This is a genomic window from Rhodanobacter geophilus (assembly GCF_040812275.1).
Classification (GTDB): domain Bacteria; phylum Pseudomonadota; class Gammaproteobacteria; order Xanthomonadales; family Rhodanobacteraceae; genus Rhodanobacter_A; species Rhodanobacter_A geophilus.
Genome location: NZ_JBFOHL010000015.1, coordinates 1 through 56,190, shown reverse-complemented (window position 1 = coordinate 56,190; position 56,190 = coordinate 1). Strand labels below are relative to the sequence as shown.

49 protein-coding genes, 1 pseudogene and 1 riboswitch are annotated in these 56,190 nt (G+C 69.4%); of the genes and pseudogenes, 30 read left to right on the top strand and 20 right to left on the bottom strand.

The genetic code is table 11. The features are described 5' to 3' along the window. Positions 1-62: 62 nt before the first annotated feature. Complete coding sequence (gene ppa / locus ABQJ56_RS15105; RefSeq protein WP_367845847.1) at positions 63-599, top strand: inorganic diphosphatase; 537 nt, start codon at positions 63-65, stop codon at positions 597-599. A gap of 58 nt (positions 600-657) precedes the next feature. Here ppa and ABQJ56_RS15100 read toward each other — a convergent pair whose 3' ends face one another. Continuing rightward, positions 658-1,596 (bottom strand): LysR family transcriptional regulator, encoded by a 939-nt coding sequence (locus ABQJ56_RS15100; protein WP_367845846.1) that lies wholly within the window; start codon positions 1,594-1,596, stop codon positions 658-660. A gap of 101 nt (positions 1,597-1,697) precedes the next feature. Between ABQJ56_RS15100 and ABQJ56_RS15095 the strand changes: the two genes are divergently transcribed. The 3 genes and pseudogenes from ABQJ56_RS15095 (at position 1,698) to ABQJ56_RS15085 (ending at position 4,994) form a co-directional block, all read left to right on the top strand. Beyond that, positions 1,698-2,888 carry an MFS transporter gene (locus ABQJ56_RS15095; RefSeq protein WP_367845845.1) on the top strand — a complete coding sequence of 397 codons (1,191 nt, stop codon included), beginning with the start codon at positions 1,698-1,700 and terminating at the stop codon, positions 2,886-2,888. Between the two features lie 29 nt (positions 2,889-2,917). Further along, positions 2,918-3,981: pseudogene (locus ABQJ56_RS15090) on the top strand (aldo/keto reductase). Next, on the top strand, positions 3,978-4,994 hold the full coding sequence (locus tag ABQJ56_RS15085; protein ID WP_367845844.1) for a zinc-binding alcohol dehydrogenase family protein: 1,017 nt from the start codon (positions 3,978-3,980) through the stop codon (positions 4,992-4,994). Before ABQJ56_RS15090 ends, ABQJ56_RS15085 begins: the two are co-directional and overlap by 4 nt. Positions 4,995-5,049: 55 nt before the next feature. Here the strand turns inward: ABQJ56_RS15085 and ABQJ56_RS15080 are convergent, their stop codons facing one another. From ABQJ56_RS15080 to ABQJ56_RS15070, 3 genes are all read right to left on the bottom strand, one after another. Continuing rightward, positions 5,050-5,667 carry a ferritin-like domain-containing protein gene (locus ABQJ56_RS15080; protein ID WP_367845843.1) on the bottom strand — a complete coding sequence of 206 codons (618 nt, stop codon included), beginning with the start codon at positions 5,665-5,667 and terminating at the stop codon, positions 5,050-5,052. Positions 5,668-5,785: 118 nt separating this feature from the next. After that, on the bottom strand, positions 5,786-7,663 hold the full coding sequence (thiC, locus tag ABQJ56_RS15075; protein ID WP_367845842.1) for a phosphomethylpyrimidine synthase ThiC: 1,878 nt from the start codon (positions 7,661-7,663) through the stop codon (positions 5,786-5,788). A gap of 128 nt (positions 7,664-7,791) precedes the next feature. Then, positions 7,792-7,888, bottom strand: a riboswitch (TPP riboswitch). Positions 7,889-7,943: 55 nt separating this feature from the next. Next, complete coding sequence (locus tag ABQJ56_RS15070; protein ID WP_367845841.1) at positions 7,944-8,594, bottom strand: TetR/AcrR family transcriptional regulator; 651 nt, start codon at positions 8,592-8,594, stop codon at positions 7,944-7,946. A gap of 241 nt (positions 8,595-8,835) precedes the next feature. On the opposite strand from ABQJ56_RS15070, the gene ABQJ56_RS15065 reads away from it, so the two are divergent. Further along, positions 8,836-9,495, top strand: a complete 660-nt coding sequence (locus tag ABQJ56_RS15065; protein ID WP_367845840.1) for a protein-L-isoaspartate O-methyltransferase family protein — start codon at positions 8,836-8,838, stop codon at positions 9,493-9,495. A 41-nt stretch (positions 9,496-9,536) separates the two neighbouring features. After that, positions 9,537-10,886, top strand: coding sequence for a TolC family outer membrane protein (locus tag ABQJ56_RS15060; RefSeq protein WP_367845839.1), 1,350 nt, complete (start codon positions 9,537-9,539; stop codon positions 10,884-10,886). Positions 10,887-10,952: 66 nt separating this feature from the next. Here the strand turns inward: ABQJ56_RS15060 and waaA are convergent, their stop codons facing one another. Beyond that, complete coding sequence (gene waaA / locus ABQJ56_RS15055; protein ID WP_367845838.1) at positions 10,953-12,227, bottom strand: lipid IV(A) 3-deoxy-D-manno-octulosonic acid transferase; 1,275 nt, start codon at positions 12,225-12,227, stop codon at positions 10,953-10,955. Positions 12,228-12,294: 67 nt separating this feature from the next. Here waaA and lpxL point away from each other — a divergent pair, with 67 nt between their 5' ends. From lpxL to ABQJ56_RS15040, 3 genes are all read left to right on the top strand, one after another. Continuing rightward, positions 12,295-13,230: an LpxL/LpxP family Kdo(2)-lipid IV(A) lauroyl/palmitoleoyl acyltransferase gene (gene lpxL / locus ABQJ56_RS15050; protein WP_367845837.1), complete on the top strand. Its 936-nt coding sequence runs from the start codon at positions 12,295-12,297 to the stop codon at positions 13,228-13,230. Between the two features lie 86 nt (positions 13,231-13,316). Then, positions 13,317-14,051 (top strand): polysaccharide deacetylase family protein, encoded by a 735-nt coding sequence (locus tag ABQJ56_RS15045; protein WP_437343437.1) that lies wholly within the window; start codon positions 13,317-13,319, stop codon positions 14,049-14,051. Then, positions 14,048-15,130: a glycosyltransferase family 4 protein gene (locus tag ABQJ56_RS15040; RefSeq protein ID WP_367845835.1), complete on the top strand. Its 1,083-nt coding sequence runs from the start codon at positions 14,048-14,050 to the stop codon at positions 15,128-15,130. Before ABQJ56_RS15045 ends, ABQJ56_RS15040 begins: the two co-directional genes overlap by 4 nt. Before the next feature lie 42 nt (positions 15,131-15,172). Here ABQJ56_RS15040 and ABQJ56_RS15035 read toward each other — a convergent pair whose 3' ends face one another. From ABQJ56_RS15035 to ABQJ56_RS15015, 5 genes are all read right to left on the bottom strand, one after another. Beyond that, positions 15,173-15,943 carry a glycosyltransferase family 2 protein gene (locus tag ABQJ56_RS15035; protein ID WP_367845834.1) on the bottom strand — a complete coding sequence of 257 codons (771 nt, stop codon included), beginning with the start codon at positions 15,941-15,943 and terminating at the stop codon, positions 15,173-15,175. Further along, positions 15,933-17,234: an O-antigen ligase family protein gene (locus ABQJ56_RS15030; protein ID WP_367845833.1), complete on the bottom strand. Its 1,302-nt coding sequence runs from the start codon at positions 17,232-17,234 to the stop codon at positions 15,933-15,935. The genes ABQJ56_RS15035 and ABQJ56_RS15030 overlap by 11 nt, the downstream gene beginning before the upstream one ends. A 252-nt stretch (positions 17,235-17,486) precedes the next feature. Next, positions 17,487-18,647 carry a glycosyltransferase gene (locus ABQJ56_RS15025; protein WP_437343439.1) on the bottom strand — a complete coding sequence of 387 codons (1,161 nt, stop codon included), beginning with the start codon at positions 18,645-18,647 and terminating at the stop codon, positions 17,487-17,489. Positions 18,648-18,708: 61 nt separating this feature from the next. Next, positions 18,709-18,915 (bottom strand): zinc-finger domain-containing protein, encoded by a 207-nt coding sequence (locus tag ABQJ56_RS15020; RefSeq protein ID WP_367845832.1) that lies wholly within the window; start codon positions 18,913-18,915, stop codon positions 18,709-18,711. A 179-nt stretch (positions 18,916-19,094) separates the two neighbouring features. After that, positions 19,095-19,679 carry a YceI family protein gene (locus tag ABQJ56_RS15015; RefSeq protein ID WP_367845831.1) on the bottom strand — a complete coding sequence of 195 codons (585 nt, stop codon included), beginning with the start codon at positions 19,677-19,679 and terminating at the stop codon, positions 19,095-19,097. Between the two features lie 211 nt (positions 19,680-19,890). On the opposite strand from ABQJ56_RS15015, the gene ABQJ56_RS15010 reads away from it, so the two are divergent. Further along, on the top strand, positions 19,891-20,856 hold the full coding sequence (locus ABQJ56_RS15010; protein ID WP_367845830.1) for a mitochondrial fission ELM1 family protein: 966 nt from the start codon (positions 19,891-19,893) through the stop codon (positions 20,854-20,856). 214 nt (positions 20,857-21,070) lie between these two features. After that, complete coding sequence (locus ABQJ56_RS15005) at positions 21,071-21,277, top strand: hypothetical protein (protein WP_367845829.1); 207 nt, start codon at positions 21,071-21,073, stop codon at positions 21,275-21,277. 77 nt (positions 21,278-21,354) lie between these two features. On the opposite strand, the gene glnE is transcribed toward ABQJ56_RS15005, so the two are convergent. Beyond that, positions 21,355-24,204: a bifunctional [glutamate--ammonia ligase]-adenylyl-L-tyrosine phosphorylase/[glutamate--ammonia-ligase] adenylyltransferase gene (glnE, locus tag ABQJ56_RS15000; protein ID WP_367845828.1), complete on the bottom strand. Its 2,850-nt coding sequence runs from the start codon at positions 24,202-24,204 to the stop codon at positions 21,355-21,357. Between the two features lie 248 nt (positions 24,205-24,452). On the opposite strand from glnE, the gene ABQJ56_RS14995 reads away from it, so the two are divergent. Continuing rightward, positions 24,453-26,327 (top strand): LTA synthase family protein, encoded by a 1,875-nt coding sequence (locus ABQJ56_RS14995; protein ID WP_367845827.1) that lies wholly within the window; start codon positions 24,453-24,455, stop codon positions 26,325-26,327. A gap of 160 nt (positions 26,328-26,487) precedes the next feature. Here the strand turns inward: ABQJ56_RS14995 and ABQJ56_RS14990 are convergent, their stop codons facing one another. From ABQJ56_RS14990 to groES, 3 genes are all read right to left on the bottom strand, one after another. Beyond that, positions 26,488-26,757 carry a hypothetical protein gene (locus ABQJ56_RS14990; protein ID WP_367845826.1) on the bottom strand — a complete coding sequence of 90 codons (270 nt, stop codon included), beginning with the start codon at positions 26,755-26,757 and terminating at the stop codon, positions 26,488-26,490. Positions 26,758-26,935: 178 nt separating this feature from the next. Further along, a complete protein-coding gene (gene groL, locus ABQJ56_RS14985) occupies positions 26,936-28,579 on the bottom strand; it encodes a chaperonin GroEL (protein WP_192162384.1) in 1,644 nt (547 codons plus the stop codon). A gap of 102 nt (positions 28,580-28,681) precedes the next feature. Beyond that, entirely contained in the window at positions 28,682-28,975 is a 294-nt protein-coding gene (gene groES, locus ABQJ56_RS14980; RefSeq protein WP_049623107.1) for a co-chaperone GroES, read from the bottom strand. 246 nt (positions 28,976-29,221) lie between these two features. Here groES and cutA point away from each other — a divergent pair, with 246 nt between their 5' ends. The 10 genes from cutA to purH all read left to right on the top strand — a co-directional run bounded on the left by cutA (position 29,222) and on the right by purH (position 39,162). Further along, positions 29,222-29,548, top strand: a complete 327-nt coding sequence (gene cutA, locus ABQJ56_RS14975; RefSeq protein ID WP_367845825.1) for a divalent-cation tolerance protein CutA — start codon at positions 29,222-29,224, stop codon at positions 29,546-29,548. A 67-nt stretch (positions 29,549-29,615) separates the two neighbouring features. Further along, positions 29,616-31,829: a protein-disulfide reductase DsbD family protein gene (locus ABQJ56_RS14970; protein ID WP_367845824.1), complete on the top strand. Its 2,214-nt coding sequence runs from the start codon at positions 29,616-29,618 to the stop codon at positions 31,827-31,829. Between the two features lie 70 nt (positions 31,830-31,899). Continuing rightward, complete coding sequence (locus ABQJ56_RS14965; protein ID WP_367845823.1) at positions 31,900-32,430, top strand: TlpA family protein disulfide reductase; 531 nt, start codon at positions 31,900-31,902, stop codon at positions 32,428-32,430. A 202-nt stretch (positions 32,431-32,632) separates the two neighbouring features. Next, entirely contained in the window at positions 32,633-33,082 is a 450-nt protein-coding gene (aroQ, locus tag ABQJ56_RS14960) for a type II 3-dehydroquinate dehydratase (RefSeq protein ID WP_367845822.1), read from the top strand. Between the two features lie 60 nt (positions 33,083-33,142). Further along, entirely contained in the window at positions 33,143-33,607 is a 465-nt protein-coding gene (gene accB / locus ABQJ56_RS14955) for an acetyl-CoA carboxylase biotin carboxyl carrier protein (protein WP_367845821.1), read from the top strand. A gap of 10 nt (positions 33,608-33,617) precedes the next feature. Further along, positions 33,618-34,985: an acetyl-CoA carboxylase biotin carboxylase subunit gene (gene accC / locus ABQJ56_RS14950; RefSeq protein ID WP_367845820.1), complete on the top strand. Its 1,368-nt coding sequence runs from the start codon at positions 33,618-33,620 to the stop codon at positions 34,983-34,985. A gap of 182 nt (positions 34,986-35,167) precedes the next feature. Further along, the gene (gene prmA, locus ABQJ56_RS14945; RefSeq protein WP_367845819.1) at positions 35,168-36,067 is read left to right on the top strand and encodes a 50S ribosomal protein L11 methyltransferase; all 900 of its coding nucleotides are present in this window, start codon (positions 35,168-35,170) and stop codon (positions 36,065-36,067) included. Positions 36,068-36,119: 52 nt separating this feature from the next. Beyond that, on the top strand, positions 36,120-36,974 hold the full coding sequence (locus tag ABQJ56_RS14940; protein WP_367845818.1) for a zinc-ribbon and DUF3426 domain-containing protein: 855 nt from the start codon (positions 36,120-36,122) through the stop codon (positions 36,972-36,974). A gap of 202 nt (positions 36,975-37,176) precedes the next feature. Beyond that, positions 37,177-37,464 carry a helix-turn-helix domain-containing protein gene (locus tag ABQJ56_RS14935; RefSeq protein ID WP_367845817.1) on the top strand — a complete coding sequence of 96 codons (288 nt, stop codon included), beginning with the start codon at positions 37,177-37,179 and terminating at the stop codon, positions 37,462-37,464. 87 nt (positions 37,465-37,551) lie between these two features. Next, complete coding sequence (gene purH / locus ABQJ56_RS14930) at positions 37,552-39,162, top strand: bifunctional phosphoribosylaminoimidazolecarboxamide formyltransferase/IMP cyclohydrolase (protein ID WP_367845816.1); 1,611 nt, start codon at positions 37,552-37,554, stop codon at positions 39,160-39,162. 66 nt (positions 39,163-39,228) lie between these two features. On the opposite strand, the gene ABQJ56_RS14925 is transcribed toward purH, so the two are convergent. Then, a complete protein-coding gene (locus tag ABQJ56_RS14925) occupies positions 39,229-40,230 on the bottom strand; it encodes a bile acid:sodium symporter family protein (RefSeq protein ID WP_367845815.1) in 1,002 nt (333 codons plus the stop codon). A gap of 65 nt (positions 40,231-40,295) precedes the next feature. Then, positions 40,296-40,838, bottom strand: coding sequence for a DUF2782 domain-containing protein (locus ABQJ56_RS14920; protein ID WP_367845814.1), 543 nt, complete (start codon positions 40,836-40,838; stop codon positions 40,296-40,298). Positions 40,839-40,930: 92 nt separating this feature from the next. Here ABQJ56_RS14920 and polA point away from each other — a divergent pair, with 92 nt between their 5' ends. From polA to ABQJ56_RS14895, 5 genes are all read left to right on the top strand, one after another. After that, positions 40,931-43,705, top strand: coding sequence for a DNA polymerase I (polA, locus tag ABQJ56_RS14915; protein ID WP_367845813.1), 2,775 nt, complete (start codon positions 40,931-40,933; stop codon positions 43,703-43,705). Positions 43,706-44,095: 390 nt separating this feature from the next. Beyond that, entirely contained in the window at positions 44,096-44,314 is a 219-nt protein-coding gene (locus ABQJ56_RS14910; RefSeq protein WP_367845812.1) for a hypothetical protein, read from the top strand. Between the two features lie 26 nt (positions 44,315-44,340). Further along, positions 44,341-46,560, top strand: a complete 2,220-nt coding sequence (gene uvrD, locus ABQJ56_RS14905; RefSeq protein WP_367845811.1) for a DNA helicase II — start codon at positions 44,341-44,343, stop codon at positions 46,558-46,560. Positions 46,561-46,743: 183 nt separating this feature from the next. Further along, on the top strand, positions 46,744-47,802 hold the full coding sequence (locus tag ABQJ56_RS14900; protein WP_367845810.1) for an HD domain-containing phosphohydrolase: 1,059 nt from the start codon (positions 46,744-46,746) through the stop codon (positions 47,800-47,802). 4 nt (positions 47,803-47,806) lie between these two features. After that, a complete protein-coding gene (locus tag ABQJ56_RS14895) occupies positions 47,807-49,993 on the top strand; it encodes an ATP-binding protein (RefSeq protein ID WP_367845809.1) in 2,187 nt (728 codons plus the stop codon). Here ABQJ56_RS14895 and ABQJ56_RS14890 read toward each other — a convergent pair whose 3' ends face one another. The 4 genes from ABQJ56_RS14890 to ABQJ56_RS14875 all read right to left on the bottom strand — a co-directional run bounded on the left by ABQJ56_RS14890 (position 49,994) and on the right by ABQJ56_RS14875 (position 54,301). Then, positions 49,994-50,890, bottom strand: a complete 897-nt coding sequence (locus tag ABQJ56_RS14890) for a crotonase/enoyl-CoA hydratase family protein (RefSeq protein WP_367845808.1) — start codon at positions 50,888-50,890, stop codon at positions 49,994-49,996. Positions 50,891-51,116: 226 nt separating this feature from the next. Then, a complete protein-coding gene (locus tag ABQJ56_RS14885; protein ID WP_367845807.1) occupies positions 51,117-52,370 on the bottom strand; it encodes a heme biosynthesis HemY N-terminal domain-containing protein in 1,254 nt (417 codons plus the stop codon). Further along, the gene (locus ABQJ56_RS14880; RefSeq protein WP_367845806.1) at positions 52,367-53,482 is read right to left on the bottom strand and encodes a uroporphyrinogen-III C-methyltransferase; all 1,116 of its coding nucleotides are present in this window, start codon (positions 53,480-53,482) and stop codon (positions 52,367-52,369) included. The genes ABQJ56_RS14885 and ABQJ56_RS14880 overlap by 4 nt, the downstream gene beginning before the upstream one ends. A 54-nt stretch (positions 53,483-53,536) precedes the next feature. Beyond that, positions 53,537-54,301 (bottom strand): uroporphyrinogen-III synthase, encoded by a 765-nt coding sequence (locus tag ABQJ56_RS14875; protein ID WP_367845805.1) that lies wholly within the window; start codon positions 54,299-54,301, stop codon positions 53,537-53,539. Between the two features lie 72 nt (positions 54,302-54,373). Here ABQJ56_RS14875 and ABQJ56_RS14870 point away from each other — a divergent pair, with 72 nt between their 5' ends. The 3 genes from ABQJ56_RS14870 to ABQJ56_RS14860 all read left to right on the top strand — a co-directional run bounded on the left by ABQJ56_RS14870 (position 54,374) and on the right by ABQJ56_RS14860 (position 56,003). Next, positions 54,374-54,841 (top strand): YiiD C-terminal domain-containing protein, encoded by a 468-nt coding sequence (locus ABQJ56_RS14870; RefSeq protein ID WP_367845804.1) that lies wholly within the window; start codon positions 54,374-54,376, stop codon positions 54,839-54,841. A gap of 65 nt (positions 54,842-54,906) precedes the next feature. Next, positions 54,907-55,326 (top strand): hypothetical protein, encoded by a 420-nt coding sequence (locus tag ABQJ56_RS14865; protein ID WP_367845803.1) that lies wholly within the window; start codon positions 54,907-54,909, stop codon positions 55,324-55,326. A gap of 230 nt (positions 55,327-55,556) precedes the next feature. Next, the gene (locus ABQJ56_RS14860; RefSeq protein WP_367845802.1) at positions 55,557-56,003 is read left to right on the top strand and encodes a rhodanese-like domain-containing protein; all 447 of its coding nucleotides are present in this window, start codon (positions 55,557-55,559) and stop codon (positions 56,001-56,003) included. Positions 56,004-56,190 lie beyond the last annotated feature (187 nt).

Sequence of the window (56,190 nt, the reverse complement as noted above, 5' to 3'; positions counted from 1 at the left end):
GCAGCCTTTTGCCGTATCCTTGCGGGCTTTCTCCCCCTCGAAACACGCGCAAGGACATCCCCATGGGTTTGCACCTGGTCCCTGCCGGCCGCAACGTGCCGGACGAAATCAACGTCATCATCGAAATCCCCAAGGATGCCGAGCCGGTCAAGTACGAGGTGGACAAGGACTCCGGCGCGATCTTCGTCGACCGCATCCTGTCCACGCCGATGCGCTATCCGTGCAACTACGGCTACGTGCCGGGCACGCTGGGCGGCGACGGCGACCCGCTGGACGCGCTGGTGATCCTGCCGCTGCCGCTGACCGTGGGCTCGGTGATCCGCTGCCATCCGGTCGGCATGCTGAAGATGACCGACGAGGCCGGCAGCGACGAGAAGCTGGTGGTGATCCCTTCGCCCAAGGTGTTCCCGGGCTACGCCCACATCAGCGACATGAAGGGCGTGTCGGCGCACTGGCTGCAGCGCATCGGCCACTTCTTCGAGCACTACAAGGACCTCGAGCAGGGCAAGTGGGTGAAGGTGGAAGGCTGGGAAGGCGCCGATTCGGCGAAGGCCGAGATCACCGCCGGCATCGCGCGCTACGAGGCAGCCAAGGCCTGAACGCATGCACGAAAACGGCGCGTCGCCTCGCAGCGACGCGCCGTTTTCATGTCCGTGCTCAACCTGCCCGCGCGCGCGGCTTGCGCGTCGCGGCCACCCTGCCACGCTCCCACGGTGGCGGATCGCCCAGTTTTTCGACCAGGAAGTCCACGAAGGCGCGCACGCGCGGCGGCACCAGCCGGCGCTGCGGCGTCACCGCCCAGATGCCGCTTTCGGGCAGCGCGTAACCGGGCAACACCACTTCCAGCCGGCCCGCCGCGAGTGCCTCGTGCACGTGCCACAACGAATGCACGGCGATGCCTTGCCCGGCCAACGCGGCATCGCGCACCGCTTCGCCCAGCGTGGTTTCGAAACGCCCCTGCACGCGCACCGCGTGTTCGTGGCCGCGGCGGTCGATGAAACGCCATACGTCCTGGCCGGACAACAACACGCACTCGTGCCGCGCCAGCTCGGCGGGCGTGCGCGGGCGTCCATGCCGGCGCAGGTAGCCGGGCGAGGCGCACAACACGCGCCGGTTCGCGGCCAGCTTGCGCGCGACCAGGCTGGAATCGTTCAAGGCGCCAATGCGGATGGCGAGGTCGTAACCCGCGCCCACCACGTCCACCATCTCGTCGCTGAGGTGGGCGAACAGGCGCAGCTTCGGGTGGCGCGCCAGGAACTCGGGCAGCAGCGCCGAGATGTATTCGCGACCGAAGGCCGCCGACATGGTCACGCGCAGCGTGCCGGTCACGTCGCCGGCGCTCTGGCTCAGGCCCGCGGTGAGCGCATCGAGATCCTCCACCAGCGCCCGGCCCTGCTCGGCCAGCAGGCGGCCCTCCGGCGTGGGGTGCAGGCGGCGCGTGGTCCGCTGCAGCAGGCGCACGCCCAGGCCGCGCTCCAGCCGCTGCAAACGCTGGCTGGCGACCGCCACCGAGAGATCGAGGCTGCGCGCGGCGGCGCTGATCGAGCCCTGGTCCAGCACGCGCAGGAACAGGGCGAGGTCGTCGAGGCGGTCCATGGCTTTCAATGATTCATTGAAAATGAATCGCCATCTTGGTGGTTTCCGCTGACAGTGCAAGTGCCCAGACTGCACGCATTCCACCGCACAGAATCATCCGCATGGCCCCCACCCGCACTCCGCCGGCGTTGTACGCGCTGGCCGTCGGCGCCTTCGGCATCGGCACCACCGAATTCGTCATCATGGGCCTGCTGCAGCAGGTGTCCGCCAGCCTCGGCGTAAGCATCGCCACGGCAGGCCTGCTGATCTCCGGCTATGCCTTCGGCGTGTTCGTGGGCGCGCCCGCGATCACGCTGGCCACGCGCCGGCTGCCGCGCAAGGCCGTACTGCTGGGATTGATGGCCATCTTCACCCTGGGCAACCTCGCCTGCGCCCTGGCGACCAGCTATGCCGCACTGATGGCTGCGCGCGTGCTCGCTTCGCTGGCCCATGGCACCTTCTTCGGCGTGGGCTCGGTGGTGGCCACCTCGCTGGTGCCGGAGCAGCGCCGGGCTTCGGCCATCGCCACCATGTTCAACGGCCTCGCGCTGGCCACGCTGGTCGGCGTGCCGGTGTGCGCATGGCTGGGCCTGCACCATGGCTGGCACGCGGCGTTCTGGGCGATCACCGCCATCGGCGTGCTGGCGGTGGCGGCACTGGCCATGTGGTTGCCGGACACGCACGACGACGTCGCGCCGGTATCGCTGGGGACGGAACTGCACGCCATCGCGGGTGCGCCGGTGCTGATTGGCCTCGCCACCACGGTGTCCGGCTTCGCCGGCGTGTTCGTGGTCTATACCTTCATCGAGCCGCTGCTCACCCGCGTCACCGGCTTCGGCGATGCGATGGTGTCGCCGGTCCTGCTGGTGTTCGGCCTGGGCATGGCCATCGGCAATCCGCTGGGCGGCAAACTGGCGGACCGCAACCTCGCCAACGCCATGGTCGGCACATTGGCGGCATTGGCCGTGGTGCTGGTGGCGTTCGGCTTCGCGATGCATGCGCGCTGGACGATGGTGCTGTTCACCGGCCTGCTCGGCATGGCGATGTTCGCCACGGTGGCGCCATTGCAGATGTGGATACTGCGCCGCGCTGGCGACGCCCCGAGCCTCGCATCCAGCCTCAACATCGGCGCGTTCAACCTCGCCAACGCGCTGGGCGCGTGGCTGGGCAGCGAAGCCGTGGCGCGCGGCGCCGGCCTCGTCGCGTTGCCATGGATCGCGGCACTGGTGACTGTCGTCGGCATCGTCTTGGCTGCCTGGGCGCTGCGCGGCCATCGCGCTTCGCAGGCTGCCGTGCCCTGCCCTCAGGCCTGATCCCTCCTCCCCATCTTCGGAGCTTCGTCATGGAATACCGCTTTCTCGGTCGCTCGGGCTTCAAGGTGCCCGCGCTCGGCTTCGGCACCGGCACCTTCGGCGGCCGGGGCCCGTTGTTCAGCGCCTGGGCAGCACCGGCGTGGCCGAGGCGAAGCGCCTGGTCGACATCTGCCTCGACGCCGGCGCCAACCTGTTCGACAGCGCGGACGTCTATTCGGACGGCGCTTCCGAGGAGATCCTCGGCGCCGCGCTGAAGGGCCGGCGCGAGCACGCCATCCTCTCCACCAAGCTCACCCTGCGCAGCGGCGATGGTCCGAATGACGTGGGCGCCTCGCGCCACCACCTGGTCGCCGGCGTGGACCGCGCACTGAAGCGCCTGGGCACGGACTGGATCGACCTGCTGCAACTGCACCACTTCGACGCGATGACGCCGGTGGACGAGGTGATGTCCACGCTGGATGACCTGGTGCGCGCGGGCAAGCTGCGCTACCTCGGCGTGTCGAACTACTCGGGCTGGCAGATCGTGAAATCGCAGGCCGCTGCCGAACGTCACGGCCGTGCGCGCTTCGTGGCCAACCAGAGCTACTACTCGCTGATCGGCCGCGACTACGAATGGGATCTGATGCCGGCAAGCCAGGACCAGGGCCTCGGCGCCATCGTGTGGAGCCCGCTGGGCTGGGGTCGGCTCACCGGCAAGATCCGTCGCGGCCAGCCGCCGCCTGCCGGCAGCCGCCTGCACGACACCGCCGGCTTCGCGCCGCCGGTCGACGGGGAGCGCTTGCATCGCGTGATCGATGCGCTGGAAAGCGTCGCCGCGGAAACCGGCAGGAGCGTGCCGCAGGTGGCGATCAACTGGCTGCTGCAGCGACCGACCGTATCCAGCGTGCTGATCGGCGCACGCAACGAGGCCCAGCTCATCGACAACCTCGGCGCCGTCGGCTGGAACCTCGCGCCCGCGCAGGTCGCCGCGCTCGATGCCGCCAGTGCGGTGGTGCCGCCCTATCCGCACTACCCTTACTGGAACGGCATGTTCGCCGAGCGCAATCCGCCGCCGGTGGCTGCCCACCCCGTCCCCATGGAGCCGAAAGCATGAAAGCCGTCGCCCTCACCCGCTACCTGCCCATAGCCGATCCCGCATCGCTGCAGGACGTGGAGTTGCCGAAACCCGTGCCAGGCGCGCACGACCTGCTGGTGCGCGTGGAGGCCGTGTCGGTGAACCCGGTCGACACCAAGCTGCGCTCGCCCAAGCCACAGGTGGAAGCGCAACCCAAGGTGCTGGGCTACGATGCCGCGGGCGTGGTCGAAGCGGTCGGCGCCGAAGCACCGGGGTTCCAGCCCGGCGACCGCGTCTACTACGCCGGCGACGTCACGCGCGCGGGCAGCAACGCCGAATTCCAGCTGGTCGATGCGCGGCTCGCCGCGGCGATGCCGCGCCCGCTGGATTTCGCCGATGCCGCCGCGCTGCCGCTGGTGGCGATCACCGCGTGGGAGCTGCTGTTCCAGCGCATGCCGTTCGACAGCGAACACGGCGGCGAGGGCAAGTCGCTGCTGGTGATCGCCGGCGCGGGCGGCGTGGGTTCGATCGCGATCCAGTTGGCGCGGCGCGCGGGCTTCAGCGTGATCGCCACTGCCTCGCGTCCCGAAAGCGCCGACTGGTGCCGCGCGATGGGCGCGCAGCACGTGGTCGACCACCGCGAGCCGCTGGGCCCGCAGCTCGCCGCACTGGGTTTCGCGCAGGCCGATGCCGCACTCAACCTCGCCGACACCGACCGCTACTGGGACGCGCTGGGCGAACTGCTGGCGCCGCAAGGCCACGTCGGCCTGATCGTGGAGCCGAAGGGCGCGCTGAAGATCGGCGACCCGTACAAGGCCAAGTGCATCGGCATCCATTGGGAAATGATGTTCGCGCGCCCGCGCTTCCGCACGCCGGACATGGGCGAGCAGGGGCGCATCCTCGCCCGCGTGGCGCAATTGATCGATGCCGGGGAACTGAAGAACATCCGTCGCGACACGCTGTCGCCGATCAACGCCGCGAACCTGCGCGAGGCGCATCGCCGGCTGGAATCGGGCAGCAGCATCGGCAAGCTGGTGTTGGCCGGCTGGTGATGCGCCGCGGGCCGGCGCATGGCCGACCCGCGGGGGGGCTCGCCCGGCGCGGCGATCAGCCGCGCTTGCGTCCGCCCTTCTTCCCTTCCGCGCGGCCACCGTGCGCAGGCGCCGGCTTCGCCGGCTCGCCCTTCTTGCCCAGCTGTTCCAGCAGGGTGTTCATGTCCTCGGCATGCTCCTCCTCCATCGCCAGGATGCTTTCCAGCACGCGGCGGGTGGTGGGGTCGGCGCCGCCCACGTAGTCGATCATCTCGCGGTAGCTGTCGATGGCGATGCGCTCGGCGACCAGGTCCTCCTTGATCATGTCCACGATGTCCTCGCCTTCCACGTAGTCGGAATGGCTGCGCGTGAGCAGGCCCTCGGGCGACAGGTCGGGCTTGCCGTCGAGCTGGGTGATGCGCTCGGCGATCTGGTCGGCGTGGCCCTGCTCCTCGTTGGCGTGCTGCAGGAACTCCTGCTTGATCGCCTGCGCGTGGATGCCCGAGGCCATGTAGTAGTGGTACTTGTAACGCAGCACGCAGACGATCTCGGTGGCCAGCGCGTGGTTGAGCAGCTTCACCACCGTCCCGCGGTCGGCCTTGTAGCCGGCGGTCATCGCGCCCTTGTCGATGTCCTGGCGCGCACGCTTGCGGATGGCCTCGATGTCACTGACGAAGGGCTTGGCTTTGGACATGGCTGGCTCCTGTGGCTGATCGCTGCCCGCAACGGGCATGGTTCTCCAGCCTAGGCAGCTGCATGAAAAAGCCGGGTGAAGACATCGCCCGGCTCTTTCAGACCCATGCACATGCGAGTCAGGCCTTGCGATACACCTCGGCACCCTGCGCGCGGAATTCGGCGGCCTTCTCGGCCATGCCTTCGGCCAGCGCCTCGGCTTCGCCGGTACCGTGCTCGGCGGCGTAGTCGCGCACGTCCTGGGTGATCTTCATCGAGCAGAACTTGGGGCCGCACATGGAGCAGAAGTGCGCGGACTTGTGCGCGTCCTTGGGCAGCGTCTCGTCGTGGAATTCCTTGGCCTTCTCCGGGTCGAGGCCGAGGTTGAACTGGTCGTCCCAGCGGAACTCGAAGCGCGCCTTGCTCAGCGCGTTGTCGCGCACCTGCGCGCCCGGATGGCCCTTGGCGAGATCGGCCGCGTGCGCGGCGATCTTGTAGGCGATGATGCCGTCGCGCACGTCCTGCTTGTTCGGCAGGCCGAGGTGTTCCTTCGGCGTCACGTAGCAGAGCATGGCGGTGCCGAACCAGCCGATCATCGCCGCGCCGATCGCGCTGGTGATGTGGTCGTAGCCCGGCGCGATATCGGTGGTGAGCGGCCCCAGCGTGTAGAACGGCGCCTCGCCGCACTTCTCCAGCTGGCGGTCCATGTTCTCCTTGATCAGCTGCATCGGCACGTGGCCTGGGCCTTCGATCATGGTCTGCACGTCGTGCTTCCACGCGATCCGGGTCAGCTCGCCCAGCGTGTCCAGTTCGCCGAACTGCGCGGCATCGTTGGCGTCGGCCACGCAGCCGGGGCGCAGGCCGTCGCCGAGGCTGAAGGACACGTCGTAGGCCTTCATGATCTCGCAGATGTCCTCGAAGTGCGTGTAGAGGAAGTTTTCCCGGTGGTGCGCCAGGCACCACTTCGCCATGATCGAACCGCCGCGCGAGACGATGCCGGTGACGCGCTTGGCGGTGAGCGGCACGAAGCGCAGCAGCACGCCGGCGTGGATGGTGAAGTAGTCCACGCCCTGCTCGGCCTGCTCGATCAGCGTGTCGCGGAACAGCTCCCAGGTCAGCTCCTCGGCCACGCCACCCACCTTCTCCAGCGCCTGGTAGATCGGCACCGTGCCGATCGGCACCGGCGAGTTGCGCAGGATCCATTCGCGCGTCTCGTGGATGTGCTTGCCGGTGGAAAGATCCATCACCGTGTCGCCGCCCCAGCGGATCGACCACACCATCTTCTCGACTTCTTCCGCGATGGACGAGGTCACCGCCGAGTTGCCGATGTTCGCGTTGATCTTGGTGAGGAAGTTGCGGCCGATGATCATCGGCTCGCTTTCCGGGTGGTTGATGTTGGCGGGGATGATGGCGCGGCCGCGCGCCACTTCGTCGCGCACGAATTCCGGGGTGATGATGCGCGGGATCGCCGCACCGAAGGATTGCCCCGGATGCTGCACGCGCAGCGCGCTGTCGCCCAGCGCCTCGATGCGCTGGTTCTCGCGGATCGCGATGAATTCCATCTCCGGCGTCACTTGCCCCAGGCGCGCGTAGTGCATCTGGGTGACGTTGGCGCCAGCCTTGGCGCGGCGCGGCACGGGCAGCTGCGGGAAGCGGATCGCGGCCAGCTCCGGCGCGCTTGCGTGGCGGCGGCCGAACTCGGAACTGCGCCCGTCCAGCGCCTCGGTGTCGCCGCGCTCGGCGATCCAGGCCGCGCGCAACGCCGGCAGGCCGGCGGCCAGGTCCACCTGGTAATCCGGATCGGTATACGGACCGGAAGTGTCGTAGACGGTGATGGCGGGATTCTTCTCCACGCCGAACATCGCCGGCGTGTCGGCCTGCGCGATCTCGCGCAGCGGCACGCGCAGGTCGGCGCGGCTGCCAGCCACGTGGGTCTTGCGCGAGCCGGGAATCGGCCGGGTGACGGCTTCGGAGAGTTCCTGCGCTGCGCGCGCGAGATCGGAGAGCTGGGCATTCATCGGCTGGGGTTCCGGCTTGGCTTGGGTCTGCGGCTTCTGATGAGGAGTCCGCACAGGGGCGTGCGGGCTCTTGCGAAGGGATTCGCATGAGGTAACTGAAGCAGCGGCGCCGGACGCACGCAAGCAAGACACCGTGCGGCGAAGCTCCCTACACCGGTGCTAACCGGATCAGGTTCGAAGGGACTCTCTCAGCCGACCGTTGCGCCGGCACCCCCGCTTCTGGAGCGGCTATTCAAGCACGAAGGGGGATCGGCCGCGAGTGCAACCCGTGCGACGCGGTTCAGCGCGGCGCGTAGGCACGGAGGAAAGTCGTCACGCCGGCACGGGCGGTGGCCTCGATCTCGGCGGCGTAGCTCTCGCTGCAGTCCACGCAGCCGAACATGCGGCGCATGAACAGGTCGCCCTTGATCAGCGCGAAGAACTGCACGCAGGCGCGCGGCACGTCGTCGATGGCGAGCTGGCCGGCGTCGATCGCCTGCTGCAGCAGGCGTTCCATCAGGCCATGTGTGCGCAGGGTGCCTTCTTCCCACAGCAGGCGGCCGAAACGCGGGTTGCCCTGGCGGCAGTCGCCGAGGATGGCGCGGAAGGTGCCCACGGTTTCCTGGTCGCAGTCGAGTCGGGCGTGGATCAGCGCCACGCGCAGCAGGGTCTGCTCGATCGGGGCCTGCGGGTCGTGGTCGTAGGTGTTTTCCGGCAGCAGGTCCTCGATGCGCGCGCGGATCACCTCGCGGAACAGGTTGTCCTTGTCGCCGAAATGGCTGTAGACGGTGAGCTTGGAAACCCCGGCCTCGGCGGCGATCGCGTCCATGCTGGTGCCGGCGAAGGCGTTGCGGATGAACAGGGCCTTGGCCGCGGCAAGAATGGCCGCGCGTTTCTCCAGGTCCTTCGGTCGCCCTGGTCCCTGCGACCTCACTGGCGAGATGCTGCTCATGGCTAAGCCTTCCCAAAACGGTACATGGACTTTATTATACGCACTGGTTCAATTATTTCCAGTCGAGGGGCGGCCGAAGTGTCCGCGGACACCGCCCCGGGCATGACTTGCGTCAGCGCATCTCGGTGACTTCCGGCACTTCGTGACACACCGCGCGGGCCGCAGTCTAGTCATTGTCGAGGCGAGGCCAAGCCCTTATGCTTTCAGGTCTTTTTTCGACACTCACGGAACCTTGGCAGACATGGCGATGAACTTCGAGCAGGCGCGGACGAACATGGTGGAAAACCAGGTGCGTCCCTGGGAAGTGCTGGACGGCCGCGTGCTGGAGATCCTCGGCCGCGTGCGGCGCGAGGATTTCGTGGCACCCGAGCATCGCCAGATCGCCTTTGCCGACCTCTGCCTGCCACTGGGCCACGGCGAGGTGATGATGAAGCCGGTGCTGGAAGGTCGCGCGCTGCAGGCGCTGGAACTCAAGGCCAGCGACCGCGTGCTGGAGATCGGCACCGGCTCGGGCTTCCTCACTGCCTGCCTTGCCGGACTCTCGGCCGAGGTCGTCAGCGTCGACATCCATGCCGACTTCACCGCGACCGCCGGCCAGCGCCTGCAGGCCGCCGGCGTGACGAATGCGCGGCTCCACACCGGCGAGGCCGTGCTCGGCTGGCAGCCGGACGGCTTGTTCGACGCCGTGGTCGCCACCGGTGCGGTGGCCGAGACGCCGGCGCGCTGGCTGGGCTGGCTGAAGCCCGGTGGCCGCCTGCTGGTGATCCACGGCGCATCGCCCGCGCAGCAGGCCGTGCTGATCGTCCGCGAGGGCGAGGGCCGCCAGCGCGAGGAAAGCCTGTTCGAGACCGACCTGCCCTACCTCACCCACGCCGCGCCAGCACCGCGTTTCGTGTTCTGAATGCCCACCGACCGACATCGACTTTCCCCACGAGGCAACCCATGCGTTTGAAGCTGCTCACCCTGGCATTGACCCTGGCCGCTGTCTCGCTGCCCAGCCATGGCGAAGACCTGCTGGATGCCTATCGCGAGGCACGCGCCAACGATCCGGTGCTGGCGCAGGCCGACGCCACCCGCCTCGCCACCGGCGAAGGGGTCAACCAGGCGCGCGCGCTGCTGTTGCCGCAAATCAACGGCAGCCTTTCGCTGAGCCAGACCACGGGTGGCGGCAACGAACGCATCCAGGATCCGAACAACCCCAACCAGTTCATCAACACCAGCACGTTCGGCCACAGCCGCACGCGCAGCCTCAACGCCAACCTCAGCCAGACCGTGTTCGACTTCAGCAAGTACGCCAACCTCAAGGCGGCGCACTCCTCGGCGAACGCGCAGGACGAGCTGTACCAGGCCGCGCTGCAGAACCTGTTCGTGCGCGTCGCCACCGCCTACTTCACGGTGCTCACCGACGAGGACCAGCTCACCTTCGCCAAGGCCAACGAGGACGCGTACAAGCAGCAGTACGAGCAGTCCAACCAGCGCTACAAGGTGGGCCTGTCGGCGATCACCGACGTCTACCAGGCCAAGAGCTACTACGAAGGCGCCAAGGCGCAGACCATCTCCGCGCAGAACACGCTGGACAACGACCGCGAGGCGCTGAGCCAGATCACCGGCAAGCCCACCGGCGCGCTGAAGAAGCTGCGCGACGAGCTGCCGATGGGTGCTCCCGACCCGTCCGATCCGGACGCCTGGGTCAAGCAGGCGCTGGCCAACAACCCCAACCTGCTCGCACAGGAGCAGAACGTGCAGGCCGCCGAGCACAACGTCACCGCGGCGCGCGCCGGCCACCTGCCCACGATCACCGCCAACGTCAGCTACGGCAAGAGCGCGAGCTGGTACGAAGACGCGGCGATCCACTCCAATACGCCGTCCTCGACCACGATCGGGCTCACCCTCAACGTGCCGATCTTCTCCGGCGGCCTCACCCAGTCGCAGGTGCGCCAGTCCATCTACAACCGCGATGCCGCGCAGGACTCGATGGAAATCGAGCGCCGCCAGGTGAAGGCGAGCGCGCTGAACTACTACCGCTCCGTGCTGGCCGGCGTCAGCCAGGTGGAATCGGGCAAGGCCGCGGTGGATTCGGCGCAGAAGGCGCTGGACGCCACCCGCGCGGGCTTCGAGGTGGGCACGCAGACCATGGTCAACGTGCTGCTGGCGATCCAGACCCTGACCCAGGCGGAAAGCAGCTACTCGCAGGCACGCCACCAGCTGGTGCTCAACCGCCTGCTGCTGAAGCAGAGCGCCGGCACCGCCAGCCTCAGCGACCTGCAGGACATCAACGCGCTGCTGCAGTGAGCGCTGCCGCAGGCACGGATGACGACGGCCGGGCACATGCCCGGCCGTCGTCTTTTCGGCACCCGGTCATTTCCGCAACTGCGCGTCGATCAGCTGCATCAGCCGCCCCACCGCGCCGCGCTCGCGCTCGAACACCTGTTGCGCGGCCTGCCCCATTTCGCGGCGGCGCGCATCATCCCGCAGCAGGCCGAGCACCGCCCCGCCCAGCGATCCGCTGTCCGGCACGCGCAATGCACCGCCATGCTCGATCAGGCTGGCGGTGATCTCCTCGAAGTTGAAGGTATGCGGCCCCACCAGCACCGGCGTGCACAGCGCGGCCGGCTCCAGCACGTTGTGGCCACCGATCGGCACCAGGCTGCCGCCCACGAAGGCCAGCCCCGCCGCGGCGTAGAACGGCATCAGCTGGCCCATCGCGTCGATCACGAAGACCTGGTTCGATGGCACGGGTGCGGCGTCGGCGCTGTAGGTGCCGATGGCGAAACCCAGGCTGCGCACGGCGTGCTCCACCGGCCGGAAGCGCTCGGGATGGCGCGGCGCGATCAGCAGCAACGCGTCGGGCAGGCGCTTGAGCACCGCGAGGTGCGCCTCCAGCACGGCCTGCTCCTCGCCCTCGTGGGTACTCGCCGCGATCCACACCGGCCGCCGCGCGCCCCAGTGCCCGCGCAGTCGCGCACCGGCCGCCAGTGCGTCCTGCGGCACCGGCATGTCGTACTTGAGATTCCCGCATACCAGCACGCGCTCGGCCGGTGCACCGATCAGGCGATAACGCGCCGCATCGGCACGCGACTGCGCGGCGACCAGGCTCACGCAACCCAGCGCCGCGCGCACCATGCCGCGCAGCGGCCGCGGCTGGTAGCCGCGCAGCGAGCGTTCGGACAAGCGCGCATTGACGATCATCAGCGGAATGCCGCGGCGGCGGCAGGCGAAATACAGGTTCGGCCAGATCTCGGTCTCCACGATCAGCGCCAGCCGCGGCCGCACGCCGCGGAGGAAACGGTGCACCGCATACGGCAGGTCGTAGGGCAGGTAGATGTGGAACACGCTGCCGCCGAACAGCTGGCGCACGCGCGCGGTGCCAGTGGGCGTCACGGTGGTCACCACCAGCGGCGTGTCGGGATGGTCGCGCTGCAGCGCCTTGATCAGCGGCTCGGCCGCGTTCACCTCGCCCACCGACACTGCATGCACCCACAGGCTGTCGCGCAGGTTCAGCGGCGCCTTGAAGAAACCGAAGCGCTCGGCCCAGCGCCAGTAGTACGGCCGCGAGCGGAATCCGCGCAGCGCCAGCCGCAGCACGATCAACGGCGTCACCAGATACATCGCGAGGGTGTAGAGATAACGCAACGGCGGGCTCCGGTAACAGCGCACGAGTATACGGGAGCGGCCATGCGCCCCCGGCTCGTCCATTACAATGCCGCGGATGCCCGGCACCCCGCGCCCCGACTTCCACCGCCCCCTGCTCGCGCCGCGCCACTGGCCGGCATGGCTGGGCGTGGGCGTGATCCGGCTGGTGGCGCTGCTGCCGTATCGCGCACTGATGGCGTTGGGGCGGGCGCTCGGGGCACTGATCGCGCGCGTGCCGTCCGCACGTCGCCCGGTGGCAGCGACCAACATCGCGCTGTGCTTTCCGGAACTCGACGCGGGGGCACGGGCCGCGCTGGTCGACGGCCATCTGCGCGACATCGGCCTGATGCTGATGGAATTCGCGCTGGGTTGGCTGGGTTCCGACCGCGCCATCGAACGCGTGCCGCTGACGATCGAGGGGCTGGAGCATCTCGAAGCCGCCCGCGCACAAGGCCGCGGCGTGCTGCTGGTGGGCGGCCACTTCTCGCATCTCGAACTGTGCGCGCGGCTGGTCTCGCAGCGCATCCGCATCGCCGGCATGTACCGCCGGATGGATTCGACGGTGTTCGAATGGGTGGTGCTGCGTGCGCGCCTCGGCTACGCCGACGCGATGTTCGACAAGGACGACATCCGCGGCACGGTGAAGTACCTGCGCGCGGGCGGCACGCTGTGGTACGCGCCCGACCAGGACATGCGCAGCAAGGACAACGTGTTCGTGCCGTTCTTCGGCGTGCCTGCCGCCACCATCACCGCGACGCATCACCTGGCACGACTGTCCGGCGCGGCGGTGATCCCGTTCTCCCACCGGCGCCTGCCCGGCGGCAGGGGCTACGTCCTGCGCCTCGGTGCGCCGCTGGGCGATTTTCCCGGGGCAAGCACGCTGGACGACACCGCACGCATCAACGCCTGCATCGAGCAGATGGTGCGCGAGGCACCCGAGCAATACCTCTGGGTGCACAAGCGCTTCAAGACCCGCCCGCCGGGCATGCCGCCCGTGTACTGAGACGCTGAACGCTCGTTCAACGGCGCCAAAAACCGGCGCACCTGTCCAGCGTCATTGAAAGCTGGCGCAAAGGCGGCGTTCGCACCATGCGCGCCATGGCCGCCCCCGTCCCCATCCTGATGTACCACAACATCGCGCCGGTGCCGCAGGAACTCGCGCGCTGGCGCAGCCTGTACGTGCATCCGCGTTCGTTCGCGCGCCAGATGGCGCTGCTGAAGCGGCTCGGCTACGCCGGCCTGTCGATGAGCGCGGCGATGCCGTACCTGCGCGGCGAGCGGCAGGGTCGCGTCGTGGCGATCACGCTGGACGACGGCTACGCCGACAACCTGACGAACGCCCTGCCGGTATTGCAGCGCCACGGCTTCAGCGCCACCTGCTACGCGGTGAGCGGCGCACTGGGCCGCTACAACGACTGGGACGACGCCAAGCTCGGCGTACGCAAGCCGATGATGGACGCCGCGCAACTGCGTGCCTGGCACGCCGGCGGCATGGAGGTGGGCGCGCACACGCGCACGCATCCCCGCCTTCGCCAATGCAGCGATGCGCAACTGCGCGACGAGATCACCGGCAACAAGCATGACCTGGAGGACCTGACCGGCGCGCCGGTGACGCAGTTCTGCTACCCCTACGGCGATCACGACGACCGCGTGGTCGCCGCCACGCGCGAAGCCGGCTACGCGGCTGCCACCACGATCCGGCGCGGCCGCGCACAAGCGGGCGGCGACCTGTGGCGACTGCCGCGCGTGGCGGTGGCGCGCAGCCACATCCTGCCGCAGTTCGCGTGGCGCGCATTCACCGGCTACGAGGACAGGCGCGGATGAAATTCCTGTTCGCCGGCACCAGCCGCGAGAACGGCGGCGCCGAAGCCCACTTCGTCACCCTGACCCGGGCGCTGGCGACCGCCGGCCACACGGTCGAGGCGGTGGTGCATCCGGGTGCGCCGATGGCGCAGGCGCTGGCCGGTTCGGCGGTGCGCCTGCATGCAGGCCGTTTCCGCAACGTCTTCGACCTGCGCGGCTACCGCGCGATCATCGCCGCCGCGCGCCGGCTGAAGCCGGACTGGCTGGTCGGCAATTTCGGCAAGGAATACTGGCCGCTGATCCTGGTCGGCCACCTGCTCGGCATCCCGGTGGCGCTGTTCCGCCACCACCTCAAGCCGATGAACGACCTCTCGGCGCGGCTGGTGGCGCGCTGCGCGCAGCGCTTCTTCGCGGTGTCGCAATACGCGCGCCGCGACTACATCGAACACGGCATGCCCGCCGAGCGCGTGCAGGTGCTGTACAACCCGGTGGACATGGACCAGTGCCGGCCGGATCCCGCACAACGCGCCGCGCTGCTGCAGAGGCTGGGGCTGGACGAAAGCGCGATCGTGATGGGCTGCTTCGGCCGCCTGCATGCCGGCAAGGGCATCTACACCCTGCTCGACGCCGCCAACGCGGCGATGGTGCAGGAGCCCCGCCTGCACTGCCTGTGGCTGGGCGACGGCACCGACACGCAGCGACTGCGCGACAGCATCGCGGCCTCGCCGTTCGCCGAGCGCCACCATCAGCTCGGCTGGGTCGCCGACGTGGCTCCGTACTACAACGCACTATCGATGCTGGCCTTCCCCTCGATCGCGACGGAAGCCTTCGGCCGCACCCCGGTGGAGGCGCAGGCCTGCAACGTGCCGGTGCTGTGCAGCGATGCCTTCGGCATCCCGGAAACCCTGCAACCCGGCGTCACCGGCCTGCTGCTGCCGCCCGGCGACGCCGTGGCCTGGCGCGATGGCATCCTTTCGCTGTGCAACGACGCGAGGCGCCGGCCCATGGCAGCGGCCACGCGCGGCTTCGTGCTGCGGCACTTCAGCACGCTGGTGATCGCCACCGAATTCGTGCGCCGGCTGGGCAGTCCGTGGAGCTGAGCCTGACGCCATGGCCTTTGCGATCGTCCTTGATCGCGGAAATCAAACGGGCGGCCGTCCATGGCCGCAGCGCCGCGCCTCGTGCAGCTTGGCGTATTTCAGGAACACGTAGTTCGCGCCCACCACGCTGGCGATGAAGCCCGCCCAGCCGTTGAGGAAATAGCGTTTGAACAGGTACTGGCGGAGGAAGAACACCGGCGGATAGACCACCATGCGCAAGCCGGTGAAGCGCTGGCGGCGGCGCAGCTTGTGCGCCACCAGCGCGCTGCTGTAGCGGTTGATGCGCTCGATGCGGCTGGCGATGTCGGGGTCGCTGTCGTTGATGAAGTCGGCGCGCCACAGCGTCTTCACCGGGCCGTCGACTTCCATCGCGGAATGCACTTCCACGTCGTTCATGCGGCCGCGGCGACGGTCGTACAGCCGCAGATGTGTGTTGCGCCAGCTCCACGGATGCTGCACCGTCCAGAACATGCGCTCGCGGCGCGGCAGGCGGAAGCCCGCGTATTGCGGATTCGTCAACGCGCGCTCGATCACGGCACGGCTGGCGGGCGAAAGCACCTCGTCGGCGTCGAGATTCAGGATCCAGTCGTGGCTAGCCATGTCGATCGCGCGCTGCTTCTGCGGGCCGAATTCATCGAACGCATGCGTGGCCACGCGTGCGCCGCGGCGTTGCGCGATCGCCAGCGTGTCGTCGCTGGAGCCGGAATCCAGCACCACGATCTCGTCGGCCCAGTCCACGCCGGACAGGCAGGCGTCCAGCGTGGCCGCGTTGTTGAGGGTGATCACCACCACCGACAGCGGTTCACGCTGCATCGTGATGCTCCAAAGGAGGTGCTTCTTCGAAGAGCCCGGCAGGGATGCCGGCTGCGAACAGACTCGAACACCACAGTCCCAGCAGCCAGGCGAACAGCAGGCCCCACCATGCCGAATAGAAGGCCAGATGCGTGTTCAGCGGGAACAGCATCACGCCCAGCGCCAGCGTGACCGGAAACGCGCGTTCGCGCGCCGCCGCGCCCGCGCACCGCCATGCACGCCGCGCCAGCACCACCGCCGCCAGCCACAGCGCGAGACCGATGCCACCGGTTTCGGTGAGGATCTCCAGCACGACCTGGTGCGCGTGGCAGGCACCCTCGCCTTCGCCGCAGGACTCGGCCACCACGAAGTGGTCGTTCGCCGGCGCGAAGTGCGGGTAGGCGTAGCGGAACGCGCGCACGCCCACGCCGTTCCACGGGTGCGCGGCGACCATCTTCACGCTGTCGCGCCAGATGTCCAGCCGACCGGTGAGCGCCTCGTCCAGCCCATGATGCGTGCCGTGCAGCGCGTCCAGCGTGCGCTCCATGCGGGCCTCGAAGCGCGTCGAAGTCCGCCACGCGATGCCGCCAGCCAACACCAGCGTCACGGCGCCCAATGCGCAGTACAACGCGAAGCGGCGCCACGAGGCCGCCTCGCGCCACGCAAAGGCCAGCGCCACCAGCGCGTAGCACAGCCATGCCGCGCGCGAGCCGGCCAGCAGCACCGGTCCCAGCAGCAGCAGGAAGGCGACGACCAGCCCCGGCGGGCCCCAGTGCCGTCGCGCCGTCCACAGCGCGAACGGCGACAGCACCGCCAGCGTGGGCCCGAGCTTGAGGTTGTGCGCACCGAAGATGCCGGAGATGCGTTCGGCTTCGGCGTGCCCGCCCAGGCTCCAGCCGGTGAGCGCCTGCGTCCACGCATCCAGCACCCACCACGCCAGCACGCAGGCCACCGCCACGTACAGCGCCTGCAGGCGCCGCTCGCCACGGATCACAAGACAGGCGTACAGGCCCAACGGCAGATAGCGCAGCAGCGCGGCCACCGTGCCCCAGCTCTTGCCCGGCGCCAGCGAATCGAAGGCCGAGATCAGCGCTGCAGCGATGTAGGCCGCCAGCAGCCACAGCAGCAGCCGCGCGCCGGGCAGCTCGCGGCACGCCTGCGGCGCGCGCACCAGCAGCAGGACCGCTCCGACCAGGCAGAGGAAGGTGCCGAACTCGCTGCTGCGCCCGAACGGCAGCAACGCGATCACCAGCCAGAACGGCAGCAGCGGCGAGTGCAAGGCGGTCTTCAGGGAATCAGTCGCGAAGGTCATGCGGGAGCCGGCAAGACGACGAGTCCGCATTTTAGGGACGCGCCGATCCATTCTGCACAAACGTCACCGGCTCCGTCCGTTCGCGGGCCGCAGGATCATCGCCGAAGGCAGACCGGCCGTCTGTCGAGGCGATGGGCCGAAGGCATGCGGGCGGACAGAGCCGGCCCCAACGCATCGAATGAAATGACGGGGTGATGCCCCGAAGGCCGTCCGTGCAGAATGGATCAGAGGATCCCGGAGGAGGCGCGCGGTTCAGCCCGCCACCACGTCCCCGTACAGCGCCAGCGTGGCCTGCTGCATGTCCTCCAGCCGGTAGGACTGCAGCATCGGGATCGGCGGCGCCACGCGCAGCAGCTCGGCGGCGCGTTCCACCAGCCGCTCGCGGTCGCCCGGCGGCACCCGGCCGGCCGGGTACAGCTCGGCCAGCAGCTCGCCCACGCCGCCATGCGCGTAGCCCAGCACCGGCCGGCACAGCGCCAGCGCCTCGATCACGGTACGGCCGAAGGATTCGGGCTTGTTCGACAGCTGCAGGACCAGGCTGGAGATCGCGTAGACGTCGCGCACGTCGCTGCGCGGCGGCGTCAGCACTACCTGCGCCTCCACGCCACGCTCGCGGATCAGCCGGCGCAGTTCTTCCACGTAGGCTTCGCGGCCGGCCTCGATCACGCCCAGCAGCAGCAAGCGGGCGTCGATGCCGCGACGCTTCAGGTCGGCCAGCAACTCGATCGCATCGTGGTGCCCCTTGAGCCGGGTGCCGCGCCCCGGCAGGGTCAGCAAGGGTGCGCCGGCCAGCGCGGGGTATTCGGCGAAGAACGCCCGCTTCCACGCCTCGTCCGGGCGGTGGCCGTAGGGAAAAGCCACCGGGTCGATGCCGCGCGGGATCACCCGCACCCGGCCCGGTTCCAGCCAGCGGTAATGGCCCAACGCATAGTCGCGCAAGGTCTGCGAGACCACGATCACCCGCTCGCCGCGCAGCAGGATGGAACTGTAGCGTCCGGGCGTATTGAGTCCGTGCATCGTGGTGACGAAGTGCGGCCGCGGCTTGAGCCTCTTCAGCGCCCACCAGCCCAGCCAGGCCGGCAGGCGCGAGCGCGCATGCACGATGTCGGGATTCAGCTCGCGCAGGTGCCGGCGCAGGGCGCCGACCCGCAGCAGGGTGCCCGGCGACTTGCGGCCGATGTCCAGCGTGACGTGCTCGCTGCCCTCGGCCACCAGCTGCTCGACCAGGCGGCCGCCAGCCGAGATCACCACCGAGCGATGCCCCGCCTGCACCAGCGCGCGGGCGACTTCCAGCGCGGAACGCTCCGCGCCGCCGGATTGCAGCGCGGGGATCAGCTGGACGACGGTCAGTCGCGGTGCGGTATCGGCACTACCGGACATGGTTCCCGCCTGCGGGCCTGCATCCTGATGCATGAGCTTCATCCTGAAATCCAAGCAAGAACAATGCCGCCAGCACCCTGAACGGCGGGGCTAATCAGTCGCGCAGGACGTAACGTGCTCCGCAATAAGGACAAACCGACTCGCCACCATCGTCGACGATCGGCAGATACACCTTCGGATGCGAGTTCCACAGCACCATGCCCGGCATCGGGCAGGACAGCGGCAGGTCGGCGCGCGTCACTTCGTAACGATTTTCGGCATTCGACGGGATCGGCGTGACCGCCGCGGCAGAGACAGACATGGAGGTGGCTCCGGACTGGACACGAGGCCGCCAATGTTAGCAGGCCACCGCCTCCCGGCAGCGCTGCCGATCCACCGCCGGCAGCCATGCCCGAACCGCAGCCTCGCATCGCCGGACGCACTGCAGCAAAAAGCCCGCGCCGCTGCCGGCGCGGGCTTTTCATTGAGGCATGCCTCGGCTTACTTCGCCTTCGGCACCGCACCTTCGGTAGTGATGCGGATCTTGATCTCGTCGCTCACCATCGGCACGTAGGCACCCACGCCGAAATCCGAGCGCTTCAGCGTGGCGGTGGCGTCGAAGCCGATCGCCTGCGCCTTGGTCATCGGGTGCGGGCCCACCTTGTTCAGCGTGGCATCCAGCACCACCGGCTTGGTCACGCCGTGCACGGTGAGGTTGCCGGTCACCTTGAAGTGGTTGTCGCCCAGCGGTTCGACGCGGGTGCTCTTGAACGTCACCACCGGGTACTTGGCGGCATCGAAGAAATCGGCCTCCTTGAGGTGCTTGTCCAGCGCCGGCACGTGGGTGTCCAGCTTGTCCAGCGGCAGCGTCACATCCACCGAGGACTTCGCCGGATCCTGCTGGTCGTACACCAGCGTGCCCGCGCCCAGCCCGAAGTCGGCGGTGGGGTTGGAATAGCCGAAGTGGTTCCAGCTGAACAACACCATGGTGTGACCCGGATCCAGCTTGTAGGTGACCGGGCTGGCCTGGACGGTGGCTGCGGCGCCGATCAGGCCCGCGAGCAGGAGGCAACGAAACACGCGCATGGAAGTTCTCCGCGATGGGTGGATGAAGGGAAAGTCGCCGGCACCCGTGGCGACGCCTCGGAAGAACGGTCGATCACGGGTATTCTCCGGTTCGCCGGCTGGACGACAACAGTGCCGACCGTCAGTGTATAGACACGCCGCCACGCCAGAAACGCGATCAGGAGCAACGCAGCGTGTACGCACGGGAAACAATCCAGCGGCGCCTCCCGTCATGCCCGGCATGAGGGCGGAGTGCTGGGCCATCACCGATGCCTCCGCGGGCAACCAGCGGCAGGCGCTGGCGCTGGCCGAACTGATGGACCTGCCGGTGCGCCACCTCTTGCTGGAACCGCGTGCGCCGTGGTCGTGGCTGGCGCCGCGCTTCGCGCTGGGCGGCCGTCTGGCGCTGCCCGCGCACCAGCAGGCCCTGTTCGCGCCGCCGTGGCCGCAATGGGTGATCGGCTGCGGACGCGCCGCCGCCCTGTTCACCCGCATGCTGCGTCGCCTCTCGCACGGACAGTGCCACACCGTGCAGATCCTCGACCCGCGCATCGATCCGGCGCACTGGGACGTGGTGATCGCGCCGCGCCACGACCAGCTCGCCGGCCCCAACGTGCTCACCCCGCTGGGCTCGCTGAACCCGGTGGACGAGGACTGGCTGGCCGACGGCCGCGACGCCTGTCCCGCTTTCGAGGATCTGCCGCAACCGCGCGTGGGCGTGCTGCTGGGTGGCCCGCGCAAACAGCTGACGCTGGATGCGGACTACGCGCGCGGACTGGCCGCGCACTTGCTCGCCCGTCACGGCCGAGAGGGTGGCAGCCTGCTCGTGCTGGCCTCGCGCCGCACGCCGGCGGACGTGCTGGAGCTGTTCCGCCACGCGCTGGCCGGGGTGCCGGGACTGGTGTGGTCCGGGCCCGATGACGGCCGCAACCCCTACCCCGGCGTGCTCGGCTGGGCAGACCGGCTGGTGGTCACGCCCGACTCGGTGAACATGCTGAGCGAGGCGTGCGCGGTGGGTTGCGCCGTGCACACCCATGTCGCCGCGCCGCTGCCGGACAAGCTGGCGCGCTTCCACCACGCCCTGCGCGAACGCGGGCTGCTGCACGAACTCGATGCGATTGCCCCCGCCCGCCAGCCGCCGCTGCGCGAAACCGCCGCGACCGCGGCCGAGCTGCGCCGTCGCATGGCCGGACGCTGATCCAGCCGCGCTATCGCGGAACAAGATCTTCATCTTCGCATCGCGCGGCATTCACGACTGCTGCACCGTGACCCGTCGTCCAATAGTGGCGTATGCCCGGCAACGCACAAGGTTTCGGACGCCAGCCTGGCCATCGACGCGCATCCCACCGGGAGGCTGGCGGCCAGCATCGCACCATCACCGCATGGTGCGAATCCAGAGAGGAGGTGTCGTCATGATTCTGTTCGACGCGTTTGCCAGCTCTCCGCATGCCTGCGAAGTCATCACGCGCAGCGACCACATGCCCACCAAGCTCGAGCGCTACGCCGACTGGGCGCGCAAGTTCTACGGCGGCGGTTACCACGAATCCAGCAAGGACAGCCGCGAATCGATCGAGTACGTGGCGGGCAGGCCCCTGGCGGCACCCGCGCTCCTGCACTGAGCACGGGATCGCTCGACAACTGCAAGCGGCCGGCACGACTGCCGGCCGCTGCCACGTCACGCCGTTCCCCACGCCTCTCAGTCGAACGCGAAGCCCAGTGCCCGGGTGACCGCGGCCACTTCACCGCACACGGTTTCCAGTGCGCCGTCCCGCGGCGTGATGCGCGGGCGCGCGTCCAGCGTGCAGGCAAGTGCGCGTTGCAGCAGCATCGCGTGCGCTTGCGCCAGCATGGACGACTGCGCCGCATCGAGCAGGCCCGTGTCGCGGCAGGCGGCAAGCAGCGCGGCGCTGGAAGTGACGCCGAGCAGGGCCGGATGCCGCGTCGCACCTGCCAGCACCAGCCCCTGCAGCGCGAACTCGATGTCGAGCAGCGCGCCATGGCCCTGCTTGAGGTCCAGGTTCACCGCATCGGAGCGGTCGCGCTCGGCGCGCCAGCGGCGGCGCATCTGGCTCACCTCGTCGAGCACCGTGGCGCGCTCGCGCGGCACGCCGAGGATGTCGCGACGCACCGCGGCCAGCGCCGCACCCAGCGCGGCATCGCCGGCCACCGGGCGGGCACGCAGCAGCGCCTGGTGCTCCCAGGTCCACGCTCGGCTCTGCTGGTATGCGACGAAGGCGTCGAGGCTGCCCACCAGCAGCCCCTTGGAACCATCCGGACGCAAGCGCGTGTCCACCTCGTACAGGCGGCCGGCGCGGGTGGGAATGGTGAGCCAGTTCATCACGCGCTGGGCGAGGCGCTGATACCAGCGCGCACCTTCGATCGGCCGTGCGCCGTCGCTCATCGCCTGCGCGCGACGGCCGTCGTAGACGAACACCAGGTCGAGATCGGAGGCGAAGCCCAGTTCCTCGCCGCCGAGGCTGCCATAACCCAGCACCGCGAAACCGGAGCCCTCGCCCGGCAGGCGGCCGTGCTGCGCGACCAGCTCGCGCTCGGCCAGTGCGGTGACCGCGCCCACCACCGATTCGGCCAGCGCGGCGAGCCGGCGCGCGGTGGCCGCCGCGTCGGCACGGCCGTCGTTGAAGGCGAGGCCGAGGCGGAACGCGGTGGAGGACTGGAACTCGTTGATGCGCTCCAGTTCGGCCTCGGCCTCGCGCTCCTCCAGCGTGGCCAGCACGCGGGCGATCTCGGCGGCGATGTCGGCGCGCTTCAGCGGCAACTGGTCGATGCGCGGATCGAGCACGTCGTCCAGCAGCAGCGGCTGCGCGATCACCTGCCCGGCGAGCAGGGCGCTGTCGGCAAACAGCGCGACCAGCCGCTTGCGTGCGGCGGGTTGCTCCTCCAGCAAGGCAAGATAGGACGAGCGCCGCGCCACCGCCTGGGTCAGCCGGCACAACCGCAGCAGGCAGGGCACCGGCGCCGCGCTGCCGCGCGCGGCAGCGATCAGCTGCGGCATCAGGTGGTCCAGCCGCTCGCGCGAGCGCGCCGACATCGCGCGCACCGCGCCGCCCTGCGGCAGCTTGGCCAGCGCGTCGGCCACTTCCGCGCCCGGCACGAAACCGCTGGCTTCCAGCGTGCCGGCCTCCAGCGTGCCGGCACAGGCGGCCTGCCACAGCGCGGCGTCCGCCTGCGGCACACTGGCGCCGCGCCCGCCCTGCGGCATCAGCACCGCGGCGAACTCGGTGGCGACGATCTCGCGATGCTGCGCCAGTTCCGCGGCCAGCGGTTCCCACGCCGCCTGGTCCAGCCCGAACGCGATGCGCTCGCGGCTCAGCGCGTCGTCGGGGATATCGTGGGCCTGCGCGTCGCGCAACATCTGCACGCGGTTTTCCAGCCGGCGCAGGAACACGTAGGCCTCGCGCAGTGCCTTCGCGCGCGCGGCGGGGATGTGGCCGCGCGCCTCGCAGGCGGCCAGCGCCGGCAGCAGGCCGCGCACTCGCAGGCTCGGCTCGCGGCCGCCGCGGATCAGTTGCGTGAGCTGCACGATGAACTCGATCTCGCGGATGCCGCCGGAGCCGAGCTTGAGGTTGTCCGAGAGATCCTTGCGCGCCACTTCGGCGTCGATCAGCGCCTTCATCTCGCGCAGGCCGGCGAACGCGGTGTAGTCGAGGTACTTGCGGTAGATGAAGGGCCGCAGCAGCTCCTGCAGCCGCTTGCCCGCCGCGCGGTCGCCGGCCACCGGGCGCGCCTTGATCCAGGCGTAGCGCTCCCAGTCGCGGCCCTCGCGCTGGTAGTACTGCTCCATCGCGCTGAACGACAGCGCGAGCCGCCCCGCGTTGCCGAACGGGCGCAGGCGCAGATCGACACGCGCGCAGATGCCGTCCACCGTGGGCTCGCCCAGCAGACGCACCAGCTGCCGGCCCAGCCGCACGAAGTACTCGCCGTTGTCGAGCACGCGCGCGCCATCGCTCTCGCCACCGTGCGGATAGGCCAGCACCAGGTCGATGTCGGAGGAGAAATTGAGCTCGGCACCACCCAGCTTGCCGAAGCCCACCACCACCAGCCGCTGCCGCTCGCCCTCGCGGCTGCGTGCATGGCCGTAGCGGGCGGCCAGCGCACGTTCGGACCAGCCCAGCGCCGCCTCCAGCAGTACCTCGTACAGCACGCTGGTGGCGGACAGGGTCTCCGGCAGTTCGTCCAGCCCGTTGACGTCGCGAAACACCAGCCGCAACGCCTCGGCGTGACGGAAGCGGCGCAGCGCGGCCAGCGTCGGCGCCTCGTCCTCCGGCAGCTTCACCGCCTCGATGCGCGCGGCGGCGTCGGCGTTCGAACGCAGGCGCTCCAGCCCCGCGGGTGACAGCAGCGCAGGCTGGGCGCGCCACGCCTCGAACGCAAAGTCGCTGGCCGCGAGCGTGCGGCGGATGCGCTCAGCCACGCCGGCGTCGTCGTGCAGCGGCACGCCGGCGGCACGGCAGCAGGCGGCCAGTTCGGCATAGCGGTCGTCGATCAGGGCGCGCAGCGCGGAGGATTCATGGGTGGAGACAGGCATCCGGCCATTGTGCCGCAGCCGTGGCAGGGACCGGCAACGCGGCCAGTACACCGCCCGCGTACTGGCGCGTTGCAACAAGGGTGACATGTCGGCTGCCACCGCCCCCCCCTGAAAACAATCGATTCATGTCATTCTGATTACTGTTTCTTTTCCTTTGCGATCGTCCTGATCGCGAAGATCACACCTGCGGCCACCCATGACCGCACCCTTCAAGCAGCCCCATGACAACCGAGTCCCCCGGTTACGCCATGATTCCATCCGCCACCTCCGCTCTTCGCCGCACCGCGCCGCGCATCGCCCTGATCCTGGTGACGGCACTGGCCTTCGTGCTGCTCACCGGCCTGCTCGACGGTGGCGCGGGCGTGTTGCCGCTGCGTCTGCTGGACCAGCCGCGCTTCCCCCTCGCCAACGCGTGGCCCGGCCTGCTGTGCGCCGGGCTGCTGTTGGTGATGACGCGCCGCCTGCTGCTCTCGTTCGGGCTGGCCTACCTGCTGCAGGGGCTGATCTACGGCGTCAGCGCGCTGAAGGCGGCAAATCTCGGCACGCCGCTGCTGCCAGCGGATTTCCGCATGGCGGGCCAGTTGCGCAAGGGCGGCTTCCACGTGCTGGCCGGCTACCTGCCGCACAGCCCGTGGCCGTATCTGGCGATGGTCGGCGGCGTGCTGATCCTGGTCGCGATGTGGCGGCTGGAGCCGCCGCTGTTCGAGCGCCGCACCGGCGGCAAGCGCCTCGTGGCCGGCGGCGTGCTGGCGCTGCTGCTGGGCAGCCTGCTCGGTGGCTGGAGCGGCTGGGCGAAAATCTACAACGGCCGCGTGCTGTGGCTGGAGCCGTGGTCGGCCGCTTCCACCCGCGTGCATGCCGGCCTGCTCAGCGAACTGGTGATGTTCCACCTGCAATACGGCCAGCAGAAGCCGAAGCCCGACCGCGCCATCGCCGAGCAGCTGATCGGCCAGTCCGCCGACGCGCTGCGCCAGCACCTGCAGATGCCGAATGCCAGCGTGCTGCCCGACATCGTGGTGATCCAGAGCGAATCGTTCTTCGACCCGAGCATCATGAAGGGCTACGCGCACGACGATCTCGCGCCCAACCTGCACCGGCTCGCACGGCACGGCATCAGCGGCGCGCTGCACGTGCCCACCTTCGGCGGCGGCACCATCCGCACCGAGTTCGAGGTGCTCACCGGCCTGTCGCTGCGCTACTTCGACAACCTGCAGTTCCCCTACCTGCAGATCGGCCGCAAGCCGCTGCCCAGCCTCGTCCGCGTGCTGGACGAGCATGGCTACGCCACGGTGGCGGTACACGGCAACGACCCCACGTTCTGGAACCGCGACACCGCGTTCAAGACGCTGGGCTTCCAGCGCTTCGTGTCGCAATCCGCGTTCCCGCCCGATGCGCCGAACGACGGCAAATACATGGCCGACAGCGCGATGACCGACGAGATCATGCGCCAGCTCAAGGACAGCGGGCCGCCGCAATTCATCTTCGCGATCAGCATCGAGGCGCACGGCCCCTACGACGTGGAGCCGAAGGACACCGCCGCCCGCGACGCCATCGCGGTGCCCGCGGGCATCGAAGGCAGGAACAAGCGGGAGCTGCAGGACTACCTCTACCACATGCAGCACGCCGACCAGGAACTCGGCCGGCTCTCCGCATGGCTTGCCAGGCGCCAGCGACCCACCCTGTTGCTGTTCTACGGCGACCACCTGCCCGCGCTCACCGACAGCTACCGCATCGACGGTTTCGTCAACGGACAGGACATGCTCGCGCAGGCCGGCACCTGGCTGCTGGTCGATCCGCACGCCACCGGCAATGCCGTGCACGAGGACACCGCGTCATGGTTGTTGCCCGGCAAGCTGCTCGCCGCCGCCGGCATCCACGACGATCCCTACTACGCACTCACCGAACTGCTCGGCCCGCCACTGGCCGCGCTCACCCGCGCGCCCGGCGCCCCGCAGCCGGACCAGGGCGCCACCACCCAGAAGCTCGACCAGTCCATGGCCAGCGTCGAGCAGCTGCGCATGAGCCGCAAGCTGGCCGGGGTGCTGGCGAAGCTCGTGCAACCGGCAGCCCCGACCGCCATGGCACACGCCCCCTCAACTGCGCCGGCAACGGCGCAGCCCTGAGCCGCATCGGCCATGCCGGGGCATTGAACGGATTCTGAAGGCACCCGCAGCGAATTCAGGCGACAGCACCGCGCCGCGCCTAGCGCAGCCTGTACCGCGCCACCATATGCGCGCGGCAATGCACGCGCTTGAACGAAAGCGCCGATCTCTGTCGCCACCCTCAAGCCGCCCGCACTGCCAGCTCAATGCGATACCCCACCGCATTGAGCGCGGCTTCGACCTGTTCCAATTTGGAGCTGTGCCTTAGATCGAGCAGGCGGTCGATTTGCGGCATGTGCATGTCGAGCAGGCGCGCGAGATCGGCCTTGCGCATGTGCTTTGCCTGCATTGCCTGATACAGGCCGAGCTTGGCTACGGCCAGCGGCGGCAAGCCAGCGAGGCGCCGACCACGTTGCCGCCTCAGCCACCGCTGGAACTCGCTGCATTCCATCGGCCCGTCCCTGCATGCGCGAACTCAACACAGCAACATTTTTGTTGCATGGTGACAGACAAAGAAAAACCCCGCCGCAGCGGGGTTTTTCGTGTTGCGCTGCTCTTGGCGAGCAGGGCGGCCATGGGTGGCCGCTTTTTGATTCATGCCATCGGGGACGATGGCAGGGATGACGGCATCAGAAATCCATGCCGCCCATGCCGCCCATGCCACCGGGGGCGCCGCCGTGGTTGTGCTCTTCCTTCTTCGGCAGCTCGGCCACCATCGCTTCGGTGGTGATGGCGAGGCCGGCCACGGAGGAGGCGTACTGCAGCGCCGAACGGGTGACCTTGGTCGGGTCCAGGATGCCGAACTCGATCATGTCGCCGAACTCGCCGGTGGCGGCGTTGTAGCCGTAGTTGCCCTTGCCTTCCTTGACCTGGTTGACGATCACGGACGGCTCGGCGCCGGCGTTGAACACGATCTCGCGCAGCGGCGCTTCCAGCGCGCGGCGGGTGATGGCGATGCCGAGGTTCTGGTCCTCGTTGTCGCCCTTCAGGTTCTCGATCGCCTTCAGCGAGCGGATCAGCGCCACGCCGCCGCCCGGCACCACGCCTTCCTCGACGGCCGCACGGGTGGCGTGCAGGGCGTCTTCGACGCGGGCCTTCTTTTCCTTCATCTCGACCTCGGTGGCGGCGCCGACCTTGATGACGGCCACGCCGCCGGCCAGCTTGGCCACGCGCTCCTGCAGCTTCTCGCGGTCGTAGTCGGAGGAGGTCTCCTCGATCTGCGCCTTGATCTGCTTGATGCGGGCCTGGATCTTCTCGGCTTCGCCGGCACCGTCGATGATGGTGCTGTTTTCCTTGGTCACCACGATCTTCTTGGCGCGGCCCAGATCGGCCACGGTGGCCTTCTCGAGCTGCAGGCCCACTTCCTCGGAGATCACCTGGCCGTTGGTGAGGATGGCCATGTCTTCCAGCATCGCCTTGCGACGGTCACCGAAGCCCGGCGCCTTGACGGCGGCGACCTTGACGATGCCGCGGATGGTGTTGACCACCAGGGTCGCCAGCGCCTCGCCTTCCACTTCCTCGGCGACGATCAGCAGCGGCTTGCCGGCCTTGGCCACGCCCTCGAGCACGGGCAGCAGCTCGCGCACGTTGGAGATCTTCTTGTCGTACAGCAGGATGAACGGGTCTTCCAGCTCGACCTGCTGGCTCTGCTGGTTGTTGATGAAGTACGGCGACAGGTAGCCGCGGTCGAACTGCATGCCCTCGACCACGTCCAGCTCGTTGTCCAGGCCCGAGCCTTCCTCGACGGTGATCACGCCTTCCTTGCCGACCTTCTTCATCGCGGTGGCGATGATGTCGCCGATCGCGCTGTCGGAGTTGGCGGAGATGGTGCCGACCTGGGCGATCGCCTTGTCGTCGGCGGTGGGCTTGCTGAGGCTCTTCAGCTCGGCCACGGCCGCGATCACGGCCTTGTCGATGCCGCGCTTCAGGTCCATCGGGTTGATGCCGGCGGCGACGGCCTTCATGCCCTCGCGGATGAACGCCTGCGCCAGCACGGTGGCGGTGGTGGTGCCGTCACCGGCATTGTCGGAGGTCTTCGAGGCGGCTTCCTTGACGATCTGCGCGCCCATGTTCTCGTAGGCGTCGGCCAGCTCGATCTCCTTCGCCACGGACACGCCGTCCTTGGTGACGGTGGGGGCGCCGAAGCTCTTCTGCAGCACGACGTTGCGGCCCTTCGGGCCCAGGGTGACCTTGACGGCGTTGGCGAGCGTGTTCACGCCCTTGAGGATGCGCGAGCGGGCGTCTTCGCCGAAGCGGACTTCTTTAGCGGCCATAAAATTTTTCCTTGAAAAATTTTGAAATAAGTAAAGGGGTTTGTCGTTTCGAAAGCGTTGCCGGAGCTAGCTTCTGGCGACGGGCGAGCGCGATTGGCGCGCTCAGCCCTCGATCACCGCCACGATGTCGTCTTCCTTCAGGAAGACCAGCTCTTCGCCGTCGATCTTGATTTCCTGGCCGGCGTACTTGCCGAACAGCACCACGTCGCCTTCCTTCAGGCTCATCGGGCGGACGTTGCCGTCTTCCAGGATGCGGCCGGTACCGGCGGCGATCACCTTGCCGCGGGTGGGCTTCTCGGTGGCGCTGTCGGGGATGACGATGCCGCCGGCGGAGACGCGCTCCTCTTCCAGGCGCTTGACGATGACGCGGTCGTGCAACGGACGCAGTTTGCTCATGGGTGGCTCCCAAGCTAGGTGACGTAAAGAATGTGAGTGACCGACAGGCCGGTCCGCGGGACCGCTGTTAGCACTCGCCATAAGTGAGTGCCAATTCTAGCGATGCAAGCCCCAACCGCAAGTGGCGGCGAATCCGGTTCCACGTGGGCCGGCCCTTGGGACAGCCAATGGGGCGGGCGTGGCCGGGTTTCAAGGGCCGTTGCGCGCTCTGCTACCGTGGGCCACCGCAATACCGCGATTGCCGTCATGTCCGACCCCACCATCCTGCTGTGCCTGTGCACCTGCCCCGACGCCGCCAGCGCGCAGCGGCTGGCCGAGACACTGGTGGGCGAGCGGCTGGCCGCCTGCGTCAACCGCCTGCCTGGCGTGCACTCCACCTATCGCTGGCAGGGCGAGATGCATACCGACGGCGAGGAGCTGCTGCTGATCAAGACCTCCGCCACCCGCTTCGAGGCGATGCAGGCCCGCCTGCTGGAGCTGCATCCCAGCGAACTGCCCGAACTGATCGCGCTGCCGGTGGAGCGCGGCCACGCCGCGTATCTGGACTGGGTGCGGGCGAACGTCGCGCGGTGAACCCCGACGGCATCCTGTCGTCATAATGGCCATCTCTCCCCCGCGGCATTGCATGGCCGGAGTCGTGATGTCGAAGATCTTCCAACGAACCGTGCTGACGGGCCTGCTGCTTGGCCTGCTGGCGACGCTGGCGCCTGCCGCGTGCGCGCAGACGCGGGACGGCAACATCCTGCCGGTGACCGAGGCGTACAAGCTCGGCGCGGACGCGGGCACGCCCGGCACGCTCAAGCTGCACTGGACGATCGCGCCGGACTATTACCTGTACCGCGGCCGCATGAAGTTCACCGCCGGCCCCGGCGTGACGCTGGGCGCGGCGCAGCTGCCGCCCGGCGAGAAGCACGACGACCCGTATCTCGGCCCGGTGGAGACCTACCACCACGGGGTCGACGCCAGCCTCCCGTACACCGTGGCCCCGGGCACCACGCGCCTGCAGCTGAGCGTGCAGTACCAGGGTTGCCACGAGGTGGAACCGAAGATCTGCTACCCGCCGCATACCGAGCACCTCGACCTGCCGCTGCCGGCCGCCGCAACCGCCGCGCCCTCGCCCGCCGCCGGCAACGCACTGGGCAACGCGCTGCAACAGCTTGGCGGCACGCAATCCGCGCCGCTGCCGCCGGAGCAGGCGTTCCGGTTCACCGCGGTGGCGCCGGACCCGCAGCACCTGCTGCTGCGCTGGACGATGCCGAAGGACTACTACGTCTACCGCAACCACATCGCGTTGCGCCTCAAGGATGCCGATGGCCTGAAACTCGCCGCGCCCGCGTGGCCGGCCGGCGGCGTGGTGCATCAGGACGCACAGCTCGGCACGGTGACGGTGTATTTCGACAACCTCGAACTGCCGGTGGCGATCGAGGGCGCTACCGCGGGTCGCCGCCAGCTGACGCTGGAAGCGAGCTTCCTCGGTTGCCAGGACGGCGGCGTGTGCTACCCGCTGATCACCCGCGACGTGACCGTGGATCTGCAGAGCGGGGCCGTGGCGAACGGAGTGACCGTGCCCGGCACACCTGTGGCCACCGGCGCCGCGGATGTCGCCACGACCTCGCCCGCCGGCCCGACACCGGGCGGCCCGATCCAGACCAGCCTGTTCGCCGCGCTGCTGCTGGCGCTGGGCGGCGGCCTGGTGCTCAACCTGATGCCCTGCGTGCTGCCGGTGCTGTCGATCAAGGCGGTGGGTCTGCTGGAAAGCGGCGAGAACCCCGCACGCCGTCGCCGCCACGCGCTGGCCTATACCGCCGGCGTGCTGGCGAGTTTCGTGGCGCTGGGCCTCGCCATCCTCGCGCTGCGCTCGGCCGGCCATGCGCTGGGCTGGGGCACGCAGCTGCAGCAGCCGCTGCTGGTGGCCGCGCTGGCCTGCGTGATCTTTGCGCTCGGCCTGTCGATGTCCGGCGTGGTGCAGTTCGGCGCTTCGCTGGGCAATGCGGGCGCCGCACTGGCGAGCCGTGGCGGCGCGGCCGGCGACTTCTTCACCGGCGTGCTCGCCGTGGTGGTGGCCAGCCCCTGCACTGCACCGTTCATGGGCGGCGCGCTGGCCTACGCGTTCGCCGCGCCGGCGCTCGACGCGCTGCTGGTGTTCCTCGTGCTGGGCGTGGGACTGGCCCTGCCCTTCCTCGCCATCGCCTACATCCCCGTATTGGCGCGCTGGCTGCCGAAACCCGGCCGCTGGATGGAAACGCTGAAGCAGGTGCTGGCTTTCCCGATGTACCTCACCGCGGCGTGGCTGGCCTGGGTGCTGGCCAACCAGCGTGGCGCCGATGCGGTGGGCCTGCTGCTGGTGGCGATGGTGCTGCTGGCGCTGGCGCTGTGGTGGTTCGAGCGCAGCCGCGGGCACGGCGCGCTGCGCCACGCGCTGACCGCGCTGCTGGCGCTGGCCGTGCTGGCGCCGCTGTACCTGCTGGCGCAGCTGCCGGCCACCGCGGATGCCGCAACGGCACAGCAAGGCACCGTGCCGTACAGCCCGGCGAAACTCGCCGAACTGCGCGCCGCCAACACGCCGGTATTCGTGGACATGACGGCCGACTGGTGCATCACCTGCAAGGCCAACGAGCACGCCGTGCTGGACGGGGCGACGTTCCGCGCCGCGCTCGAGCGCACGGGTGCGGTCTACATGAAGGGCGACTGGACCAACGAGGATCCGGCGATCACCGCGTTTTTGCAGCAGTACCATTCGCCGGGCGTACCGTTGTACGTGGTGTTTCCCCGGGGCGGTGGCGAAGGCCGGCAGCTGCCTACGGTGCTCACCACTGGGCTGGTGGAACAGGCGCTGGAGCAGGCGGCAAGGTGAGCAAGCCACGCACCCTCCACCCTGGCTCCCCTTGCCGGCAGGGAAGGGGTAAAAGCGGTGGCTGCGGCAAATGCTGAGTCGCGACAACCTCGTCATTCTGGGGGTGGCGGTATTGGCGGCTGCGCTGGGCGGCTGGCTGCAGCACGAGAGCCGATCGGCGCATGTGCCGGCAGGGGTGACGATGGCCCAGGTCGGGGAGACGGCCCCCGTGCTGGAATTGCCGGACCTGCAGGGGCGCGTGCACCGGCTGGCCGACTATCGCGGCCGGCGCGTGCTGCTGAATTTCTGGGCCAGCTGGTGCGGACCATGCCTGGACGAACTGCCGGCGCTGGACAAGATGCAGGCCAAGTTCGGCGAAAAGGGCCCTGTCGTGCTGGGAATCGCGATGGACGAACCCGCACGCGTTCGCCCCTTTCTCGACCATCATCCGCTGCGTTTCCCGATCCTGCTGGGTCGGATGGAGCCGCCAAGCACCTCGCTGTCATGGGGAGACAGCGGCGAAGTATTGCCTTACAGCGTGCTGATCGATGCCGATGGGCGCGTGATCGCCACCCATCGAGGCCCACTCGACACCACCACGCTCGATCAGTGGCTCAGGTGAAAAGGGCGGCCGTGGAAGGCCGCCCGTTTGATCTTCGCGATCAGGGACGACCGCAGGAGCCCTGCCCGCGCATACGTCAGCGCACGGAGAGTGACGCACTTCTCCATCGAACATCGCCGAACTGCGCCGAACTGGACAACATCCGCAACTGCGCGCACACTGCGCCCGTTCCGGGTCGTCCGGACGTCATCGAAGGCCTGGCGTGGCGAAGATCCTGGTCCTGCACGGGCCCAACCTCAACCTGCTGGGCGCACGCGAACCGGCGGTCTACGGCCACGACACGCTGGCCGACATCAACGGCCGGCTGGCCGCGCAGGCGCAGGCGGCCGGGCATGAATTGACCTGGTTCCAGTCCAATGCCGAGCACGAGCTGATCGGCCGCGTGCAGCAGGCGCGCGACGAGCAGGTGGCGATGATCCTGTGCAACGCCGGGGCGTTCACCCACACCAGCGTCGCGCTGCGCGACGCGTTCGCGGCGGTGGCGATCCCGCTGATCGAGGTGCACCTGTCCAACGTGCACGCCCGCGAGCCGTTCCGGCATCACTCCTACCTGTCCGGCATCGCCGTGGGCGTGATCTGCGGTTTCGGCGCGGACAGCTACCGCCTGGCGCTGGACGCCGCCATCGCACGGCTGGCGCCGGCGCCACGCTGAGCCGCCCCCACTTTCCTTTCCCGGCCGCCCGCGGGCGGTCCATGACATGAAGGCCATCCCATGGATCTGCGCAAGATCAAGAAGCTGATCGACCTGCTCGAGGAGTCCAACCTCGCCGAACTGGAAATCAAGGAAGGCGAGGAAGTGGTGCGCCTGTCGCGCGTGCCCAAGGGTGGCGTGGCCGCGGCTGCGCCGGCGCCGGTCGCCGCGGCACCCGCCCCGGTGGCCGCCGTCGCCGCACCGGTTGCCGCCGCGGCTGAAGCGGCACCCGCCGCCGACGCCCTGCCGCCCGGCCATGTGGTGAAGGCGCCAATGGTCGGCACCTTCTACGCCTCCTCCTCACCGGGCGCGCCGCCCTTCGTCAAGGTGGGCCAGCAGGTGAAGGCCGGCGAGACGCTGGGCGTCATCGAGGCGATGAAGATGTTCAACCAGATCGAGGCCGACGTGGCCGGCACCATCCAGGCGATCCTGGTCGAGAACAGCCAGCCGGTCGAATTCGACCAGCCGATGTTCGTGATCGGCTGAGGCCACGCGGATGCTAGAAAAAGTCCTCATCGCCAACCGCGGCGAAATCGCGCTGCGCGTGCTGCGCGCGTGCCACAGCCTCGGCATCAAGACGGTGGCGGTGCATTCCACCGCCGACCGCAACCTCAAGCACGTCGGCCTCGCCGACGAGGCGATCTGCATCGGCCCGGCGCCGTCGGCGGAAAGCTACCTCAACATCCCGCGCATCATCGCCGCGGCGGAGATTTCCGACGCCCAGGCGATCCACCCGGGGTACGGTTTCCTGTCCGAGCGCGCCGACTTCGCCGAGCAGGTGGAGCAGTCGGGCTTCGTCTTCATCGGCCCCACCGCGGACGTGATCCGCCTGATGGGCGACAAGGTGGAGGCGATCCGCGCGATGAAGGCGGCAGGCGTGCCCTGCGTGCCCGGCTCCGGCGGCCCGCTGGGCGACGACATCGAGGAAAACGTGCGCATCGCGCGCGAGATCGGCTACCCGGTCATCATCAAGGCCGCCGGCGGCGGCGGCGGCCGCGGCATGCGCGTGGTGCGCACCGAGGCGCACCTGGGCAACTCCATCGTGATGACCAAGCAGGAGGCCAAGGCGGCCTTCGGCAACGATCAGGTGTACATGGAGAAATTCCTGGAAAACCCGCGCCACGTGGAGATCCAGGTGCTGGCCGACGGCCAGGGCAACGCCATCCACCTGGGCGAGCGCGACTGCTCGATGCAGCGCCGCCACCAGAAGGTGGTCGAGGAAGCGCCCGCGCCCGGCATCACGCCGGAGCAGCGCGCCGAGATCGGCAAGGTCTGCGTGGACGCCTGCATCCGCATCGGCTACCGCGGCGCCGGCACCTTCGAGTTCCTGTTCGAGAACGGCCGCTTCTACTTCATCGAGATGAACACGCGCATCCAGGTCGAGCACCCGGTGACCGAATTCATCACCGGCGTGGACCTGGTGCGCGAGCAGTTGCTGATCGCCGGCGGCGAGAAGCTGTCGATCCGGCAGGAAGACATCCAGATCCACGGCCACGCCATCGAGTGCCGCATCAACGCCGAGGACCCGGACACGTTCCTGCCCTGCCCCGGCACGGTGAAGCGCTTCGAGGCGCCCGGCGGCCCCGGCGTGCGCGTGGACACGCATCTCTACGACGGCTACCGCATCCCGCCGAACTACGACTCGATGATCGGCAAGCTGATCGTCTACGGCCCCGACCGCGCCACCGCGATCGCGCGCATGCGCCTCGCGCTGGCCGAAACGGTGATCGAAGGCGTGAAGTGCAATATCCCGCTGCAGCAGCGGATCATGGCCGACGTGGGCTTCCAGCACGGCGGGCAGAACATCCACTACCTCGAAAAGCGGATGGCGGAGCAGAAGGAACACCCGGCCGCAGGCCATTGAGCAACGCGCCGTTCGCGCTTGCCTCCCCTCCCCCGTTTACAAGATTTGTTCACGGAGGAGAGGATTGAGGCGATGGGCGGTGCCAGCGACAAGCATCATCGAAGCTGCCCAAACGCACCTCGCCGCAAGAGCGGCCCCTCACCCCAGCCCTCTCCCCAAAGGGGAGAGGGGGATACCGGCATATGCCCTTCCTCGAACTCTCCCTGACCGCCCGCCTCGAACAGCAGCCTCGCGTGGAAGAGGCGATGGAGGACCTGGGTGCGCTGTCGATCACGCTGCGCGATGCCGACGCCGAGACGCCGGACGAACAGGCGATCTTCGAGCCCGGCGTGGGCGAGCTGCCGCTGTGGCCCACGATCACGCTGAACGCGCTGTTCGACGAACACGCCGACCGCCGCGGCCTCGCCGCCGCGCTGGGCGAACTGCTGCCCTGGCTGGAGCCCGACCAGCTGGACTTCCGCGTGGTGGAGGACCAGGACTGGGAGCGCGTGTGGATGGACCAGTACCAGCCGATGGCGTTCGGCCAGCGGCTGTGGATCTACCCGTGGAACATCGAGCCGCCCGCGGACGACGACCCGGTGGTGGTGCGGCTTGACCCCGGCCTCGCCTTCGGCAGCGGCACCCACCCCACCACCGCGCTGTGCCTGGAATGGCTGGACGGCCTCGAACTCGCCGGCCGGTCGGTGATCGACTACGGCTGCGGCTCGGGCATCCTCGCCATTGCCGCACTCAAGCTCGGCGCCGCGAACGCGGTGTGCGTGGACAACGATCCGCAGGCGCTGCTCGCCTCGCAGGACAACGCGGAACGCAACGGCGTGGCCGACCGCCTCGCGCTGTACCTGCCCGAGGACCGCGAGAACAGTCCCGCCGACATCTTCGTGGCGAACATCCTCGCCGGCCCGCTGGGCGAACTGGCACCCGTGTTCGCCGCCGCCGCGAAGCCCGGCGCGCCGTTCGCGATCTCCGGCATCCTCGACGGCCAGCAGGACGAACTGCTGGCACGCTACGCGGAGTGGTTCGACGCGCTGCGCGCGGATACGCGCGACGGCTGGGTGCGCATCAGCGGCCGGCGGCGCGACTGAGCGGCCGGCATCCGCCTGCTAAGCTTGCGGCTGGTCTTACGCCGCGGCCCGCATGTACACGCAATGCCCCGAATGCCTGTCCGTGTTCTCGCTCGGCGCGCAAGCGCTGGTGCAGGCGCACGGCTACGTGATGTGCGGGCATTGCGGCGCGGGCTTCGACAGCCTCGCCACGCTCAGCGAGCAACTGCCGCCGGAGCCGTTCCAGGAACTGCCGGTGAACGAGCAGGCGCTGGTGCCGCCGCGCATCGAGCTGGTGGTGTATCGCCCGCGGCCGCCGGCACCCGGGCCCGCCGTGGTGGCGGAGCCGGCGGCGACACCTGTGGCGGCAGGCGAGGATTTCTCGCAACTGGTGTTTACGCCGCGTTTCGCCAAAGGCGCGCGCCCACGCAAGCCGCCACGCACCGAGCGCGCACGCCGTCCGCGTCGTGATGCCGCCATGCCGCGGCGCTGGCCATGGGTGCTGGCCTGCACGACGCTCGCGCTCGCACTCGCGCTGCAGCTGGCGTGGGTCGGCCGCGACCAGCTGATCCGCGCGCAGCCGCTCGGCGGCTGGCTGCGTGACGCTTGCGCCGCGCTCGGTTGTCGCCTGCCGCTGGTCGCCGCTCCAGAGCAACTGCACCTGCTCGCCAGCAATGTCGAGAGCCACCCCAACGCCGCGCACGCGTTGATGATCAGCCTCAGCCTGCGCAACGAGGCCGCGTTCGCGCAGCCCTGGCCGGTAGTGGTGGTCACCCTGTCGGATGCACGGGGCCGCCGCCTGGTGATGCGCCGCCTGCTTCCCACGGACTACCTGGACGACCCCGGCATCCTGCACCGCGGCCTCGCGCCGGGCGCCACCACGGCGCTGCTGCTGGAAGTCCAGGACCCCGGCGACCAGGCGGTCGCCTACGAGTTCGGCTTCGAGTAGGCGCGCGCCGCCGCATGTGACGGAAACGCAAGCGCATGATCGTGCGTGTCCGGCAAACGCAGCACTTAAAATTCGCGGCCCGCGCGGGTAGACTCCACCCTCCCGCGCATCGTCATCGGCATGCGCGGAGGACCGTCGAGGCGGTCGCGGAAGACAATCACAAGCAGCGGCCCAAGCAGCCGCGCAAGACACACAGAGGGAAATGTCAGTGAATGCCGTGAGATTGCCAGCCACCGAAGCCGTCCGTCCGGTCGCTTCGCAGAGTGCGCTGGGCGAATGCGTCAGCCGGACCGTGCGCCGTTACCTCGCCGACCTCGGCGACGCCGACTGCGGCGAAGGCCTGCATGCGCTGGTGATCCGCGAGGTGGAAGGCCCGCTGCTGCGCGAGGTGCTGGCGTTCCACGACGGCAACCAGAGCCGCGCCGCCGTGGCACTGGGCATCAACCGCGCCACGCTGCGCAAGAAGCTGGCCGCACACGGCCTGCTGTAATCCCGCGTCTTCGCCGTTTGGCCGTCCAAACGGCAGCCATGTCCCAGACTCGGCTATAATCGGCAGCTTTCCCGCCTGGAAGCCGCCATGTCCGCCCCCGCCGTCGTCCCCATCCGCCGCGCCCTGCTCAGCGTTTCCGACAAGACCGGCCTGATCGAGCTGGGTCGCCGCCTCGCCGCCAGGGGCGTGGAACTGCTTTCCACCGGCGGCAGCGCGAAGGCGCTGCGCGAGGCCGGCATCGCGGTGCAGGACGTCAGCGAGCTCACCGGCTTTCCCGAGATCATGGACGGCCGCGTCAAGACGCTGCACCCCGGCGTGCACGGCGGCCTGCTCGGCCGGCGCGGCACCGACGACGCGGTGATGGCCGAACTCGGCATCCAGCCGATCGACCTGCTGGTGCTGAACCTCTATCCGTTCGAGGCCACCGTCGCCAGACCGGACTGCACGCTGGAACAAGCGATCGAGAACATCGACATCGGCGGCCCCGCGATGCTGCGCTCGGCGGCGAAGAACTGGAACGACGTGGGCGTGCTCACCTCGCCCGACCAGTACGACGGCGCGCTGGCCGAGATCGAGCAGCATGGCGGGCTTTCCCGCGCGACGCGCTTCGGGCTGGCGGTCGCGGCGTTCAACAACGTGTCGAGCTACGACGGCGCGATCAGCGATTACCTCAGCGGCCTGAGGCTAGACGAGGCGCACGCGGCGATCGCCGGCCACGAGACCTTCCCGGGCCAGGCCAACGGCCGCTTCGTGAAGCTGATGGACCTGCGCTACGGCGAGAACCCGCACCAGGACGCCGCGTTCTACCGCGACCTGTACCCGGCGCCCGGCACGCTGGCCACGTTCAGGCAACTGCAGGGCAAGGAACTCTCGTTCAACAACATCGCCGACGCCGACGCCGCGTGGGAATGCGTGCGCAGCTTCGTCAAGCCGGCCTGCGTGATCGTGAAGCACGCCAACCCCTGCGGCGTGGCGGTGAGCCTGGACGGCATCGGCAAGGCCTACGACCTCGCGTACCAGACCGACCCCACCTCGGCCTTCGGCGGCATCATCGCGTTCAACCGCGAAGTGGACGGCGCCACCGCGCAGGCCATCGTGGCGCGCCAGTTCGTCGAGGTGGTGCTGGCGCCCGCGTACAGCGGCGACGCGCTGAAGGCGTTCGCGAAGAAGGGCAACGTGCGCGTGCTGGAGATCCCGGTGCCGCCCGACACCGACCTGGTCGCCGCGCACCCCGGCAACAACGTCAAGCGCGTGGGCTCGGGGCTGCTGATCCAGACCGCCGACACCGGCATGGTCAAGGCGGATGAGCTCAAGGTCGTGACGAAAGTGGCACCCACGCCGCAACAGATCGACGACCTGATCTTCGCGTGGAAGGTGGCGAAGTTCGTGAAGTCCAACGCCATCGTCTACGCCAAGGACCGCCAGACCATCGGCATCGGCGCCGGCCAGATGAGCCGCGTGTACAGCGCGAAGATCGCCGGCATCAAGGCCGCCGACGAGAAGCTGGAAGTGCGCGGCTCGGTGATGGCCAGCGACGCGTTCTTCCCGTTCCGCGACGGCATCGACGCGGCGGCGGCGGCCGGCATCAGCGCGGTGATCCAGCCCGGCGGCTCGATGCGCGACGCCGAGGTGATCGCCGCCGCCGACGAACACGGCATGGCGATGGTGTTCACCGGGATGCGCCACTTCCGGCATTGATCCCTGGCACCTCCCTCTCCCCTTTGGGGAGAGGGTTGGGGGTGAGGGGCCGAGCTTGCCTCAAGTTCAATCCGCCGGCGCCACATCCCCTTCGTCGGCCGCCGTCACCGTACTTCGCCGCGCATAGCGCCGCGCCAGCACCGCGCAGACCATCAGCTGCATCTGGTGGAACAACATGATCGGCAGCACGATCATGCCCAGTGGATGGCCGGCGAACAGCACCTTGGCCATCGGCACGCCGCTGGCCAGGCTCTTCTTCGAGCCGCAGAACACGATGGTGATCTCGTCTTCCCGGCCGAAGCCCAGCGCCCGTGCGCCGCAGCGCGTCGCCAGCAGCGCCAGCGCCAGCAGCACCGCGTTCACCACCAGCAGGCCGCCCAGCACGGCCAGCGGCACCTGCCGCCACAACCCCTGCAGCACCGAGGCGCTGAACGCGGTGTACACCACCAGCAGGATCGAACCCTGGTCGGCCACGCCGACCAGCGGGCGGCGCCGCTGCACCCAGCCGCCGATCCAGTGCTGCGCCACCTGCCCCGCCGCGAACGGCACCAGCAGCTGCAGCACGATCTCGCCCACCGCATGCCACGACATGCCGCCCCCGCCATGCGACTCCAGCAGCACGCCCACCAGCAGCGGCGTGACGAAGATGCCGAGCAGGCTGGAAGCCGAGGCCGCGCATACCGCGGCGGAGACATTGCCGCGCGCGATCGAGGTGAACGCGATCGACGACTGCACCGTGGACGGCAAGGCGCACAGGAACAGCACGCCCAGGTACAGCCCCGGCGTCACCAGCGGCGCCAGCAATGGCCGCAGCGACCAGCCCAGCAGCGGGAACAGCGCGAAGGTGCTGGCCAGCACCACGAGATGCAGCCGCCAGTGGGTGATGCCCGCCAGCACCGCCGCGCGCGACAGCTTGGCGCCGTGCAGGAAGAACAGCAGCGCGATCGCCGCGTCGGTGAGCCAGCCGAACACCGGGGCCCACGCGCCGCGGCAGGGCAGCACGCTGGCCAGCAGCACGGTCAGCAGCAGCGCGCAGGTGAAGCGGTCCGGCAGGAAACGGCGAAGCATGCGTGGCACCGGCAAGGGGGACGCGTATTGCAACGGCGCCGCCGCGGCAAATCAATCCCGCAAGCTCAGCGGCCGTTGTCGCCCTGCGCCGCGTTGTCGGATGCGGCAGCCGGCTTGCTGCCGCCCCACTCCAGGATCTTGTACATCACCGGGCGCACCGGCGGCGCGCCCTCGGTGGCGCGCATCGTGCCGCTGCTGTCCACCATGTAGGTGTAGGACAGGCCGTTCTTCTGGGTGACCACCACCATGTAGACGCGGCCGTTGCGGCGGTATTCCTGGTACACCGCGTCGCCTTCGGTATGCACGGTGACATCGTCCGCCGGCGAATCGTGCTGGACCGTCTGCGGCGCGCCCTTGTCGCCCGGCATCGCGGGCAACGGGATCGGCTTGCCCGGCAACGGCGTCGCGGTGACCTCGGCGGGCGTGCTGCCGCTGGTGCTCGCGGACGCGGGCTGGGCGGGCGGCGTCACCGCCTTCGTGCCCGGATCGTTCATGCCCGGCGGCGGCGGCACCGGCGCGAACTTCGGCGGCTGCGGGCTGGTGGATTGCGCGCAAACCGGCAGCGCGACGAAGGCGGTGAGGGCAAGCAGGCAGGCGGCAGGTTTCATGACGGCAACCTCGTTGGGGGGCCGAAGCATAACAGCGTGCCTGCCGCCCGCCCGTGAACCTCGCCGTCGCGTTCCGCATGCCAGAATGGGACATGCCCAAGCTCATCCTGATCGACGGTTCCTCCTACCTGTACCGCGCCTTCCATGCGCTGCCGCCGCTTTCCAACGCGCACGGCGAGCCCACCGGCGCGCTGTTCGGCGTGGTCAACATGCTGCGCGCCACGCTGAAGGCGAGGCCCGACTACGTCGCCTTCGTCAGCGATGCTTCCGGCCCCACCTTCCGCGACGCGATGTACGAACACTACAAGGCCAACCGGCCGCCGATGCCGGCCGACCTGCGCGCGCAGATCGAACCGATGCTGGCCATCGTGGGGGCGCTGGGCTTCCCGATCCTGCGCGTGCCGGGCGTGGAGGCCGACGACGTGATCGGCACGCTTGCCGTGCAGGCGCAGGCGCAGGGCATCGAAGTGGAGATCTCCACGGGCGACAAGGACATGGCCCAGCTGGTCGGCCCCGGGGTCACCCTGGTCAACACCATGACCAACACCACGATGGACCGTGCCGGCGTCGAGGAAAAGTTCGGCGTGCCGCCCGAGCGCATCGTCGACTACCTCACTCTCGTGGGCGACAGCGTGGACAACGTGCCCGGCGTGCCCAAGTGCGGCCCCAAGACCGCCGCGAAATGGCTGGCCGAATACGGTTCGCTGGACGGCGTGGTCGCGAACGCGGACAAGGTTGGCGGCAAGATCGGCGAGAGCCTGCGCGAAGCGCTGCCGCAACTGCCGCTGTCGCGCGCGCTGGTGACGATCAAGACCGACGTGGCGCTGGACGAGGGTCCCACCGACCTCGCCTTGCGCGAGCCTGCTACCGATACGCTGCGCGAGTTGTATGCGCGCTACGAGTTCAAGGCGGCGCTGAAGGATCTCGACAACACCGCAGCGACACCCCTGCCCCCCTCTCCCGCCGGGAGAGGGGCCGGGGACGAGGGTACAGGCGAAGCGCAAGGCCCGACCGAACCCTTAGCCCTTTCCCAGGCGGAGAGCGGCTTCGGGCCCGCGGCGCCGGGCGAGTACGAACTCGTCACCACGCAGCCGCAGCTCGACACCTGGCTGGACAAGCTGCGCGACGCGCCGCTGATCGCCTTCGACACCGAAACCACGGCGCTGGATCCGATGCTGGCCGACATCGTGGGCCTGTCGCTGTCGGTGGAACCGGGCAAGGCCTGCTACATCCCGCTGGCGCACGATTACCCCGGCGCGCCCACGCAGCTGCCGCGCGACGTGGTGCTCGCCGCGCTGAAGCCGGTGTTCGAGGACGCCGGCCGCCGCAAGCTGGGCCAGCACGCCAAGTACGACATCAACATCCTGTCGCACTACGGCATCGCCGTGCAGGGCGTGCGCCACGACACCATGCTGGAATCCTACGTGTGGAACGCCACCGCCACGCGCCATGACATGGATTCGCTGGCGAAGAAATACCTCGGCTACGACACCGTGAAATACGAGGAAGTGGCCGGCAAGGGCGCGAGACAGATTCCGTTCTCGCAGGTGGACCTGGACACCGCCTGCCGCTACGCCGCCGAGGATGCCGACGTCACCCTGCGCCTGCACCATGCGCTGTGGCCGCAGCTGGAAAGCGTGCCCAGCCTGCGCTCGGTCTACGAAAACATCGAGATCCCGCTGATCCCCGTGCTCGCCGGCATGGAGCAGCGCGGCGTGCTGATCGACGTGGCCGAGCTGCGCAAGCAGAGCCAGCAACTGGGCAAGCGCATGCTGGAACTGCAGCAGCAGGCGTACCAGGAGGCCGGCCGCGAGTTCAACCTCGACTCGCCCAAGCAGCTGCAGGCGATCCTGTTCGACGAACTGGGCCTGCCCGCGAAACTCAAGACGCCCACCGGCCAACCCTCGACCAACGAGGAGGCACTGGAGGCGATTGCCGATGCGCATGCGTTGCCGCGGCTGATCCTCGACTACCGCGGCCTGGCCAAGCTGCGCTCCACCTATACCGACAAGCTGGCCGGCACGGTGAACCCGCGCACCGGCCGCGTGCACACCAGCTACCACCAGGGCGCGGTGGCCACCGGGCGCATTTCGTCCACCGATCCCAACCTGCAGAACATCCCGGTGCGCACCGAGGAAGGCCGCCGCATCCGCCAGGCCTTCGTCGCGCCGCCCGGCTGGAAGGTGATGGCGGCGGACTACTCGCAGATCGAGCTGCGCATCATGGCCCACCTCTCCGGCGACGAGGGCCTGCTGAAGGCCTTCCACGAAGGCGGCGACGTGCACCGCGCCACCGCCGCCGAGGTGTTCGGCCTGAAACCGGAGGCGGTGACGGCCAACCAGCGCCGTGCCGCCAAGGCGATCAACTTCGGCCTGATGTACGGCATGAGCGCGTTCGGCCTCGCCCGCCAGCTCGGCATCGACCGCGGCGAAGCCGGCGACTACATGGCGCGCTACTTCGCCCGCTACCCCGGCGTGCACGCCTTCATGGAAGCCACCCGCGCGCAGGCGCACCGCGACGGCTACGTGGAGACCATCTTCGGCCGCCGCCTGTACCTGGAGAACCTGCAATCCCGCAACCAGGCCCACCGCGCCGGCGCCGAGCGCGCCGCGGTGAACGCGCCGATGCAGGGGAGCGCCGCCGACATCATCAAGCACGCGATGATCGCGGTGGCCGAATGGCTGAAGGACCGTGACGACGCCCACATGCTGATGCAGGTGCACGACGAACTGGTGTTCGAGGTGCGCGCCGACGCGGTGGACAGCGTGCGCGAGGCGGTACGCGAACGCATGCAGGGCGCCGCGACACTGGCCGTGCCGCTGATCGTCGACGTGGGCGTGGGCGCGAACTGGGACGAGGCGCATTAGCCGCCTGTTTGTTGGGTTTTCGTGAAATGAATCGGGCCTGACTTTTTTTATCCCGCCTGTAGAACTTTTCCGGATTCGCGCGTTCTCAATCATCGGATGCACGCAACGGCATCCACGGCTGGACACCTCCCTGGACAGCCACCCGGACGCGGAACCTCTCCCCTGGGTTTCCGCCTCCCCGGCCCCGAAGGCACCCCCTGGCCTTCGGGGCCATTTTTTTGGTTTGTTTGTGCGTTCGTCCTTGAACGCGCAGATCAAGAAGCCGCCATCCATGGCCATATCCTTCAAAAAAGCCGTCCCAACCCCGGCGTTTTGTCCGGCGCGCCCTGCACTTCATCTGCACCCGCCACACCGGCATACTCGAAGTACGTTCCCTCGATGGAAACATCCATGCGCCTCGCACTGATCGTCATCGGCCTCGTCCTGCTCGTCGCCGGCCTGTGGGTGGTCTTCGGCCACGGCGGCTACCAGCAGACCGACACCCTGGTGCAGCTCGGCCCGGCCAAGCTCACCGCCACGCACGACAAGGCCTTCCCGCAATGGCTGGGCATCGCCGGCATCGTGGTGGGCGCGCTGCTGGCGCTGGGCGGCATCTTCAAGAAGGGCTGAGCACGGCACCCGCTACAATCGGTGCGATGGATGTCTCGCACCTGATCGACTCGCTCAACGACGCGCAACGCGAAGCCGTCTGCGCCCCGCCCGGCCACTACCTCGTCCTCGCCGGCGCCGGCTCCGGCAAGACCCGCGTGCTCACCCACCGCATCGGCTGGCTGATGCAGGTGGAGCGCGTGCCGCCGTGGGCGATCCTCGCCGTCACCTTCACCAACAAGGCCGCGGGCGAGATGCGCGCGCGCCTCGAGAGCCTGATCCCCGGCGGCACCCAGGGCCTCACCGTGGGCACCTTCCACGGCATCGCCCATCGCCTGCTGCGGCGGCACTGGCGCGAGGCCGGCCTGCCGGAAGGCTTCCAGATCCTCGACGCCGACGACCAGCAGCGGCTGGTGAAGCGCGTGGTCGCCGGCCTCGGGCTGGACGAAGCGCGCTTCCCGCCGCGCCAGGCCACCTGGACGATCAACGGCTGGAAGGACGAGGGCAAGCGCCCGGACGCCATCGAGCACCGCGACCATCCCGTCACCGCCACCCTGGTGCGCATCTACCAGGCCTACGAGGACGCCTGCCGTCGCGCCGGCCTCGTCGATTTCGCCGAGCTGCTGCTGCGCGCGCATGAGCTGTGGCTGAAGAACCCCGCCGTGCTGGAGCATTACCAGAGCCGCTGGCGGCACCTGCTGATCGACGAGTTCCAGGACACCAACGCATTGCAGTACGCGTGGATCCGCGTGCTCGCCGGCAACACCGGCAAAGTGTTCGCGGTGGGCGACGACGACCAGAGCATCTACGGCTGGCGCGGCGCGAAAGTGGAGAACATGCAGCAGTTCCTGCGCGACTTCCCCGGCGCGCGCACGATCAAGCTGGAGCAGAACTACCGTTCCACCGCCACCATCCTGAAAGCCGCCAACCAGGTGATCGCGCGCAACGGCGGCCGCCTCGGCAAGGAGCTGTGGACGGCCGGCGGCGAGGGCGAGCGCATCGCGCTGTACGCCGCCTACAACGAGCAGGACGAGGCGCGCTTCGTGGTCGAGCGCATCCGCGAGTACGTCGCCGAGCACGGCAACGCGCGCGACTGCGCCATCCTCTACCGTTCCAACGCGCAGTCGCGCAACTTCGAGGAGCAGCTCACCCAGCGCAGCATCCCCTACCGCGTCTACGGCGGCCAGCGCTTCTTCGAGCGTGCCGAGATCAAGGACGCGCTGGCCTACCTGCGCCTCACCGCCAACCGCCACGACGACGCTTCGTTCGAGCGTGCGGTGAACACGCCGCCGCGCGGCATCGGCGACCGCACGCTGGACGTGCTGCGCCGCCGCGCCCGCCACGACACCACCTCGATGTGGGAAGCCGCGCTCGCCGAACTCGCCGGCAGCGAACTGGCCGGCCGCGCCAAGAATGCGGTGAAGGGTTTCCTCGCGCTGATCGACGGCATGGCCCATACGTTTTCTCCCTCTCCCCCAGCCCCTCTCCCGCAGGGAGAGGGGCGCCAAGGATTGCCCCTGGCCGAACAGATCGACCACGTGCTCGTCCACACTGGCCTGCGCGACCACTACGAGAAGGACAGCCGCGGCAACGGCGAGGCGCGTATCGAGAACCTGGACGAACTGGTCAACGTGGCCAGCCGCTTCGAGCGCACCCAGGAAGACATCGACGCCGGCCTGGACGAACTCGCCGCCTTCCTCTCGCATGCCGCATTGGAGGCCGGCGAGGGCCAGGGCGAGGCCTGGGACGACTGCGTGCAACTGATGACCCTGCACTCCGCCAAGGGCCTGGAGTTTCCGCTGGTGTTCCTGGTGGGGCTGGAGGAAGGCCTGTTTCCCAGCCAGCGCTCCACCGAGGACGAAGGCCGGCTGGAGGAAGAACGCCGCCTCGCCTACGTGGGCATCACCCGCGCCCGCGAACGCCTGGTCATCAGCTACGCCGAATCGCGCCGCATGCACGGCACCGAGATGCTGGCCCGTCCTTCGCGCTTCCTCGCCGAGATGCCCGCCGAACTGATCGACGAGGTGCGCCCCCGCGTGCAGGTGAGCCGCCCGCTCTACGCCGGCGCCAGCCGCTACGCGGAAAGCGCCTCGCTGCAGGAAGACCTGCCGGTCAGGCTCGGCCAGCGCGTCAGCCATCCCAGCTTCGGCGAGGGCGTGGTGGTCAGCGCCGAAGGCAGCGGCGCGCACACCCGGCTGCAGGTGAATTTCGAGGGGGCGGGCAGCAAGTGGCTGGTGGCGGCGTATGCGAATCTCACGCCCTTGTAGGTCACGCCGATTCCAGCCGGCGACCAGGGGCAGGCACCGGAAGGCAAACCCCCCGATACCGCCGTTTCCGGCCATGTTTTTCCGGCAGGCCACCCCTCCGGACTGGCCCTTGCCAAGGCGCCGGATTGCGGGGAGGATGCGGCGAATCGCGCATTCCTGCGTTCTGGCTGAAAGGAGGATTGCATGGATGTCGTGATCGTCGACGACCAACCCTCGGCACGCACGATGCTGCGGCATATCGTGCAGGGCATCGGGCCGCAGCTCGTCGTGCACGATTTCGGCGTGTCGCAGGAAGCGCTGGAATGGTGCGAGGGCAATCGGCCCGACCTGCTGCTGCTGGACTACCGCATGCCGGACATGGACGGGCTGGAGCTGGCCAAGGCCTTCCGCAAGTCGCTGCGGAATCGGGATGTACCCATCGTGCTGGTCACCGTGGTGGGCGACGAGCCGGTGCGGCAGGCGGCACTGGATGCCGGGGTGATCGATTTCCTGGTCAAGCCGGTCCACCCGCGCGAGCTGCGCGCGCGTTGCCGCAACCTGCTGCAATTGCGCCAGCAGTCAGAGTCGATCAAGCAACGCTCGCTGTCGCTGGAGCAGCGGCTGCTGGCAAGCATGCACGAAGTCGAGGAACGCGAGCGCGAAACGCTGTCGCGGCTGGCGCGGGCCATCGAGCTGCGCGACGCCGGCACCAGCGCCTTCCTCGAACGCATGGCGCACGTGGCCGGGCTGATCGCGGAGGGCCTCGGGCTGCCGGAGGAGCAGGTGCGCACGATCGAGCTGGCCGCGCCGCTGCATGACATCGGCAAGATCGCCATCCCCGACGCGATCCTGATGAAGCCCGGCCCGCTGAACGCGGAGGAGCGCTCGCGCATGCAGCAGCACCCGCGCATCGGCTACCAGCTGTTGCAGGACAGCCAGAACCGCTTCATCCAGGCGGGCGCGCAGATCGCGCTGCGCCACCATGAGCACTGGGACGGCACGGGCTACCCGGACGGACTGGCGGGCGAGGAGATCCCGATCGAGGCGCGGGTGACGACCGTGGCCGACGTGCTGGACGCCTTGCTGTCGCCTCGCCCGTACAAGGAGGCCTGGAGCATCGAGCGCTCACTCGAATTCGTCGGCACGCAAAGCGGAGCGCTGCTGGACCCGGCCTGCGTGCGCGCCCTGATGGACAACCTGCCGCGGCTGCACGGCATTTGCGAACGCTACTCCCGTGTTCCGCTCCATCGCGACTGGCGTTGACGGCATGCGCCCGGCACTGTCCCGGATGCGCCTGCGGCTGCGCGGCCGCGCGGACAGCGAGCATGCCCAGGTGTTCGTGCGCATCGCGATCACCCTGCTGTTCTCCGCCTACCTCGGCTGGAAGGTCGGCTGGGGAGACCGCAGCCCGGGATTGTTCTCGACCTGGCTGATCCTGCTCGGTGAGCTGGGCCTGTCGATCGGCCTGCTCGCCGCCATTTTCGTTGCACCGGGGCCGTCGCCGGTGCGGCGCTGGCTGGGGATGCTGGCCGACTACGCGGCGATCGGCGGGGTCATGGTGCTGCAGGGCGAGTCGGCGTCGCCGCTGTACGCGGTGTACCTGTGGGTCACGATCGGCAACGGCATGCGCTACGGGCCGCTCTACCTGTATGCCTCCACGGCGCTGGCCGCGCTGTCGTTCGCGGCGATGATGACGCTCACCCCCTACTGGCAGCAGAACCAGTACCTGTCCTGGGGCCTGCTGCTGGGCCTGGTCGCGGTGCCGCTGTACTTCGCCTCCCTGCTCAAGGCGCTGACCGCCGCGATCGAGGAAGCCCGTCGCGCCAACCTGGCCAAGAGCCGCTTCCTCGCCAACATGAGCCACGAGTTCCGCACGCCGTTGAACGGGCTGTCGGGCATGTCGGAGCTGCTGGCGAGCACCCGGCTGGACGCGGAGCAGCGCGGCTATCTGGAAACCATCCAGGCCGCCAGCCGCTCGCTGTTGGCGCTGGTGGAGGACGTGCTGGACATCTCGGCGATCGAGGCCGGCAAGCTGCGGCTGAAGCAGGAAGCCTTCAACCTGCATGCCCTGCTGGAACAGATCAACCTGATGCTGCGCCCCGAGGCGCGCTCGAAGCGGCTGGACTACACGGTAACGGTGATGCCGGAAGTGCCGGCGCAACTGCGCGGCGATGCCCACCACCTGCAGCAGGTGCTGGTGAACCTGCTGAGCAATGCGATCAAGTTCACCGCGTCGGGCGAAGTCCGCATGACGGTGGAGAAATCGGCCCGGGCCGGCGCGGGGCAGGTACGCCTGCGCTTCACGGTTTCGGACACGGGCATCGGCATCCCGGCTTCGGCGCGCGCGAGGCTGTTCGAGGCCTTCGAGCAGGCCGACAACAGCCTGGCGCGCAAGCACCAGGGCAGCGGGCTGGGGACCACGATCGCCAAGGGCCTGACCGAGGCCATGGGCGGATCGATCGGGTTCGAGAGCAACGAGAACGTCGGCAGCCGGTTCTGGGTCGAACTGCCGTTCGACGTCGCCGTCGAGTCCGGACGCGCAACCGCCGGCGGCAAATCGCAAGCCGCGGACGCGCGCATGCCGCCTTCGCCGTCGGCTGCGCACAACGTCATCGCGTTCGCCGACCCGTTCTCGCGCCACCGTGCGCGGATCAGGTCGGCACGCATCCTGGTCGCCGACGACCATGCCGCCAACCGCCTGCTGCTGCAGGGCGTGCTGCAGAAGGCCGGGCACCGGGTGATGACCGTGGAGGACGGCGAGGCCGCCCTGGATGCGCTGGTGGGCGGCGGGTTCGAGCTGGCGCTGATGGACCTGCACATGCCGTCGCTGAGCGGCATCGACCTGTTGCGCCAGCTGCGCGTGATGGAAGCCGGCACGCGCAGCCGTACCCCGGTGGTGATCATCAGCGCCGATGCCACACCCGAGTCGGCGCGGGTATGCCGTGAAGCCGGCGCGCGCGCATTCATCACCAAACCCTTTGCCGCCGCGAGGCTGCTCGATGCCGTCGCGTCGATCCTGACCGGCGGGGACGGCGAAGAGCTGGACAGTTCCCGCCAGACCGCGCACGCCTCCGCCGGGGACGTGCTGGACACGTCGGTGCTGGATGAATTCGCGTCGCTCGGCATGGGCAAGGCATTCGAGGCCGACTTCATCGGCCAGTGCATCACCGACGCGCGGGTGGCGCTGGCAAGGATGCGCCAGGCCGGCGCAGAGGGCGACTGGGAACGGTTCCGCGACCAGGCCCACGCCATGAAGGGGATCGCCGGCAATCTTGGCCTGGTGCAGTGCGCCGGGCTGAGCGGCGGCCTGATGCAGATGACCGCCTTCGAGCTGGAACGCGACTGGAAACGCCATTGCGAGAGCCTGACCCAGCGCCTGCACGACGGCGAACAGGCGCTGCAAGCGCGCGGGAGCTGGGTACCCGCGCGCGAGGACAGCCCACCGTCGCCATGATCAGGCCTGCACGGCAGTCGGCTCGCCGTGTCGGCGGTACTGCGCACGCACCAGCCGCTCCATGGTCCGCAGCGACTTTTCGCCGAGCTGCAACGCGGTGTCCACCCAGATCTCGGTGATCGCCATCATCTCCTCCAGCGTCACCGGCTGCGCCAGCGCCCGCACCCGGTGCATGGCCATGCGCGCGTGCGGGATGCGGCGGTTGCCGCGGATGACCTCCTCGACCGCCTGCACACCCTGCCCGCGCGGGGCCAGGACGTCCACCAGGCCCATCTTGTAGAGCTCCTCGCTGGACAGGACATCCCCGCTCAGCATCAGTCGCTCGGCCTGATGGGGCGCGATGCGCTTGCACAGGAAGGAGTAGGCCCCCATTCCCGGGAACAGGTCGAACAGCACCTCCGGCAACCCCATGCCGACGCCCTCTTCCGCCACGATGGTGTGGCAGCTCAGCGCGACTTCGAAGCCGCCGCCCAGGGCATCGCCCTGCACCAGCGCGATGCTGTGCGCGTCGGCGTCCAGCCCGGCATGGAAGGCATGCACGCCGCGCACGCATTGCCGCGCATAGGTCAGCAGGGCGGGACGGTTCTGGTGGCGGATCGCGTCGCAGAAATACTCGAGGTCGCCACCGAGATTGAACGCATCGCAGTCGGAAGCGAGCACCACATGCCGCAGCCCGGCTTCGCCGAACATGCGTTCCCGGCGCAAGCGGTCGCCCAGGATGTTCTGGTACTGCAGGATGTCGGCAACCAGTGCCGGCTTGAAGCAGGCGCGGCCGGGCGACGCGGCCAGGTCGGCGTGCATGTGGCACCAGTGCACGGCGGCATCCGCGCTCTCGGTGACGCGCAGGGTGGGATAGCGTGGGGCAGAAGCAAGCTTCTCCAGGATCGCGGTAGCCATGGTCGCTCCAGACGGGTGATGCCAGCCCGGGCCGTGGCCGGCGGGGCACGGAAGGTACGCCGAGAGTGGCCCGGAGGCCTCTATGCACCCAAACGGCCGGAAGTGCAAGAAAGAGTCCCGCCCCCGGGAATTGCCCGCCGCGGATCGGACAGGGGTGCGGCCAATCCGGCCGTGCGACCGCCGCGGCGGTCATCCACGGCCCGGCGCGCGGTCCCCGCCGGGCAAGCTATCCCCGCAGCCGCGGCACTCCGTGCTCGTCGCGCTCTTCCACCGCGATGGCGCTGGTGTCGATCACCCCGCCGGTCTGGCCGGGGGATGGCCGCACGGTTTCGCCGCGGGCCATGGCGAGGGCGTTGCGGTAGCAGCGCTGGGCCTGCGAGGCGTCGCCCTGCCCTTGCCAGGCGTCGCCCAGCGCCTCCCACGCACCGCCGCCCGGTTCCAGCGCCAGCGAGCGTTCGAGGCACTGGCGGGCCTTGCCCCAGAGTCTGGAGCGCACGCAGATGCGGCCGATGGCGAGCAGCAGCGCGGGGTCGTTGGGATGCTGGGCCAGCCAGCTTTCGGCGCGGCGCAGGCGGGCGTCGAGGTCGCCGCCGGCGAGCACGCCGTAGGCTGCCACCAGTTCCGGGGTCCATTCGCGGCGCAGCGCGGATTCGAGCTCGTCCATCGCGGGCAGCACCAGGCCGAAGCCGGCGGCGCGGCGCGCGTAGGCGTCGATGGCGGCGGGGGCGCGGCGCTGGGTCTTGGGCAGTTGCGACCACAGTGTGTTGAGCGCGGCGCCGTCGGGCGCGGCGTCGATGGCGGCAACCAGCACTTTCGCTTCGAGCACGGCGTAGCCGCGCGTGCCCATCGCTCCGCTTTTCTGCAGCGGTTCCAGCGCGGCGAGCGCACGGCGGGTGTCGCCTGCCGCCAGCGCAGTGAGCGCCAGCTCGCGCCAGCCGCCAGGCGGCAGCACGCCCGTGTCGGCGTCGGGCGCGAGCAGGGCCAGCGCCTCGGCGGCCTTGCCGTCGCGGCGCAGCACGCGGGCACGCAGCACGCGGGCAGCCTGCGGCGCGGCCTGCGAGGCTTCGGCGAGGATCTCCAGCGCGCGGCTGTGTTCGCCACGGCGCGAGGCCGCCTCGGCGGAGGCCAGCAAGGCGACGCCGCGCAGCGCATCCAGCCGCGAGGCGCGATTGAGGTCGCGCTCGGCATCGCCGTGGCGGCCTTCCATCAGCGCGATCAGGCCTTCGGCCAGCCGCTTGCGGCTGAGCCGGCGATGCCGCCGCGACAGCGCGCCGAACGGCCAGCGCAGCAGCCGCCATGCCGCGACAAGCACGGCCCAGGCCACCAGCAGGATGAGCACGGCGGCGACCACCGTGGTTTCCACGCGCCAGCCGCGCAGGCGCACCAGCACGTAGCCGGGGTCGACCGCCACCCAGTGCCAGCCGAACGCGGCCAGCGCGGCGACCACCACCAGCAGCAGGATCCAGCGCCACAGACTCATCGCGCGGCTCCGGCGGCATGCGCCGGCGGCGCCGTGCTGGCCGACGATGCGGGGCTGTTCGACAGGGCGTGCACCGCGCGCAGGTTGCGCAGCTCGGTCAGTGCGGTGCCCAGCTGCACCGGCGTGTTGTCCGGCAAGGCCTCGGCCAGCTGCTGCAGCGTGGCGCGCGCCTGCTGCACGGACTCCGCATGGTCGTCGAACTGGCTGGCAAGCGCGGCATCGGCGCGCTGCAGCGCCGCGGCCCAGGCCTTGGGATCGTGCGCCAGCAACGCGGCCTGCGCCTGCGCGAGATCCAGCGCCGCCAGTTCGCGCGCGAAGCGCGCATCGGCCACCGCCAGCGGCGCGCCGTTGTCGCGTTGCACGCTGATCACGCCGGCCAGCGCGCGACCGATGCGCGACCATGCGCCCGACGACGACGCGTCCGCCGGTGCATCCAGCGGCTTCAGCGGCAGCGTGGGCAGCACGCCGCGCAGCGTGGTGAGTTTGGCCAGCGCCTCGGCCTGGCTGGTCGGCTGGCTGGCGAGCAGCGCGCGACGCTCGGCCTCGACGACCTGGCGCGTTCCCGCGAATACGCCGTCGTTCACCGCGGCCAGCGTCTGCGCGGCCAGCGCGTAGGCCGCTGCCGCGCCCTGCGCGTCATGGAACAGTTCGTAGCGCTCCTTGGCCATGCGCAGCAGCGATTCGGTTTCGTCGAGCAGGGTGGCGTCATGCGCGGAGAGCGTGTTCTCGGAGAGCTTGCCCACCGCCTCTTCCAGCAGGCGCAGCCGATCGCCCTGCGCCTGCTGCGAGGCCTGCAGGGTGCGGTCGAGCTGGTCGGCGGCGTCCAGCCGCTGGGCAAGATTGGTGCGGCCGCCGCTGACGCTGGCCAGGGTGGCCTCCAGCGCGGTCACGCGCTGTTGCATGGCGTGCAACGCCTGCGCATCGGCGGCATGGCCCTCGCGCTGCTGCCACTGGCGCCAGCCCACGTAGCCGGCTGCCAGCAAGGCCAGCAGGGCCAGCAACAGGGCCAGTGCGACGCTGCCGCCGCGCGGCGCGGCATCGCGCGCGGCAGGTTTCGTGGCACGCGGCGTGGTGGTGGGCGTGGTGGACGGTGCGGGCTCGTGTTCGTTCATGCCCGGCATGCTAGCAGGCAGGCCCGGGGCGTTCGTTGCAGGGTCGTGAAACGGTCAGCGCAAGGCCGCAGCCGCAAGCAGATCGGCGGCCAGCGCGGATTCGGCCTGCACGATGCGCATGAAACCCGCGCCGCGTGCCGCCTGTGCCAGCCGTCCGCTGCTGACCACGGCCACGGCCGCGCGCAGGCGCGCCAGCGCCGGTGCCGGCAACAGGTCCACGAGGTTGTGCAGCGCCTCGGCGCTGGAGAGCAGCACCCGCGCCGAGCGCGGCAACGCCTGCACCGCTTCGACGTGCCGGCGATCCAGCCGCGGCGGCACGCGCCGGTAGACCTGCAACTCGCGCAGACGCGCGCCACGCGCGGCCAGCCGTTCACGCAGCACGCCGCGGCCACCGGGAGCGCCGATCAACGCCACGCGCTTGCCGCGCAGTTCGCGCGCGGCTGGAAGGTCGAGCAGGCCTTCGCTGTCCTGCCGCGACGGCGCCTGCGCGGATACGCCATGCCGGCGCAGCGCCTGCGCCGTGCCCTGCCCCACGGCCAGCACCACCGCCCGGGTGCGCAAGGCTGTCCTCGCGGCAGCGAAGCGCACCGCGGCAGGACTGGTGAACACCAGCAAGTCGTCGCCCAGCGCCGCGCGCATGGCCGCACCCATGGCGGCATCGTTCGACGTGCCGCGCAGCGACAGCCCCGGCAGCAGCAATGGCACGCCGCCGCATGCACGCGCGCGCCGCGCCAGCGCGGCGGCGGTGCCGGCGGGGCGGGTGATCACCACCACGCGACCGCGCAGCGCGGGCAGCTTGCTTGCACTTGAGGTAGCCACGCGCGCCCCACATCTGCATGATTCGGCCAGCCCGCAGTGTAGCGGCTGCCATCGCCCCCTCATGGACCGCCCATGAACCCAAGCCTCGACGCCGCGCACGACCTGGTGCGCTTCATCCGCGACAAGATCCCGCTGGCGCGGGCGATGGATCTCGAACTGCTGGCCCACGACGGGGAGCTGCTGGTCCTGCGCGCGCCGCTGGCGCCGAACGCCAACGACAAGGGCTGCGCGTTCGGCGGCAGCCTGGTGAGCCTGATGACGCTGTGCGGCTGGGGCCTGGTGGAACTGGCGCTGCGCCGGCGCGGCCACGACTGCGACGTGTTCGTGGGCGAATCCACCGTGCGCTACCTGCAGCCGGTGTGGGCGGACTTCCGCGCCGAGGCACGGCTGGCCGGGGACACGGACTGGGCCGGCTTCTTCGATACCTTGCAGGCACGCGGCAAGGCGCGCATCGAAGTGAGCTGCAGCGTGCCCGGCGCGGACGGCCGGCCTGCCGCCACGCTGGCCGCCCGCTTCGTGGCCAAGGCACGCGCCGGCTGAGCTCACGATTGAAGCGGCGCGCCCGCGGCCGCAGAATGGCCCAGCTCTCCGGGGAAACCACCGCCATGCGCCGCCTCCTGCTCCTGCTCGCCGCCAGTATCGCCACCGCCGTGCTGCTGGCCGGTTGCGCGCAAAACGCCCGCAGCGACAACCTGACCGCCACGCTCAACGCCTACGGCAGCGCGGTGCGCTGGAACGGCCTGCAGAGCGCGCTGCAATTCGTCGACCCCGCGGTGCTCAAGGCGCATCCGCCCACCGATCTCGACCTGGCGCGCTACCAGCAGGTGCGGGTGAGCGACTACGACGACGGCGCCGGCCCGGTGCCGCTGGGCGACAACGAGGTGCAGCAGACCGTGCGGATCAGCTTCGTCAACATCCACACCCAGGCCGAGCGCAGCGTCACCACGCGCCAGGTCTGGCGCTACGACGAGAAGACCAAGCACTGGTGGCTGGAGAGCGGCCTGCCGGACATCCGCCAGGACTGACGGCGGCAACGGATGCCCGTATCGGCAATCTCGAAAAACCGCCATCCTGACGCCTCTTCGAGTCAGCGAGTCCGGCACGTGTCCGGACTCGCTTCCGCGGTTCAAGCACTGGCGTGCTTGCCGCGGCGAGCCATCCGTTGCTCGCACGGGCGGCGCGAAATTCTTCGCGCCGCCCGTATAATCACCGGTTCGACCGTAGCGGCGCGGCTGTCGCGCCCCGTGGAACCCACATGCAAGATTTCCTGCACAAGCTGCCCCAGTTCATCGGCAACCATGCGGCGCTGGCTGCGCTGTTCGCGATCCTGCTGATCGCGCTGATCGTGGTGCAGGTCAGCCTGCTGTTCGGCAAGAGCAAGGAGCTGACACCGGCCGGCCTGACCCAGCTGATCAACCGCGACAGCCCGCTGCTGATCGACCTCTCGGCGATCGCCGACTTCGAGAAGATGCACGTGCCCGGCGCACGCCACGTGCTGATGAGCCAGTTCGACCCCGAGCACAAGGACCTGGCCAAGGCCAGGGAACTGCCGGTCGTGGTGATGGACAAGGACGGCCGCGGCAATTCGGTGAAAGCCTCGCAGCGGCTGGTCAAGGCCGGCTTCCAGAAGGTCTACACCCTGGGCGGCGGCGTGCTGTCCTGGCAGCAGGCGCAGCTGCCGGTGGCCAAGGGCAGGCAATAGCGCGCAGGAGCGGCTTCAGCCGCGACCGGCTCGGCGAGGAATCGCGGCTGAAGCCGCTCCTACGGCCGCTTGTGTCTGCACAACCCCGTAAAGTGGCAGTGGAGAGCGATGTGCGGCACGCCGACAAGGCGCAGTGTTGGAAGCACGTGTAGGAGCCCGAGCGGCCGCACATCGACCTCACCCCATA

Coding starts and splice junctions, on each gene's coding strand:
- ppa (WP_367845847.1), top strand. CDS start 63: ATGGGTTTGCACCTGGTCCCTGCCGGCCGCAACGTGCCGGACGAAATC.
- ABQJ56_RS15100 (WP_367845846.1), bottom strand. CDS start 1,596: ATGGACCGCCTCGACGACCTCGCCCTGTTCCTGCGCGTGCTGGACCAG.
- ABQJ56_RS15095 (WP_367845845.1), top strand. CDS start 1,698: ATGGCCCCCACCCGCACTCCGCCGGCGTTGTACGCGCTGGCCGTCGGC.
- ABQJ56_RS15085 (WP_367845844.1), top strand. CDS start 3,978: ATGAAAGCCGTCGCCCTCACCCGCTACCTGCCCATAGCCGATCCCGCA.
- ABQJ56_RS15080 (WP_367845843.1), bottom strand. CDS start 5,667: ATGTCCAAAGCCAAGCCCTTCGTCAGTGACATCGAGGCCATCCGCAAG.
- thiC (WP_367845842.1), bottom strand. CDS start 7,663: ATGAATGCCCAGCTCTCCGATCTCGCGCGCGCAGCGCAGGAACTCTCC.
- ABQJ56_RS15070 (WP_367845841.1), bottom strand. CDS start 8,594: ATGAGCAGCATCTCGCCAGTGAGGTCGCAGGGACCAGGGCGACCGAAG.
- ABQJ56_RS15065 (WP_367845840.1), top strand. CDS start 8,836: ATGGCGATGAACTTCGAGCAGGCGCGGACGAACATGGTGGAAAACCAG.
- ABQJ56_RS15060 (WP_367845839.1), top strand. CDS start 9,537: ATGCGTTTGAAGCTGCTCACCCTGGCATTGACCCTGGCCGCTGTCTCG.
- lpxL (WP_367845837.1), top strand. CDS start 12,295: ATGCCGCGGATGCCCGGCACCCCGCGCCCCGACTTCCACCGCCCCCTG.
- ABQJ56_RS15045 (WP_437343437.1), top strand. CDS start 13,317: ATGCGCGCCATGGCCGCCCCCGTCCCCATCCTGATGTACCACAACATC.
- ABQJ56_RS15040 (WP_367845835.1), top strand. CDS start 14,048: ATGAAATTCCTGTTCGCCGGCACCAGCCGCGAGAACGGCGGCGCCGAA.
- ABQJ56_RS15035 (WP_367845834.1), bottom strand. CDS start 15,943: ATGCAGCGTGAACCGCTGTCGGTGGTGGTGATCACCCTCAACAACGCG.
- ABQJ56_RS15030 (WP_367845833.1), bottom strand. CDS start 17,234: ATGACCTTCGCGACTGATTCCCTGAAGACCGCCTTGCACTCGCCGCTG.
- ABQJ56_RS15025 (WP_437343439.1), bottom strand. CDS start 18,647: ATGCATCAGGATGCAGGCCCGCAGGCGGGAACCATGTCCGGTAGTGCC.
- ABQJ56_RS15020 (WP_367845832.1), bottom strand. CDS start 18,915: ATGTCTGTCTCTGCCGCGGCGGTCACGCCGATCCCGTCGAATGCCGAA.
- ABQJ56_RS15015 (WP_367845831.1), bottom strand. CDS start 19,679: ATGCGCGTGTTTCGTTGCCTCCTGCTCGCGGGCCTGATCGGCGCCGCA.
- ABQJ56_RS15010 (WP_367845830.1), top strand. CDS start 19,891: ATGCCCGGCATGAGGGCGGAGTGCTGGGCCATCACCGATGCCTCCGCG.
- ABQJ56_RS15005 (WP_367845829.1), top strand. CDS start 21,071: ATGATTCTGTTCGACGCGTTTGCCAGCTCTCCGCATGCCTGCGAAGTC.
- glnE (WP_367845828.1), bottom strand. CDS start 24,204: ATGCCTGTCTCCACCCATGAATCCTCCGCGCTGCGCGCCCTGATCGAC.
- ABQJ56_RS14995 (WP_367845827.1), top strand. CDS start 24,453: ATGATTCCATCCGCCACCTCCGCTCTTCGCCGCACCGCGCCGCGCATC.
- ABQJ56_RS14990 (WP_367845826.1), bottom strand. CDS start 26,757: ATGGAATGCAGCGAGTTCCAGCGGTGGCTGAGGCGGCAACGTGGTCGG.
- groL (WP_192162384.1), bottom strand. CDS start 28,579: ATGGCCGCTAAAGAAGTCCGCTTCGGCGAAGACGCCCGCTCGCGCATC.
- groES (WP_049623107.1), bottom strand. CDS start 28,975: ATGAGCAAACTGCGTCCGTTGCACGACCGCGTCATCGTCAAGCGCCTG.
- cutA (WP_367845825.1), top strand. CDS start 29,222: ATGTCCGACCCCACCATCCTGCTGTGCCTGTGCACCTGCCCCGACGCC.
- ABQJ56_RS14970 (WP_367845824.1), top strand. CDS start 29,616: ATGTCGAAGATCTTCCAACGAACCGTGCTGACGGGCCTGCTGCTTGGC.
- ABQJ56_RS14965 (WP_367845823.1), top strand. CDS start 31,900: ATGCTGAGTCGCGACAACCTCGTCATTCTGGGGGTGGCGGTATTGGCG.
- accB (WP_367845821.1), top strand. CDS start 33,143: ATGGATCTGCGCAAGATCAAGAAGCTGATCGACCTGCTCGAGGAGTCC.
- accC (WP_367845820.1), top strand. CDS start 33,618: ATGCTAGAAAAAGTCCTCATCGCCAACCGCGGCGAAATCGCGCTGCGC.
- prmA (WP_367845819.1), top strand. CDS start 35,168: ATGCCCTTCCTCGAACTCTCCCTGACCGCCCGCCTCGAACAGCAGCCT.
- ABQJ56_RS14940 (WP_367845818.1), top strand. CDS start 36,120: ATGTACACGCAATGCCCCGAATGCCTGTCCGTGTTCTCGCTCGGCGCG.
- ABQJ56_RS14935 (WP_367845817.1), top strand. CDS start 37,177: ATGTCAGTGAATGCCGTGAGATTGCCAGCCACCGAAGCCGTCCGTCCG.
- purH (WP_367845816.1), top strand. CDS start 37,552: ATGTCCGCCCCCGCCGTCGTCCCCATCCGCCGCGCCCTGCTCAGCGTT.
- ABQJ56_RS14925 (WP_367845815.1), bottom strand. CDS start 40,230: ATGCTTCGCCGTTTCCTGCCGGACCGCTTCACCTGCGCGCTGCTGCTG.
- ABQJ56_RS14920 (WP_367845814.1), bottom strand. CDS start 40,838: ATGAAACCTGCCGCCTGCCTGCTTGCCCTCACCGCCTTCGTCGCGCTG.
- polA (WP_367845813.1), top strand. CDS start 40,931: ATGCCCAAGCTCATCCTGATCGACGGTTCCTCCTACCTGTACCGCGCC.
- ABQJ56_RS14910 (WP_367845812.1), top strand. CDS start 44,096: ATGCGCCTCGCACTGATCGTCATCGGCCTCGTCCTGCTCGTCGCCGGC.
- uvrD (WP_367845811.1), top strand. CDS start 44,341: ATGGATGTCTCGCACCTGATCGACTCGCTCAACGACGCGCAACGCGAA.
- ABQJ56_RS14900 (WP_367845810.1), top strand. CDS start 46,744: ATGGATGTCGTGATCGTCGACGACCAACCCTCGGCACGCACGATGCTG.
- ABQJ56_RS14895 (WP_367845809.1), top strand. CDS start 47,807: ATGCGCCCGGCACTGTCCCGGATGCGCCTGCGGCTGCGCGGCCGCGCG.
- ABQJ56_RS14890 (WP_367845808.1), bottom strand. CDS start 50,890: ATGGCTACCGCGATCCTGGAGAAGCTTGCTTCTGCCCCACGCTATCCC.
- ABQJ56_RS14885 (WP_367845807.1), bottom strand. CDS start 52,370: ATGAGTCTGTGGCGCTGGATCCTGCTGCTGGTGGTGGTCGCCGCGCTG.
- ABQJ56_RS14880 (WP_367845806.1), bottom strand. CDS start 53,482: ATGAACGAACACGAGCCCGCACCGTCCACCACGCCCACCACCACGCCG.
- ABQJ56_RS14870 (WP_367845804.1), top strand. CDS start 54,374: ATGAACCCAAGCCTCGACGCCGCGCACGACCTGGTGCGCTTCATCCGC.
- ABQJ56_RS14865 (WP_367845803.1), top strand. CDS start 54,907: ATGCGCCGCCTCCTGCTCCTGCTCGCCGCCAGTATCGCCACCGCCGTG.
- ABQJ56_RS14860 (WP_367845802.1), top strand. CDS start 55,557: ATGCAAGATTTCCTGCACAAGCTGCCCCAGTTCATCGGCAACCATGCG.